Origin of the sequence: Cupriavidus sp. KK10 (assembly GCF_018223725.1) — a bacterium.
Classification (GTDB): Bacteria; Pseudomonadota; Gammaproteobacteria; order Burkholderiales; family Burkholderiaceae; genus Cupriavidus; species Cupriavidus necator.
Window position 1 is genome coordinate 4,746,512 of the sequence record NZ_CP073677.1, and the last position, 57,367, is coordinate 4,803,878.

50 protein-coding genes and 4 pseudogenes (2 of these 54 cut by a window edge) are annotated in these 57,367 nt (G+C 64.9%); 25 read left to right on the forward strand and 29 right to left on the reverse strand.

All coding sequences use genetic code 11. From position 1 onward, the window contains the following. The 5 genes from KB879_RS22110 to KB879_RS22130 all read left to right on the forward strand — a co-directional run. Window positions 1-126 carry the 3' portion of an AMP-binding protein gene (locus KB879_RS22110; protein WP_211979775.1) on the forward strand. It extends 1,599 nt beyond the left edge of the window, so only the last 126 of its 1,725 coding nucleotides appear in the window; the start codon falls outside the window, past its left edge; its stop codon occupies window positions 124-126. A gap of 70 nt (window positions 127-196) precedes the next feature. Next, a complete protein-coding gene (locus KB879_RS22115) occupies window positions 197-1,378 on the forward strand; it encodes an isovaleryl-CoA dehydrogenase (RefSeq protein WP_211979776.1) in 1,182 nt (393 codons plus the stop codon). Window positions 1,379-1,442: 64 nt separating this feature from the next. Then, window positions 1,443-3,050 (forward strand): carboxyl transferase domain-containing protein, encoded by a 1,608-nt coding sequence (locus tag KB879_RS22120; protein WP_211979777.1) that lies wholly within the window; start codon window positions 1,443-1,445, stop codon window positions 3,048-3,050. A gap of 18 nt (window positions 3,051-3,068) precedes the next feature. Further along, window positions 3,069-5,084, forward strand: coding sequence for an acetyl/propionyl/methylcrotonyl-CoA carboxylase subunit alpha (locus KB879_RS22125; RefSeq protein WP_211979778.1), 2,016 nt, complete (start codon window positions 3,069-3,071; stop codon window positions 5,082-5,084). A gap of 22 nt (window positions 5,085-5,106) precedes the next feature. Next, complete coding sequence (locus KB879_RS22130) at window positions 5,107-6,003, forward strand: hydroxymethylglutaryl-CoA lyase (RefSeq protein WP_153956055.1); 897 nt, start codon at window positions 5,107-5,109, stop codon at window positions 6,001-6,003. Window positions 6,004-6,166: 163 nt separating this feature from the next. Here the strand turns inward: KB879_RS22130 and ftrA are convergent, their stop codons facing one another. After that, window positions 6,167-7,177: a transcriptional regulator FtrA gene (gene ftrA, locus KB879_RS22135; protein WP_153956069.1), complete on the reverse strand. Its 1,011-nt coding sequence runs from the start codon at window positions 7,175-7,177 to the stop codon at window positions 6,167-6,169. 244 nt (window positions 7,178-7,421) lie between these two features. On the opposite strand from ftrA, the gene KB879_RS22140 reads away from it, so the two are divergent. The 9 genes from KB879_RS22140 (at window position 7,422) to KB879_RS22180 (ending at window position 15,300) form a co-directional block, all read left to right on the forward strand. After that, window positions 7,422-7,769, forward strand: a complete 348-nt coding sequence (locus KB879_RS22140; protein WP_211982265.1) for a DUF3088 domain-containing protein — start codon at window positions 7,422-7,424, stop codon at window positions 7,767-7,769. 195 nt (window positions 7,770-7,964) lie between these two features. Next, complete coding sequence (gene trxB / locus KB879_RS22145) at window positions 7,965-8,966, forward strand: thioredoxin-disulfide reductase (protein ID WP_211979779.1); 1,002 nt, start codon at window positions 7,965-7,967, stop codon at window positions 8,964-8,966. 130 nt (window positions 8,967-9,096) lie between these two features. Beyond that, the gene (locus KB879_RS22150; protein WP_013956919.1) at window positions 9,097-9,330 is read left to right on the forward strand and encodes a DUF6356 family protein; all 234 of its coding nucleotides are present in this window, start codon (window positions 9,097-9,099) and stop codon (window positions 9,328-9,330) included. 68 nt (window positions 9,331-9,398) lie between these two features. After that, window positions 9,399-10,625 (forward strand): pyridoxal phosphate-dependent aminotransferase, encoded by a 1,227-nt coding sequence (locus KB879_RS22155; RefSeq protein ID WP_211979780.1) that lies wholly within the window; start codon window positions 9,399-9,401, stop codon window positions 10,623-10,625. Between the two features lie 5 nt (window positions 10,626-10,630). Then, a complete protein-coding gene (gene metC / locus KB879_RS22160) occupies window positions 10,631-11,809 on the forward strand; it encodes a cystathionine beta-lyase (RefSeq protein ID WP_013956921.1) in 1,179 nt (392 codons plus the stop codon). Window positions 11,810-11,856: 47 nt separating this feature from the next. Continuing rightward, window positions 11,857-12,657, forward strand: a complete 801-nt coding sequence (locus KB879_RS22165) for a transporter substrate-binding domain-containing protein (RefSeq protein WP_013956922.1) — start codon at window positions 11,857-11,859, stop codon at window positions 12,655-12,657. An 81-nt stretch (window positions 12,658-12,738) separates the two neighbouring features. After that, window positions 12,739-13,398: an amino acid ABC transporter permease gene (locus KB879_RS22170; RefSeq protein ID WP_013956923.1), complete on the forward strand. Its 660-nt coding sequence runs from the start codon at window positions 12,739-12,741 to the stop codon at window positions 13,396-13,398. Between the two features lie 52 nt (window positions 13,399-13,450). Next, window positions 13,451-14,176 carry an amino acid ABC transporter ATP-binding protein gene (locus KB879_RS22175; RefSeq protein WP_013956924.1) on the forward strand — a complete coding sequence of 242 codons (726 nt, stop codon included), beginning with the start codon at window positions 13,451-13,453 and terminating at the stop codon, window positions 14,174-14,176. Between the two features lie 107 nt (window positions 14,177-14,283). Next, window positions 14,284-15,300: a D-cysteine desulfhydrase gene (locus KB879_RS22180; protein ID WP_153956058.1), complete on the forward strand. Its 1,017-nt coding sequence runs from the start codon at window positions 14,284-14,286 to the stop codon at window positions 15,298-15,300. A 422-nt stretch (window positions 15,301-15,722) separates the two neighbouring features. On the opposite strand, the pseudogene KB879_RS22185 reads toward KB879_RS22180, so the two are convergent. Continuing rightward, window positions 15,723-16,768, reverse strand: a pseudogene (locus tag KB879_RS22185) (YhcG family protein). A gap of 285 nt (window positions 16,769-17,053) precedes the next feature. Here KB879_RS22185 and aspA point away from each other — a divergent pair. After that, a complete protein-coding gene (gene aspA / locus KB879_RS22190; protein ID WP_013956928.1) occupies window positions 17,054-18,487 on the forward strand; it encodes an aspartate ammonia-lyase in 1,434 nt (477 codons plus the stop codon). A 197-nt stretch (window positions 18,488-18,684) separates the two neighbouring features. On the opposite strand, the gene KB879_RS22195 is transcribed toward aspA, so the two are convergent. From KB879_RS22195 to KB879_RS40445, 3 genes and pseudogenes are all read right to left on the reverse strand, one after another. After that, the gene (locus KB879_RS22195; protein WP_228772658.1) at window positions 18,685-19,050 is read right to left on the reverse strand and encodes a tripartite tricarboxylate transporter substrate binding protein; all 366 of its coding nucleotides are present in this window, start codon (window positions 19,048-19,050) and stop codon (window positions 18,685-18,687) included. Next, a complete protein-coding gene (locus tag KB879_RS40440; protein WP_371827422.1) occupies window positions 18,977-19,381 on the reverse strand; it encodes a tripartite tricarboxylate transporter substrate-binding protein in 405 nt (134 codons plus the stop codon). The genes KB879_RS22195 and KB879_RS40440 overlap by 74 nt, the downstream gene beginning before the upstream one ends. Beyond that, a pseudogene (locus KB879_RS40445) lies at window positions 19,326-19,448 on the reverse strand (tripartite tricarboxylate transporter substrate binding protein); the annotation flags it as partial. The pseudogene KB879_RS40445 and the gene KB879_RS40440, both read right to left, overlap by 56 nt. Window positions 19,449-19,712: 264 nt before the next feature. Between KB879_RS40445 and KB879_RS22210 the strand changes: the two are divergent. Together KB879_RS22210 and KB879_RS22215 are read left to right on the forward strand one after the other, a co-directional pair. Further along, window positions 19,713-20,223 (forward strand): annotated as a pseudogene (locus KB879_RS22210) (tripartite tricarboxylate transporter substrate-binding protein); the annotation flags it as partial. Window positions 20,224-20,240: 17 nt separating this feature from the next. Beyond that, window positions 20,241-21,851, forward strand: a pseudogene (locus KB879_RS22215) (rhodanese-like domain-containing protein). 183 nt (window positions 21,852-22,034) lie between these two features. On the opposite strand, the gene guaA reads toward KB879_RS22215, so the two are convergent. From guaA to guaB, 3 genes are all read right to left on the reverse strand, one after another. Then, a complete protein-coding gene (gene guaA / locus KB879_RS22220) occupies window positions 22,035-23,654 on the reverse strand; it encodes a glutamine-hydrolyzing GMP synthase (RefSeq protein WP_153956061.1) in 1,620 nt (539 codons plus the stop codon). Continuing rightward, on the reverse strand, window positions 23,629-24,252 hold the full coding sequence (locus KB879_RS22225) for a hypothetical protein (protein WP_013956936.1): 624 nt from the start codon (window positions 24,250-24,252) through the stop codon (window positions 23,629-23,631). Before KB879_RS22225 ends, guaA begins: the two co-directional genes overlap by 26 nt. A 196-nt stretch (window positions 24,253-24,448) precedes the next feature. Beyond that, window positions 24,449-25,912, reverse strand: a complete 1,464-nt coding sequence (guaB, locus tag KB879_RS22230; protein WP_013956937.1) for an IMP dehydrogenase — start codon at window positions 25,910-25,912, stop codon at window positions 24,449-24,451. A gap of 134 nt (window positions 25,913-26,046) precedes the next feature. Between guaB and KB879_RS22235 the strand changes: the two genes are divergently transcribed. Continuing rightward, complete coding sequence (locus tag KB879_RS22235) at window positions 26,047-27,006, forward strand: DMT family transporter (protein ID WP_013956938.1); 960 nt, start codon at window positions 26,047-26,049, stop codon at window positions 27,004-27,006. 203 nt (window positions 27,007-27,209) lie between these two features. After that, a complete protein-coding gene (locus KB879_RS22240; RefSeq protein WP_153956062.1) occupies window positions 27,210-27,731 on the forward strand; it encodes a DUF4124 domain-containing protein in 522 nt (173 codons plus the stop codon). A gap of 54 nt (window positions 27,732-27,785) precedes the next feature. On the opposite strand, the gene KB879_RS22245 is transcribed toward KB879_RS22240, so the two are convergent. Beyond that, window positions 27,786-28,133, reverse strand: coding sequence for an RnfH family protein (locus KB879_RS22245; protein WP_013956940.1), 348 nt, complete (start codon window positions 28,131-28,133; stop codon window positions 27,786-27,788). Further along, a complete protein-coding gene (locus KB879_RS22250; protein ID WP_153956071.1) occupies window positions 28,120-28,557 on the reverse strand; it encodes a type II toxin-antitoxin system RatA family toxin in 438 nt (145 codons plus the stop codon). The genes KB879_RS22245 and KB879_RS22250 overlap by 14 nt, the downstream gene beginning before the upstream one ends. A 177-nt stretch (window positions 28,558-28,734) precedes the next feature. Here KB879_RS22250 and smpB point away from each other — a divergent pair, with 177 nt between their 5' ends. After that, window positions 28,735-29,187, forward strand: a complete 453-nt coding sequence (gene smpB, locus KB879_RS22255; protein WP_013956942.1) for an SsrA-binding protein SmpB — start codon at window positions 28,735-28,737, stop codon at window positions 29,185-29,187. A 40-nt stretch (window positions 29,188-29,227) separates the two neighbouring features. On the opposite strand, the gene KB879_RS22260 is transcribed toward smpB, so the two are convergent. From KB879_RS22260 to ppsA, 3 genes are all read right to left on the reverse strand, one after another. Next, window positions 29,228-30,160 (reverse strand): SPFH domain-containing protein, encoded by a 933-nt coding sequence (locus tag KB879_RS22260; protein ID WP_013956943.1) that lies wholly within the window; start codon window positions 30,158-30,160, stop codon window positions 29,228-29,230. 100 nt (window positions 30,161-30,260) lie between these two features. Further along, window positions 30,261-30,683 (reverse strand): NfeD family protein, encoded by a 423-nt coding sequence (locus tag KB879_RS22265; RefSeq protein WP_013956944.1) that lies wholly within the window; start codon window positions 30,681-30,683, stop codon window positions 30,261-30,263. 152 nt (window positions 30,684-30,835) lie between these two features. Beyond that, complete coding sequence (gene ppsA, locus KB879_RS22270) at window positions 30,836-33,220, reverse strand: phosphoenolpyruvate synthase (RefSeq protein ID WP_153956063.1); 2,385 nt, start codon at window positions 33,218-33,220, stop codon at window positions 30,836-30,838. 413 nt (window positions 33,221-33,633) lie between these two features. Between ppsA and KB879_RS22275 the strand changes: the two genes are divergently transcribed. Further along, window positions 33,634-34,437 carry a pyruvate, water dikinase regulatory protein gene (locus KB879_RS22275; RefSeq protein WP_010809585.1) on the forward strand — a complete coding sequence of 268 codons (804 nt, stop codon included), beginning with the start codon at window positions 33,634-33,636 and terminating at the stop codon, window positions 34,435-34,437. Between the two features lie 51 nt (window positions 34,438-34,488). On the opposite strand, the gene KB879_RS22280 is transcribed toward KB879_RS22275, so the two are convergent. The 16 genes from KB879_RS22280 to rpsB form a co-directional block, all read right to left on the reverse strand. Beyond that, the gene (locus KB879_RS22280; RefSeq protein WP_013956946.1) at window positions 34,489-35,271 is read right to left on the reverse strand and encodes an RNA methyltransferase; all 783 of its coding nucleotides are present in this window, start codon (window positions 35,269-35,271) and stop codon (window positions 34,489-34,491) included. A 25-nt stretch (window positions 35,272-35,296) separates the two neighbouring features. Next, on the reverse strand, window positions 35,297-36,013 hold the full coding sequence (gene rnhB / locus KB879_RS22285; protein WP_013956947.1) for a ribonuclease HII: 717 nt from the start codon (window positions 36,011-36,013) through the stop codon (window positions 35,297-35,299). Then, entirely contained in the window at window positions 36,013-37,221 is a 1,209-nt protein-coding gene (lpxB, locus tag KB879_RS22290; protein ID WP_013956948.1) for a lipid-A-disaccharide synthase, read from the reverse strand. Before lpxB ends, rnhB begins: the two co-directional genes overlap by 1 nt. 12 nt (window positions 37,222-37,233) lie before the next feature. Continuing rightward, complete coding sequence (lpxA, locus tag KB879_RS22295) at window positions 37,234-38,037, reverse strand: acyl-ACP--UDP-N-acetylglucosamine O-acyltransferase (protein ID WP_013956949.1); 804 nt, start codon at window positions 38,035-38,037, stop codon at window positions 37,234-37,236. A gap of 132 nt (window positions 38,038-38,169) precedes the next feature. Next, the gene (gene fabZ, locus KB879_RS22300) at window positions 38,170-38,619 is read right to left on the reverse strand and encodes a 3-hydroxyacyl-ACP dehydratase FabZ (protein WP_211979781.1); all 450 of its coding nucleotides are present in this window, start codon (window positions 38,617-38,619) and stop codon (window positions 38,170-38,172) included. Window positions 38,620-38,630: 11 nt separating this feature from the next. Then, the gene (lpxD, locus tag KB879_RS22305; protein ID WP_153956064.1) at window positions 38,631-39,722 is read right to left on the reverse strand and encodes a UDP-3-O-(3-hydroxymyristoyl)glucosamine N-acyltransferase; all 1,092 of its coding nucleotides are present in this window, start codon (window positions 39,720-39,722) and stop codon (window positions 38,631-38,633) included. Window positions 39,723-39,775: 53 nt separating this feature from the next. Then, window positions 39,776-40,303, reverse strand: a complete 528-nt coding sequence (locus KB879_RS22310) for an OmpH family outer membrane protein (RefSeq protein WP_013956952.1) — start codon at window positions 40,301-40,303, stop codon at window positions 39,776-39,778. 23 nt (window positions 40,304-40,326) lie between these two features. After that, window positions 40,327-42,660, reverse strand: coding sequence for an outer membrane protein assembly factor BamA (gene bamA / locus KB879_RS22315; protein ID WP_013956953.1), 2,334 nt, complete (start codon window positions 42,658-42,660; stop codon window positions 40,327-40,329). A 100-nt stretch (window positions 42,661-42,760) separates the two neighbouring features. Beyond that, a complete protein-coding gene (rseP, locus tag KB879_RS22320; protein WP_211979782.1) occupies window positions 42,761-44,164 on the reverse strand; it encodes an RIP metalloprotease RseP in 1,404 nt (467 codons plus the stop codon). Window positions 44,165-44,271: 107 nt separating this feature from the next. Beyond that, entirely contained in the window at window positions 44,272-45,453 is a 1,182-nt protein-coding gene (gene ispC / locus KB879_RS22325; RefSeq protein WP_211979783.1) for a 1-deoxy-D-xylulose-5-phosphate reductoisomerase, read from the reverse strand. 11 nt (window positions 45,454-45,464) lie between these two features. Further along, complete coding sequence (locus KB879_RS22330; protein ID WP_013956956.1) at window positions 45,465-46,286, reverse strand: phosphatidate cytidylyltransferase; 822 nt, start codon at window positions 46,284-46,286, stop codon at window positions 45,465-45,467. A gap of 36 nt (window positions 46,287-46,322) precedes the next feature. Then, window positions 46,323-47,093, reverse strand: a complete 771-nt coding sequence (locus KB879_RS22335) for an isoprenyl transferase (protein ID WP_013956957.1) — start codon at window positions 47,091-47,093, stop codon at window positions 46,323-46,325. Window positions 47,094-47,137: 44 nt separating this feature from the next. Continuing rightward, window positions 47,138-47,698, reverse strand: a complete 561-nt coding sequence (frr, locus tag KB879_RS22340; RefSeq protein ID WP_013956958.1) for a ribosome recycling factor — start codon at window positions 47,696-47,698, stop codon at window positions 47,138-47,140. Window positions 47,699-47,812: 114 nt separating this feature from the next. After that, window positions 47,813-48,523, reverse strand: coding sequence for a UMP kinase (gene pyrH, locus KB879_RS22345; RefSeq protein ID WP_013956959.1), 711 nt, complete (start codon window positions 48,521-48,523; stop codon window positions 47,813-47,815). 271 nt (window positions 48,524-48,794) lie between these two features. Then, window positions 48,795-49,673: a translation elongation factor Ts gene (tsf, locus tag KB879_RS22350; protein ID WP_013956960.1), complete on the reverse strand. Its 879-nt coding sequence runs from the start codon at window positions 49,671-49,673 to the stop codon at window positions 48,795-48,797. A gap of 296 nt (window positions 49,674-49,969) precedes the next feature. Continuing rightward, on the reverse strand, window positions 49,970-50,716 hold the full coding sequence (gene rpsB / locus KB879_RS22355) for a 30S ribosomal protein S2 (RefSeq protein WP_013956961.1): 747 nt from the start codon (window positions 50,714-50,716) through the stop codon (window positions 49,970-49,972). Between the two features lie 335 nt (window positions 50,717-51,051). Here rpsB and map point away from each other — a divergent pair, with 335 nt between their 5' ends. The 4 genes from map to KB879_RS22375 all read left to right on the forward strand — a co-directional run. Further along, a complete protein-coding gene (gene map / locus KB879_RS22360; protein ID WP_013956962.1) occupies window positions 51,052-51,870 on the forward strand; it encodes a type I methionyl aminopeptidase in 819 nt (272 codons plus the stop codon). 87 nt (window positions 51,871-51,957) lie between these two features. Then, complete coding sequence (locus KB879_RS22365; protein WP_041227946.1) at window positions 51,958-54,540, forward strand: [protein-PII] uridylyltransferase; 2,583 nt, start codon at window positions 51,958-51,960, stop codon at window positions 54,538-54,540. Between the two features lie 22 nt (window positions 54,541-54,562). After that, the gene (locus KB879_RS22370) at window positions 54,563-56,437 is read left to right on the forward strand and encodes a pseudouridine synthase (RefSeq protein ID WP_153956068.1); all 1,875 of its coding nucleotides are present in this window, start codon (window positions 54,563-54,565) and stop codon (window positions 56,435-56,437) included. Window positions 56,438-56,561: 124 nt separating this feature from the next. Beyond that, window positions 56,562-57,367, forward strand: the 5' portion of a protein-coding gene (locus tag KB879_RS22375) for an IS4 family transposase (protein ID WP_211979784.1). The gene runs 511 nt beyond the window's last position; 806 of the gene's 1,317 nt are visible here — the first part of the coding sequence; it begins with the start codon at window positions 56,562-56,564; its stop codon lies off the right edge, out of view.

Here is a 57,367-nt window from a genome sequence, read left to right on the forward strand (position 1 = left end):
AAGATCCCGCGCTACATCCGCTTTGTCGACGAGATGCCCATGACCATCACCGGCAAGGTACAGAAATTCGTGATGCGCGAGCGCATGACGCAGGAACTGAAACTCAGCGAATCCAGGACGGCCTGACGCGCCGGCGCCGGTGCACGGCGCCAGCCATTCCCCCGATCCCACAGACAACACCAGAGACGACACCGCTATGAACACCCTCCCCGGCCTCAAGTTCGACCTTGGCGAAGACATCGAAATGCTGCGCGATTCCGTGCGCGACTGGGCCCAGGCCGAACTGGCCCCGCGCGCCGCCGAGATCGACCGCACCGACCAGTTCCCGATGGACGCCTGGAAGAAGATGGGCGACCTGGGCGTGCTGGGCATCACCGTGGCCGAGGAATACGGCGGCGCCAACATGGGCTACCTGGCGCACATGATCGCGATGGAAGAAATCAGCCGCGCCTCGGCGTCGGTCGGCCTGTCCTACGGCGCGCACTCCAACCTGTGCGTGAACCAGATCCACCGCAACGGCACCGCCGCGCAGAAGGCGAAGTACCTGCCCAAGCTGGTCTCGGGCGAGTGGATCGGCGCGCTGGCGATGAGCGAGCCCAATGCCGGCTCCGACGTGGTCAGCATGAAGCTGCGCGCCGAACTGAAGGGCGACCGCTACGTGCTCAACGGCACCAAGATGTGGATCACCAACGGCCCGGACTGCGACGTGCTGGTGGTCTACGCCAAGACCGAGCCCGAGCTGGGCGCGCGCGGCATGACCGCTTTTATCGTCGAGAAGGGCATGAAGGGCTTCTCGGTGGCGCAAAAGCTGGACAAGCTGGGCATGCGCGGCTCGCACACCGGCGAACTGGTGTTCCAGGACGTGGAAGTGCCGGTCGAGAACATCCTCGGCGCCGAGAACGGCGGCGCCAAGGTGCTGATGAGCGGGCTGGACTATGAGCGCGCGGTGCTGTCGGGCGGCCCGGTCGGGATCATGCAGGCGTGCATGGACGTGGTTACCCCGTATATCCACGACCGCAAGCAGTTCGGCCAGAGCATCGGCGAATTCCAGCTGATCCAGGGCAAGGTGGCCGACATGTACACCACGCTGCAGGCCGCGCGCAGCTACCTGTACACGGTCGGCAAGAACCTGGACGCGCTGGGCAGCGGCCACGTGCGCCAGGTGCGCAAGGACTGCGCCGCGGTGATCCTGTACACCGCCGAGAAGGCCACCTGGATGGCGGGTGAGACCGTGCAGATCCTGGGCGGCAACGGCTATATCAATGAATACCCGGCCGGCCGCCTGTGGCGCGACGCCAAGCTGTACGAGATCGGCGCCGGCACCTCGGAAATCCGCCGCATGCTGATCGGCCGCGAGCTGTTCGCCGAGACCATGTAAGCGCGCCTACCTTCGCCATCTGCCCACCGACAGCACCATCTCGCGGCACACCAAGTAGCACGATATGCCAATCATTGAAACCAAACTGAACGCCCGCTCCGAGTCCTTCAAGGCCAACGCCGAAGCCATGCAGGCCCTGGTAGCCGACCTGGAGGCCAAGATCGCGAAGCTCGCCGAAGGCGGCGGCAAGGACGCGCGTAACAAGCACCTGTCGCGCGGCAAGCTGCTGCCGCGCGAGCGCGTGCAGCAACTGCTGGATCCGGGCACGCCGTTCCTGGAGCTGTCGCAGCTGGCCGCATACGACATGTACGACAATGCCGCGCCGGGCGCGGGCATCATCACCGGCATCGGCCGCGTGGCCGGGCAGGAATGCGTGATCGTCTGCAATGACGCCACCGTCAAGGGCGGTACCTACTACCCGATGACGGTCAAGAAGCATGTGCGCGCGCAGGAGATCGCCGAGGAGAACAACCTGCCGTGCATCTACCTGGTGGATTCCGGCGGCGCCAACCTGCCCAACCAGGACGACGTGTTCCCCGACCGCGACCACTTCGGCCGCATCTTCTACAACCAGGCCAACCTGTCCAAGCAGGGCATCCCGCAGATCGCGGTGGTGATGGGCTCGTGCACCGCCGGCGGCGCCTACGTGCCCGCGATGAGCGACGAGTCCATCATCGTCAAGAACCAGGGCACCATCTTCCTGGGCGGCCCGCCGCTGGTGAAGGCCGCCACGGGCGAGGAAGTCAGCGCCGAAAACCTGGGCGGCGCCGACGTGCATACGCGCCTGTCGGGCGTGGCTGACTACTTTGCGCAGAACGACCATCACGCGCTGAGCCTGGCGCGCAATATCGTGCAGCACCTGAACCGCCGCAAGCCGGACCAGATCCGCCTGCACGAGCCAGTCGAGCCGCTGTATCCGGTGCAAGAGCTCTATGGCGTGATCCCGACCGATACGCGCAAGCCCTATGACGTGCGCGAGGTGATCGCGCGCCTGGTCGACGGCTCCGAGTTCGACGAGTTCAAGGCGCGCTACGGCACCACGCTGGTGTGCGGCTTCGCGCGCATCTGGGGCTACCCGGTCGGCATCATCGCCAACAACGGCATCCTGTTCTCCGAGTCCGCGCTCAAGGGCGCGCACTTCATCGAGCTGTGCTGCCAGCGCAAGATCCCGCTGGTCTTCCTGCAGAACATCACCGGCTTCATGGTCGGGCGCAAGTACGAGAACGAAGGCATTGCCCGCAACGGCGCCAAGATGGTGACCGCGGTCGCCACCGCGCAAGTGCCCAAGTTCACGGTGATCATCGGCGGCTCGTTCGGCGCCGGCAACTACGGCATGTGCGGGCGCGCCTATTCGCCGCGCTTCCTGTGGATGTGGCCGAACGCGCGCATCTCGGTGATGGGCGGCGAACAAGCCGCCAGCGTGCTAGCCACGGTGCGCCGCGACGGCATCGAGGGCAAGGGCGGCAAGTGGAGCACGGAGGAGGAAGACGCCTTCAAGCAGCCTATCCGCGACCAGTACGAACACCAGGGCCACCCCTATTACGCCAGTGCGCGGCTATGGGACGACGGCGTGATCGATCCCGCGCAGACCCGCACCGTGCTGGGCCTGGGACTGTCCGCGAGCCTGAATGCGCCGATCGAGGACATGAAGTTCGGCGTGTTCCGCATGTAATCACGACAAGGAAGACCGATGTTCAACAAGATCCTGATCGCCAACCGCGGTGAAATCGCCTGCCGCGTGGCCGCCACCTGCCGCCGACTCGGCATCCGCACCGTTGCTGTGTACTCGGACGCCGACGCCGACGCACGCCACGTCGCCTTCTGCGACGAGGCCGTGCATATCGGCGGCGCGGCCGCGCGCGACAGCTACCTGCGCGCGGACCACATCATCGAGATGGCGAAGGAGACCGGTGCCCAGGCCATCCACCCGGGCTACGGCTTCCTGTCCGAGAACGAGACCTTTGCCGAGGCCTGCGCCGCGGCGGGGCTGGTCTTCATCGGCCCGCCGGCGTCTGCCATCCACGCGATGGGCAGCAAGAGCGCGGCCAAGCAATTGATGGAGAAGGCCGCGGTGCCGTTGGTGCCCGGCTACCACGGGGAGGACCAGGGTCCGGCGCTGCTGCGCCGCGAGGCCGACCGCATCGGCTACCCGGTGCTGCTCAAGGCCAGCGCTGGCGGCGGCGGCAAGGGCATGCGCGTGGTCGAGTCGGGCGATGGCTTCGAGGCCGCGCTGGCCTCGGTCAAGCGCGAGGCCAGCGCCAGCTTTGGCGATGACAAGGTGCTGGTGGAGAAGTACCTGACGCGCCCCCGCCATATCGAGATCCAGGTGTTTGCCGATACCCACGGCAACTGCGTCTACCTGTTCGAGCGCGACTGCTCGGTGCAGCGCCGCCACCAGAAGGTGCTGGAAGAAGCCCCCGCGCCGGGCATGACCGAGGAGCGCCGCCGTGCCATGGGCGAAGCGGCGGTGGCCGCGGCCAAGGCGGTCGGCTATGTCGGCGCCGGCACGGTCGAGTTCATCGCCAACCAGGACGGCTCGTTCTACTTCATGGAGATGAACACGCGCCTGCAGGTGGAGCACCCCGTCACCGAAATGATCACCGGGCAGGACCTGGTCGAATGGCAGCTGCGCGTCGCCGCCGGCGAGCCGCTGCCGTTGACGCAGGAGCAGCTGCGCATCGACGGCCATGCGCTGGAAGCACGCATCTACGCCGAGAACCCCGACAAACAGTTCCTGCCGTCCACCGGCACGCTGCGCTACCTGCGCACGCCGCCGGCGGTGCAGTTCATGCGCGGTGGTGATGTGCATGGCCCGGCCGGCATCCGAATCGACGCCGGCGTGCGCGAAGGCGACACCATCAGCCCGTTCTACGACCCGATGATCGCCAAGCTGATCGTCTGGGGCAAGGACCGCGACGAGGCGCTGGCGCGCATGCGCCAGGCGCTGGCGTCGTATCACGTGGTGGGGCTGTCGACCAACGTGGCCTTCCTGCAGCGGCTGGTGTCGTCGCAGGCGTTCCGCACCGCCGATCTCGATACCGGGCTGATCGAGCGCAACGAAGCCACGCTGTTCCCGCCTGCCGCCCCGGTCGGCCTGGAAGTCATTGCGCTGGCGGTGGCCGCGCTGCTCGACCGCGAGACGCGCGAGCGCCGCATCGACGCCGCCGACCAGCATTCGCCGTGGACCCATGGCGGCGCGTGGCGGCTGAACGGCGGCGTGTCGCGCACGCTGCGCTTCGGCTATGGCGAGCAGGTGCTGGAGGTGACGCTGAACACCGATGCACGCGGCAGCACGCTGATCTACGCAAACCAGGTTGTGTCCTTCGCCTGCAACTGCCAGGGAGATGAGATCCGCGTCGACCTCGGTACGCGCCACGCGCACGGCCAAGTGCATGCCGACGGCGAGGTGTTTCATGCCTTCCATGCCGGTCGTCACGTAAGCCTGACCTGGCTCGACCCCCTGGCGCACGCTGGCGAGGCTGAAAGCGAAGACGGCAAGCTGACCGCGCCGATGCCCGGCAAGGTCATTGCCGTGATGGTCGAGGCGGGCAGCATCGTGACGCGCGGGGCCCCGCTGCTGGTGATGGAGGCAATGAAGATGGAGCACACCATCAGCGCGCCGGCTGATGGTGTGGTCAGTGAAGTGCTCTATGGGGTTGGCGAGCAAGTGGCTGAAGGGTCGCAGCTCCTCGCGTTTGAAGCCTGATATCGTGGGGAGATTTCCGGCAATGCAACCAGACAAAGTCAAGATCGTGGAAGTCGGTCCACGCGATGGCCTGCAGAACGAGAAGGCGTTAGTGCCGACCGAGATCAAGGTCGCATTGATCGACCAGCTGACCGACGCAGGCTTCACCAATATCGAGGCAGCATCATTTGTGTCGCCGAAGTGGGTGCCCCAGATGGCCGACGGCGCGGAAGTGATGGCGCGTATCAGACGGCGCCCTGGCACGCTTTACTCCGCACTCACCCCCAACATCAAGGGCCTGGACGCGGCACTGGCTGCCGGCGCCGATGAGGTCGTCATCTTCGGCGCTGCCAGTGAAGCGTTCTCGCAGAAGAACATCAATTGCTCGATCGCCGAGTCGATGGCCCGCTTTGAGCCTGTCGCGGCTGCAGCGAAGGAGAGAGGTATACGCCTGCGTGCCAGCGTGTCTTGCTCGCTGGGCTGTCCCTATCAACGGGACGTGCCGGTCGGAGCGGTTGTTGATCTGGTGCGGCGCATGCGCGAGCTGGGCTGCGACGAGATCGATATTGCCGATACGATCGGCGTGGGTACACCTGACAAGGTTCAGGAAGTCATGCGAGCGGCTTCGACGGAGTTTCCATTAGAGCGGCTGTCGGGACACTTCCACGACACCTATGGCCACGCCCTCTCCAATGTCCGGGCCAGCCTTGAGGTGGGCATTCGCATCTTCCATTCGTCCGTGGCCGGGCTTGGCGGTTGCCCTTATGCCAAGGGCGCCACCGGAAATGTCGCTACCGAAGCGCTTCTCCGGATGATGCAGAACCTGGGCGTCGAAACCGGGATCGATGCCGGCAAGGTAGCGCAGATCGGGGAGTTCATTTCCAGGGCCGTCGGCAACCGTGGCGCAAGAAGCACGCTGTCAGCGAACCAGGCGAGCTAGTACTCGTTTCAGGCAACAAATACGTGGGTTCGGGCAAGCGAGGCCGCACCCATGTCGTCAGCCGCACGTCACACCAGCTATTCTATCGTGGCCGATAGTCCCCGAAGGACCCGATTTCACTCCCACTCCATCATCAACAGGTCGTCCGAAGCCGCGTGGGTAATCAGTGTGCCTCGGATGCGCTGAACCGTCGCCTGTAGTAACCCGGGCTGGTTCCAAGCCGAGTCCGGAAATGATTGCGCAATGTGGCTGCAGCACCAAAGCCGACTTGCACCGCGATTTCATCCACGGACAAATCGGTCTCTTCAAGCAACGTCCTGGCCCGGCCCAGGCGCTCGGTAAGCAGCCATTCCCCTGGCGGCATCCCCATCGTACTGACAAAGTGCCGCTGAAAGGTTCGGGCACTCATCGCCGTTTGCCTTGCCATTCTGACAATCGACCAGCCCTCGTCCAATGTGGCGCGCACCGCGTCCACCAAGGGTGCCAGCGAAGAGCCGCTACGCTTTGAGACCGGCTCGTCGATATATTGGGCCTGCCCGCCTTCGCGGTGGGGTGGCATGACCAGTCGGCGCGCGACCTGATTGGCTGCGCGCGGGCCAAGGTCCCGGCGAATCAGGTGGAGGCACAAGTCGATTCCCGCCGCACTGCCGGCAGACGTGAGGACATCGCCGGCATCGACGTAGAGCACGTCCGCTTCCACGTGGACGTCCGGATATCGCGCCGCGAGTGCTGCGGCATGGCGCCAGTGCGTAGTCGCACGCTTTCCGTCGAGCAGCCCCGCTGCCGCCAGGACAAAGGCGCCCGTGCAGATTGACATGACGCGCGCCCCGCGTTTGTTCGCCTTCCTCAACGCGCGGCAAAGTTCCGGCGGGACGTCCGCTTCGATACCGCGCCACCCCGGAATGATGATGGTCTTCGCTTTGGCCAGGAGTTCGAGGCCACCGTCAGCGTGTACCTGGATGCCACCCGAGCCGCGCAACCTCCCCGATTCGGCGGAACAGGTCGTGAAGCGGTACCAGCTGTCGCCCATTTCAGGTCTTGGCAGACCGAACACTTCAACGGCGCAGCCATACTCAAAGAGGCTCAGGCCGTCATACACGACGACGGCAACCAGTCCTGCATTGACAGACGACTGTGATTTGGTCTTTGGCACGATATGGACGGAAATGGGCATTGATGCCACCAGCGATTGATTTTGCCCCATCTGCTCTGCGTCTAGCAAGACCCTCCCCCATGTCTGTTGCGTGTGCTGCGATCCTGCTCGCCGCCACTCGCATCAAGTTGGCACGATCCTTACGCAAATTGTCGTTCGTGCCACTGGTGGGGTCTATTTGCACTGCTTATCCTGTGGTCGGTGGTTCGCGATACGGCAAGCGACGCGCGTCCGCCAGCAATTTCAACCCGCAGAGAGAGTGAAAGTGAAAGACAAACTATTCATGCTTCGCCCCGGCTTTTTTTCAGGCTCGGAAGGTCCGTTCTATTGTGGAGATTCCGTTGCCGTTGAAGGCCTGCTCGGCTTCTTCCCGCAGTTGCGCAATGAAGTGGATGTCGAATACATCGATGCGCCCCGCCCTCGCATGGCAATTGTCGAACTGATCGGCGAGGCGAACCAGTCCGCCCCCGTCCTGGTGCTCGGCGACGGGCGCGCGCCGGTCGATGACGGTGTGGAGATTCACGTGAGCGGCCAGACGCGTTTTATCGATTCGCCCGACCATATCCGTCGATACCTGTCGTCGCAGTACGGTGTGGCGCATCCCGCCTCCTGACCACAGGCCAACCCGGCTCATGCGTGAAGAGGCCTTCCATGCAGCCCCGCGCGCCGATCGCAACCATTGCGATTGGCGGCATCGCCTGCCGCAACTTTGGCGGTGCCCATGCGTGGCGGGCCTCGACTTCGAACCTGCTCAGTAATCGCTTCCGGCAATCGCCTGAAGTCTCTTGAATAAGCTATGGATTCTCCAATGTCTTCGCCCAAGCACGCCAAGGTCCTGATTCTCGGTTCCGGCCCTGCCGGCTATACCGCCGCCGTCTATGCAGCGCGCGCCAACTTGTCGCCGGTGCTCGTCACGGGCCTGGCGCAAGGCGGCCAGTTGATGACCACGACCGATGTCGAAAACTGGCCGGCGGATGCAACGGGGGTGCAGGGCCCAGAGCTGATGCAGCGCTTTCTCGACCACGCGGAGCGCTTCAACACCGAGATCCTGTTCGACCACATCCACACGGCAAAGCTCGACGGGAAGCCGATTCGCCTGATCGGAGAATCCGGCGAGTACACCTGCGACGCGCTGATCATCGCGACAGGCGCGTCCGCACAGTATCTCGGTCTGCCGTCCGAGGAATCCTTCATGGGCCGCGGCGTGTCCGCTTGCGCGACCTGCGACGGCTTCTTCTACCAGCAGCAGCATGTAGCCGTGGTTGGCGGCGGCAATACGGCGGTCGAGGAAGCGCTGTATCTGGCTGGCATCGCGAAAAAGGTCACGGTGATCCACCGCCGCGACAAGTTCCGCGCCGAGCCGATCCTGGTCGACCGTCTGCTCGAGAAGGCGAAGCAAGGTGTTGTCGAGATCAAATGGAACCACGTGCTCGACGAAGTGAATGGCGACGAGGCCGGCGTGACCGGCCTGCGCATCAGGCATGCGCAAACCGGCGAGACCACCGAACTCGCACTGCAAGGCGTTTTCATCGCCATCGGCCACAAGCCGAACACCGATCTCTTCAGAGGCCAGCTCGAGATGACGAATGGCTACATCGTCACCAACGGCGGCCTCTCGGGCAACGCCACGGGTACGAGTGTGCCGGGCGTGTTCGCGGCAGGCGACGTGCAGGACCACATCTATCGGCAGGCGATCACCAGCGCCGGCACGGGCTGCATGGCCGCGCTCGATGCGCAGCGATACCTGGAAAGTACGCCGGAGCCTGAATTTCTACATTGCACTATCCCAGTAGAAAATTTTTCTAATTAGAAGCGAGATGGTGGGTACCTTTGGAAGCCTTTTGCAGAGATCGAACACTATGATTTCTCTCACAAACAGCGCGAAGCCGGCTTTCCAATCCAGGATCGGACGATGCGCAATACCGGATTACGCCCCCACCATGAGAACAATATTCCGGCTCTTCCAAGAGCACCCGGCATCGGTTGGCGAGAGCTATCTGCAGCATATGTCGTCGTCGTTTTCATTTGGCGCGTCGATGCTGTTCGCATCGATGGCGGCGCTCGTGCACGGCATGCTGCCTTTTCTCTTCGTCGCCACAGGCAGCAACACGATCTCTCGGCTGCATGAGCGCATGGTCACCCATCGCAACCGCGTGGCGTCGCGTCACCGATAAACAAGCCCCCCTTCGACAACAACATGACAAGCTCACTAGCGTCTTCCCTGCTACGCCAGGTCCCCTATATGGGCGTGATTCACGTCGTTCACGAAGCCGTCAAGCTCGGCTTCCGCAACGGTCATCCCGACTGGTGCAACCTCGGCCAGGGGCAGCCTGAAATCGGGCCCATGGCAGGCGCGCCGGAACGGCTGGCCTCACTGCAGTTCGACGTGGCCGATTGCGCCTACGGGCCGGTCGGCGGCATCGATGCGCTGCGTCAGGCGGTCGCGGACGATTACAACCGTCGCTATCGTCGCGGCAAGGCATCGCAGTACACGAAGGACAATGTCGCGATTGCGTCCGGCGGGCGGCTTGCGCTGTCGCGCCTGCTCGCCACCCTGGGCGAAATTCGTCTGGGCCACGTCGTGCCCGACTACACCGCCTACGAAGATCTGATCGCTTACCACCGCCATCGCTTCACGCCGGTCACGCTGCCCGTGGGGCCCGAAGACGGCTTTGCCATCCCGGCGCAGGCGCTCGAGGAACTGATCGCAAGGGAAGAGCTGGACGCGCTGCTGTGGAGCAATCCCAACAACCCCACCGGGGCCGTGGTACGTGGTGAAGCACTGGCACAGTATGTGGCGGCGGCGCGCAACACGGGCTGCTGGATGCTGCTCGACGAGTTCTATTCTCACTTCGTGTTCGAAGATGGCCATGCCCCCGCTGACAAGCCGGTATCTGCCGCCGAGTTCGTCGAGGACGTGGAAACGGACCCGGTCGTCATCGTCGACGGCTTGACGAAGAATCATCGTTACCCCGGACTGCGCGTCGGCTGGGTGGTGGGGCCGACCGAGGTGATCGACATGATCAGCCGTGCCGCAAGCGCCATCGACGGCGGCCCGCCGACGATCGTGCAACGGCTTGCCGTGCAAGCGCTGCAACACGACCGCGCGGATCAGGAAACGTCCGCATTGCGGAAGATGTTCGCCAGGAAGCGCCGCATCATGCTGGACGCGCTGACCAACATGGGTGTCGAGATCCCATGCCCTGGCAACGGCACGTTCTATCTCTGGGGCCGCGTACATCGGCTGCCCGCGCCGCTGAACACCGCGGACACCTTCTTTACGGAGGGTCTCAAGCGCAAGGTCATGACCGTGCCCGGCAGGTTCTTCGACGTCAATCCGGGCAACCGGCGCGCGACCGAGTACATCGACGCAAGCTGGGTGCGCTTCTCGTTCGGCCCGCCCGAGCCCAATCTCCGCATGGGACTGGAGCGACTGGGTGACATGGTCAACAGCGCCATGCGAGGGTAATCCGGATGTCCCCCGATACCTACCTCTCGCACGGCGTGATCGATCCGGACGATTTCGGCGGCGTCGTCAATCCGCCGGTTTTCCATGCGTCGACCGTGACGTTTCGCAATCTCGACGACATGGAAGCGCGCGGGCGTGCCATGTCGGGCGCCGACACGGATGTCATGTGGTACGGCCGCAAAGGCACGCCGACCACTTTCGCCTTGCAGAACGCCCTGGCGCGGCTCGAAGGCGGGCACCGTTCGCTGTTGGTGTCGTCCGGCCTGGCGGCGTGTACGAGCGCCATCATGGCATTCGTCAAAGCCGGCGATCACATCCTGGTGAGCGACAGCGTCTATGGTCCGACGCGCCACTACGTCGAAACGGTACTGGCCCGCTGCAACGTGTCAGCGACGTTCTACGACCCCACGCTTGGGTCCGACATCGCGGCCTTGTTCCGTCCGACCACGACGCTCGTGTTCGCAGAGTCACCGGGTTCGCAGACGTTCGAAATGCAGGACATTCCTGCCATTGCGAAGGTCGCACACCGGCATGGCGCGGTCGTCGTCATCGACAACACGTGGGCCACGCCCTTGTTCTTCAAGCCATTTGAACACGGCGTGGACGTCTCCGTGCATGCGGGGACGAAATACATCGTTGGGCATTCGGACGCCTTGATGGGTGTGATCACGACCAACCGTGAGTCATGGAGCACCGTGCGCGACTATGTCTTCGCCACTGGCCAGCACGCGGGCCCGGACGACGTCTATCTCGCGCAGCGGGGCTTGCGCACGATGGCCGTGCGCCTTGAGCGGCATCAGCGTAGCGGACTGGCAATTGCCGATTGGCTCGCGGGCCGCCCGGAGGTGGCCCAGGTGTTGCACCCCGGGCTCACTGGTGCGCCGGGCCACGCCCTTTGGCGTCGGGATTTCACGGGGGCTTCAGGATTGTTCAGCGTCGTACTCAAGCCCGGATATGGGCGTGAGGCGTTCCGTGCCTTCATCGACGACCTGAAGCTGTTCCGCCTGGGCTTTTCCTGGGGCGGATTCGAGAGTCTGGTGATGCCCTTCGATCCCAGGGAGGAGCGCCCCGCAGCCGCCTGGCCGTATGCCGGCCAGGCATTTCGATTGCACGTGGGCCTTGAGGCCAAGGAGGATCTGATCGCCGATCTGGAAGCCGCGTTCCGCAGACTTGCCGTGCAGTAGCGTTGCCCTTCAAAAAAAAATACCTATTCCTACATTGGAGACAAGACATGAAATCCCTGAAGTTGCTGTTGCAAAGCGCGTGCATCGCGACCCTCCTGAATCTCACGGCGCCCGCCGTGCACGCTGAAGATCTGCTGGATTCGGTCAAAGTCAGCGGTGTCCTGAAAGTCGGCATGGAGGGCACTTACCCACCCTTTGGCTATCGCAATGGCGACGGTCAGCTCGACGGCTTTGACGTGGCCGTAGCCAAAGCCGTGGCCGACAAGATGGGGCTCAAGGTCCAGTTCGTCACCACCGAGTGGAGTGGCATCATTGCCGGCCTGCAAGCCGGCAAGTTCGACGTCATCGTCAACCAGGTGGGCATCACGCCGGCGCGCCGCCAGGCTCTGGATTTTACCCAGCCATACGTCTATTCCGCGGTCCAGGTACTTCAGCGCAACAATGACAAGCGCGAGTTCAATTCGCTTGAGGAGCTGAAGGGAAAATCCGTCGGCGTCACGCTGGGCAGCAACTATGCCGAACTGGCGAAATCCGTGCCGGGTATCCTGGTGCAGACCTATCCGGGTACGTCGGAAAACCTGCGTGACCTGGCTGCCGGGCGCATCGATGCCGCCCTCAATGACCGCCTGATGCTGCCATACCTGATCAAGAACTCCAAGATGCCGCTACGCACGGGCGCGCTGCTTGCAGGCACGAAGCTTGAGATGGGCATCCCGTTCCGCAAGGGCAATCCCAAGTTTGCCAAGGCCATTGACGACGCACTGAACGCGTTGCAGCAGGAGGGCACGTTGCGCAAGCTGTCCATCCAGTGGTTGGGTACCGACGCCAGCAGACCCGTCGCCCAGTAATCGCTGCCACGCCGGCCGGCTCCTGCCATCGCTGCAGGCATCGGCCTGGCCGGCCACGCGGCCACTTCTACGGATCGAATCATGGAATCTCTTGATCTAGTTATTCATGCATCGCCGGTACTCCTGCACGGAGCGGTGATCACCGTGAAATTTGCCCTGGCGTCGATGGTGTTCGGCCTGCTGGTCGGGATCGTGGTCGCCATCATGGGTATCAGCACAAGTCCGATCCTCGGCGGCATTGCCCGCACCTATGTCAGTGTCATGCGCGGCACGCCGCTGCTGGTGCAGATGTTCGTCGTCTACTATGGCCTGCCAGACCTCGGCATTTCCCTGGACCCCACCAGCGCCGGCATTCTTACCCTCACGGCCAATGCCGGCGCGTACCTGTCGGAAAGCATGCGCGGCGCGATTCTCGGTATCGGCAGAGGGCAATGGAGCGCCGCGCATAGCCTCGGGCTGAGCCATCTGCAGACGCTGCGTTACATCGTCTGCCCGCAGGCCTTGCGGCTCGCCGTGCCAAGCCTCGGCAACACGCTCATCAGCCTGATCAAGGATACGTCGCTGGTGTCAGTCATCACCGTGACCGAGTTGCTCAGGTCGTCCCAGGAAATCATCGCATCAACGTTCCAGCCGCTTCCCTTGTATCTGTCGGTAGCAGCGATCTACTGGCTGTTCAGCACCGGATTGTCATGGGCACAGCGTCGCCTCGAGGCGCGTCTGACACTGCCTGTGACGCGTTGATCCAACGGGTCGGAAACCCGAAGAAAGCAATCTGCAAGTAGGAGACAAAACGATGATCGCGCTCGAAGGCGTATCGAAGTGGTACGGTCAGTTCAAGGTGCTTGATGCGTGCAGCACCCAGGTAGAAAAAGGCGAGGTCGTGGTCATCTGCGGCCCTTCCGGATCAGGAAAATCCACGCTGATCAAAACCGTCAACGGCCTCGAGCCGTTTCAGCAGGGCCGGATCAGTGTGGACGGGGTGATGGTCGGCGATCCGAAGATCAAGCTCGCCCAGTTGCGTGCGCGGGTTGGCATGGTGTTTCAGCATTTCGAGCTGTTCCCGCATCTGTCCATTCTCGACAACCTGTCTCTGGCCCAGGTCAAAGTGTTGAAACGCCGCAATGAGGAAGCACAGGAGAACGGCATGCGCCTGCTCGAGCGCGTCGGCCTGAAAGCGCATGCGCGGAAATACCCCGGGCAGCTTTCGGGCGGGCAGCAACAGCGCGTTGCCATTGCACGCGCGCTGTCGATGGATCCGATCGCCATGCTGTTCGACGAACCGACATCGGCGCTCGATCCCGAAATGATCAATGAGGTGCTGGACGTCATGGTCGAACTGGCGCGCGAGGGCATGACGATGATCTGCGTCACCCATGAAATGGGGTTCGCGAAGAAGGTCGCCAGCCGCGTAATTTTCATGGATGGCGGCGCCATCGTCGAGGATGCCGGCAAGGACGCCTTCTTCGGCGACCCGAAATCGGCCCGCGCTAAGGAATTCCTCGCAAAGATCCTGCATTGACTCACACCCGCTTGCATGAAGGCGGGGGCGGTCGGGGGCGATCAAGGTCCCCGCTGACAACGACCGCCGCCGCCCCGTCCTGGTCCACCTCCCCCAAAGTTGAAATCATGAAGATCTCGGATCGCCTTGCCGCTTTCTCCCGCCTCGATCTGGTCGGCGCGGCCACGCCCCTGCAAAAGCTTGACCGCCTGTCCGGGATGGTCGGGCGCGATATCTACGTCAAGCGGGATGACACCACACCACTTGCGTTTGGCGGAAACAAACTGCGCAAGCTTGAGTTCCTGGCGGCTGACGCCTTGCGCCAGGGCGCCGATACGCTGGTAACGGCCGGAGCCATACAGTCGAATCATGTCCGGCAGACGGCCGCGCTGGCGGCCCGTCTTGGGCTACGCTGCAGCGCGTTGCTGGAAAACCCGACCGGCACGGCAGACGGCGACTACCTGCACAGCGGCAACCGCCTGCTGCTCGATTTGTTCGACGCACAGGCCGAGCCGGTTACCAGTCTCGACAACGCCGACGCACAGTTGCAGGCCCTTGCGGAACGGCTGCGTGGCGAGGGGCACAAGCCGTATGTCATCCCGATCGGCGGGTCCAATCCGCTGGGGGCATTGGGGTATGTACGTGCCGGGCTGGAGCTGGCGCAGCAAGCCGAGGCGATGGGTCTTGCGTTCTCGGCGGTCGTGCTGGCGTCCGGCAGTGCCGGAACCCATGGCGGGCTTGCGTTGGCGCTCGCACACGCGATGCCGGATACACCGGTCGTCGGTGTTACCGTGTCGCGCAGCGTCGCCGCGCAAGTTCCGAAGGTGGCTGGGCTGATTGAAGGGACTGCCGCACTGCTCGATGTCGAGGTGCCGGCAGGGCTGAAGGTCGAGCTGTGGGACGAGTACTTCGCACCTCGCTATGGTGAGCCCAACCAGGCGGGGCTGGAGGCCATCCGCATCCTGGCAGGTACCGAAGGTGTGTTGCTCGATCCCGTCTATACGGGGAAGGCGATGGCTGGCTTGCTCGATGGCGTCGCGCGCGGGCGTTTTGCTTCGGCTGGCCCGGTGTTGTTCCTGCATACCGGTGGTGCGCCGGCGTTGTTTGCGTATCGCAATGCAATCAACACAGGCCCGAGGGACTGAAGCGGGGACGGAGGGGGAGTCGACACCACCGCCCAGCCCCGCCGCGGCAACGCGAAGCGCGGAGCCAAGAGACAAGGCGCCTCGAGGGCGCCCTATATGCTTGATGAAAAGCGAACTACAACGTCACTCCCACTCCATCATCAATAGGCCCCTTAAACCCGCGTAGGTAAAGGGATTGGCTGTGATCAACTTGGGGCCTTACCGTCGCTTTTACCGTCAAGCGCACAGAGCATTTGCTGGCACGGGAGATGGAACGATTTGCGGGGCGACGACTCTGGCGACACCATTGTCAATCAGCTCAAACGATACAGGAAGTCCAGCGCCCTGTCCGCGCTCCGCCGACCAATAGGTTCACTCACGCTGGTCTTACCAGCGTCTCGATTGCGGTGACCGTTTTCCCCAACCGCAAGGCTGGGCCGTTCTCATACTGAGTCGCCCTCCTCCAGCCGAACGTCCAGCCCTAGTTCTTGCGTCAGCGTTTCGACGCTCGGCAGGCTCTCTTGAAGTTCAATGGGGAGTTCCGCAACGAACTGGTACTGGGCTACGCCTATCGGATTCCCCATGCCGCGCAGCGCGTACTCGACCACCAGCCGGTTATGCTCCTGGCACAACAGCAGCCCGATGGTGGGATGGTCGGCCTCGGTTTTCATCAGGGCATCAACCGCCGACAGGTAGAAACTGATCTGACCTGCATACTCGGGCTTAAAGGCACCTGTCTTCAGTTCAATGACGATATAGCAGCGGAGCTTGAGGTGATAGAACAGCAAATCAAGGTAGAAGTCATCGCCACCCACTTCGAGGTGAACCTGTCGGCCGACATAGGCGAAGCCGGCCCCGAGCTCGAGTAGGAAACGAGTTATGTGTTCCACCGGCGCTGCCTCCAAGTCCCGCTCCGTCGCGTCGGCACGCAAGCTCAAAAAATCGAAGACGTAAGGATCCTTGAGTGTGGCCCGCGCCAAATCAGACTGCGGCGAAGGCAGTTGGGCGGCAAAGTTGTTTGGCGCCTGCGCCGCCCGGTCGATCAGGCGGGTGTCAATCTGCGCCAGTAGTACCGCGCGGGACCAGCCGTGCGCGAGTGCCTGCCGCGCGTACCACTGCCGCTGCTCCTCCGATTTGAGCTTTTGCAGCAGCACCTGGTTGTGCCCCCAAGGCAATTGTCCAACAAGCTGTTGGACAATTGCTGCATCCGGCCACGCCTCGGCGAAGGCGCGCATTGCCATCAGGTTGGAGCGCGACAGTCCGCTCATTTGGGGAAATGCTTGCCGCAAATCCTGCGCCAAACGCTCTATACTTTGGCACCCCAGCCCTGTCTCGCCTGCCGCTCAAGAATTTCCTTGCCAATATCCCAGTACAGCGCGACCAAGGCTTGGTTGACCGCCACCGCCGCGCGTTGCTGGGCGCGCCCGATGCGAGATTTTAGCGAAGTGAGCCAATCGGCGTAGTCGGGAGGCAGCGGTAACGAAGCCATGGCAGCAGAGGCGGAGAAGACGCAATGGGGGCAGTATAGAGCACCCGTTCAGGGCCGCTACGAAATCATCACGAAGAATACGCCGCTTACGAAACTTGCTATCAGATTGCCCTGGCAGCTTCGCAGGCTACCGGCAGAATCGAACCCCGGTCATGCCATTTCTGCATAATCATGCACTGCGCCGCGACACCCCATGAAATCTTGGCATCGAACGTGTTGCAGGTGCGGCCGATTCCCTAGACTCCGGCAGCAGTGCTAAAACCAACTTACGCGAGGAGCGTAACCATGACTGCCGGACTCTTCAGAACCGAACATGACCTCCTGGGTGACCGTGAAGTCCCTGTCCAGGCCTACTACGGCGTACATACGTTGCGCGCCGTCGAGAATTTCCCTATCACAGGCACCCCGATCTCCATCTACCCAGAGCTGATCAAGGCGCTGGCTGCGATCAAGCAGGCCGCGGCGCAGGCCAACCATGAGCTGGGCCTGCTCGACAAGGCGCGCTGCGACGCGATCGTCGGCGCCTGCCAGGAGTTGATTGCCGGGAAGCTGCACGACCAGTTTGTCGTCGATGTCATTCAGGGCGGCGCCGGCACCTCGACCAACATGAACGCCAATGAGGTGATCGCCAACCGCGCGCTCGAACTGCTCGGCCATCAGAAGGGCGAGTACCAGCACCTGCACCCGAACGAGCACGTCAACATCGGCCAGAGCACCAACGATGTCTACCCGAGCGCGCTGAAGGTCGCTACGTGGTTCGGTATCGCCGGTCTTGTCGACGCCATGGCGGTGCTGCGACGGGCCTTCGAGGCGAAGGCCGACGAGTTCGCTCACATCATCAAGATGGGCCGCACTCAGCTGCAGGATGCCGTGCCGATGACGCTCGGCCAGGAATTCAGCACCTACGCCGTGATGCTCGGAGAAGACGAGGCGCGCCTGCGCGAAGCCGCGATGCTGATCTGCGAGATCAACCTTGGGGCCACCGCAATCGGCACCGGCATCACCGCGCATCCGTCGTATGCGCCCGTGGTGCTGCGGCGCCTGCGCGAGATCACAGGCATTCCGCTGGAAACCGCACCCAATCTGATCGAGGCCACGCAGGACTGCGGCTCGTTCGTGCAGCTCTCCGGTGTGTTGAAGCGCGTTGCCGTGAAGCTATCGAAGACATGTAACGATTTGCGGCTGCTATCCAGCGGCCCGCGCGCTGGCCTGGGGGAGATCAACCTGCCGCCGATGCAGGCCGGCTCCAGCATCATGCCCGGCAAGGTTAATCCGGTGATCCCCGAAGTCGTGAATCAGATCGCCTTCGAAGTCATCGGCAATGACGTCACCGTCAGCTTTGCGGCCGAGGCCGGCCAGCTCCAGCTCAATGCGTTCGAGCCGATCATCGCGCACAGCCTGTTCAAGAGCGTCAGCCATCTGCGCAACGGCTGCCTGACGCTCGCCGAGCGCTGCGTCAAAGGCATCACCGCGAATGCCGACCGGCTGCGCGCCACTGTCGAGAACTCGATCGGCATCGTGACGGCGCTCAACCCCTACATCGGCTATGCCAACGCAACCGCCGTTGCGCAGGAAGCGCACGCAACAGGCGGCAGCGTCTATGAAATCGTCTTGCGTAAGGGCCTGCTGTCGAAAGAGGAACTTGACCGCATCCTGCGCCCCGAGACGCTGACCCAGCCGGTGCCGCTGGACTTGCATGGGAAGTCGTTTGTCCGATGACATGAAGCCACGCAGGAGCGGCACCGGATCGGCTGGAACAGTAAGCCGTAGGGCGCGCGAGCATGCCAAGCCATGGCCTTTGCACACGGATATCGCCCGCACGTATGGCTCAGCGCAGCATACGCGGCTGCTATGCGGCGGGGCGCTAGCCGGCGGCATAGCATCGCGTATGCCAGATGGCGTTCAGCGCACACCCGCTACTCCTCAATCCGTATCCTTGCCGCCTTGACAGCCGCGCCCCATCGTTGATCCTCAGCCTGGACAAATTCACCGAACTTCTTGGGGTTAATCGTGATTGGCGTATAAGCCATGTCGGCGAGGCGCGCACGGAACTCTGGCTGGGACGTGGCGCGAGTCACCTGCGCCTGGATGACATCAACAACCACTTGCGGCGTATTTGGCGGAGCGAGCACGCCAAACCAGGTGTCAGCGTCGATTGCATAGCCACTTTCGGTGAGCGTAGGAACCTCCTTGATTGACGGGAAGCGCTCAGGAGATCCCAGTGCATAGAGCCACAGTTTGGCCTTGTTGGCGACCACCAAAGGTGTGGGAATGAATGCCACCCATGACAGCCGTCATGACGGGTGCCGCGCCGCCGAACGGCACTTCGAGCATTTTGTTGATGTGCGCCTTGGTCTTGAGCAATTCCATGCCCATTTGCGCCATGCTCCCCGGTCCCCAATGACCACAGGAAAGTGAGCTGGTTTTTGCCTTCGCGACGATGTCCTGGACAGTCCTGGTCTCGGCATCCGGACGACTCCCCAGAACGAAGCCCATCTTGGCTACGGGAGCAACGGGGCCGGAAGCCATTGGGCTGAAACTGGACGACCTTCTTGTGAATATACGGTGCGACTGAAATAGAGTCGGCGGCCGCAAACAGCAACGTGTATCCATCCGGCGGCGATGCATGAGTGACATTGGCACCAATCACGCCGTTGGGACCCCGCCGGTTCTCCACCACGATGGGTTGATACCAATGCGTGCCACGACAAGGCGGGCGAGTACATCCGTTCCCCCGCCTGGCGCATACTGCACGACCAGCCGAATCGGTTTAGTGGGCGTCCGCCCCGGTTGAGCGTTTGCCGGATTGGCCGCCCACATTGCGGCAAACAGCATTGCAGCGGCGCCCACAAGGCGAACGCCTCCCTTGGCGCTTCCAACAGCGCCGCACTGATACTGATATGACTTCCGTTGTCAATCGGATTGGTTCGGTTTCTGGTCAGTGCTCGGGCTGCCCGGCAATGGCGGCATCGCCCACATCGCGCATGAAATGCTGTCGCGCCAGCTTGGCTTAAAGGTCAACTACATCCCGTATGCCGGCGGTGCGCCGGCTACCGTGGACCTGCTCGGCGGCCATATCGACGCCACGCTGATCACGCTGGCAGCGGTGACCGACTATGTACGCGCCGGCAAGCTTATCCGCGCTCGCGGTCACGACACCTTATCGCTCCAAAGCACTGCCGCAGGTTCCCAAGCTTGCCGAAGCCGGCGCCACGGGCTTTGCCGTGGAGAGTTGGCAAGGACTGCTCGCGCATGCGGCAACTCCGGCTGCTGTGGTCGAGCGCATCAGCCGCGATGTCGCGGCGGTGCTGCACGCACCCGCCACCCGCGGCCAGTTGGAAGACGCTGGCTATGTCGTAGTCGCCTCGTCGGCGCAGGAGCTGGATGCAACGCTGGCGCGCGACCTGCCCCGTTACGCCTCGGTGATCGCCGCATCGGGCATCGCGCTGCGCTGATAACCGCTGGAACCCAAATGACTGACATGACCCATGCCATCGACGCCGCCACGCTGCGCGGCTGGCTCAACGACGGGCAGCCGCTAGCCCTGTTCGACGTTCGCGAGCACGGCCAGTACGGCGAAGGCCATCCGTTCTTCGCCGTGCCCCTGCCCTACAGCCGCCTTGAGCTTGAAGTCGGCCAGCTGGCACCGCGCCGTGCGGAACGCATCGTGCTGTTCGACGATGGCGACGTGGAAAATCCCGTGGCGTCGCACGCAGCGCGGCGCCTCGTACCTGAACGTGACAGTGCTCGACGGCGGCGCACCCGCCTGGGCTGCCGCCGGCTATACCTTGTTCAAGGGAGTCAACGTACCCTCCAAGACGTTTGGCGAGCTGGTCGAGCACATCCAGCACACGCCCCGCCTGAGCGCCGACGACCTTGTAGCGCGCCGTGCCGCCGGAGAGAGCTTCGTGCTGGTGGATGGCCGCTCCGAGGAAGAACACCGCAAGATGACCGTCCCGGGCGCGCTGAGCTGCCCCAACGGCGACCTTGCGCTGCGGCTGCCCGCGCTGCTGCCCAATCCGAACACGCCCGTGGTGGTGCATTGCGCCGGGCGCACGCGCAGCATCATCGGCGCCCAGACGCTGCTGAACCTGGGCCTGCCCAATCCAGTACTGGCGCTGGAGAACGGCACGCAGGGCTGGTATCTGGCAGGCCATGCGCTGGAGCATGGCAGCGACCGCTTCACTGTCGCCGTGCCTTCGGCGCCGGTGCTCGCCGCGGCGCGCGAGCGCTCCGTCAGGCTGCTGCAGAGCGCTTTGGCCTGCCCTCGCTGTCGACCGCGCAGGCACAGCAATGGCTGCATGATGCGCACCGCACCACCTACCTCTTCGATATCCGTTCCGCCGACGAATTTGCCCGGCGTACGATCGATGGCGCGGTGCATGCGCCCGGCGGACAGCTGGTGCAGGCAACGGATCGCTATATCGGGGTGCGCGGCAGCCGCGTCATTGTGTTCGACGACGACGGCGTGCGCGCGCCGGTGGTTGCCAGCTGGTTGCACCAGCTTGGCTATGAGACCGCCGTGCTTGCCGATGGCGTGGAGGCCTCGCTGCAGGTTCGCGCGCGACCAAAGGTGGAGGTCACTACCGCCCTGCCCGTGCTCAACGCCGACCTGCTGCAAGCGCTGCACATCGCAGCCCAGTGCCTAGCTATCATCGACCTGCGCGAGAGCTCGGCATCTGAGCGCGGTCATGCATCTGGCGCGGTCTGGTCGATCCGGCCGCGGCTGCTGCAACAACTGCGGGCGCTTGGCGTAGCGCATGCCGATCCTGTGGTTCTGATCGCCAGCGAGCCAGACATGGCAATACTTGCGGGCGGGGATCTGCTTGAGGCGGGCTATCGGCACGTGTACCACACCGACAATGGCTATGCCACCTGGCAATCAGCCGGGCTGCCGCAAGCGGCTGCGCTCGAGCCGCTGCCAGCCAAAGCGCGCATCGATTACCTGTTCTTCGTGCACGACCGCCACGAGGGCAACCGGGACGCAGCCCGCGCCTACCTGGCGTGGGAAACCGGGCTGATCGCGCAGTGCGCGCCGGATGAGCTGGGTGTGTTCCGCATTGCCGCGTCTGGGCGCGACTAGCCCCAACCTGCCGGTCGAGCCGGCGTTCGGGATAGCAGGTCTGTGGAGGGGCTGGCCGGACGCCTACTCTTTCCACGAGACCTACATATTCCCGCGAACACGCATGAAACCTGGCTTCCGAGATTGATCGCTACTGTCACGGCCGGTATTGCCGTAGCAGCAAGATGACGAAATCCCTGCCCCTCACTCCCACTCAATCGTCGCCGGCGGTTTCCCCGACACGTCATACACAACCCGGTTCAGGCCACGTACTTCGTTAATGATCCGGTTCGAGCAACGGCCCAGCAGCGCATACGGCAGATGTGCCCAGTGCGCGGTCATGAAGTCGGTGGTCTGCACCGCGCGCAGCGCGACGACGTAGTCGTAGGTGCGGCCGTCGCCCATCACGCCCACGGACTTGACCGGCAGGAACACGGCGAAGGCCTGGCTAGTCAGGTCGTACCAGCTCTTGCCGACCTGGTCCGGCTCGCACAGACCCGCGGCGGCGTCCTGTTCGGTGGCGATGGTCTTGCGCAATTCTTCGATGAAGATGGCATCGGCGCGGCGCAGCAGGTCGGCGTAGTCGCGCTTGACCTCGCCCAGGATGCGCACGCCCAGGCCCGGGCCCGGAAACGGGTGGCGGTAGACCATTTCCGGCGGCAGGCCCAGAGCCACGCCCAGCTCGCGCACTTCGTCCTTGAACAGGTCGCGCAGCGGCTCCAGCAGCTTCAGGCCCAGCGTCTCCGGCAGGCCGCCGACGTTGTGGTGGCTCTTGATGGTGGTGGCCTTCTTGGTCTTGGTGCCGCCCGACTCCACCACGTCCGGATAGATCGTGCCCTGCGCCAGCCACTTGGCGTTGGTCAGCTTCTTGGCCTCGGCCTGGAACACTTCAACGAACTCGCGGCCAATGATCTTGCGCTTCTGCTCGGGATCGGTCACGCCGGCCAGGTGGCCGAGGAACTGATCGGAAGCATCGATATGCACGACCTTGGCGTGCAGGCGGCCGGCGAACATGTCCATCACCATCTTGCCTTCGTCCAGGCGCAGCAGGCCGTGGTCGACGAACACGCAGGTGAGCTGATCGCCGATGGCGCGGTGGATCAGCGCCGCGGCCACCGACGAGTCGACGCCGCCGGACAGGCCCAGGATGACTTCTTCATCGCCGACCTGCTCGCGGATCTTGGCGACGGCTTCCGCGATATGGTCGTGCATGACCCAGTCAGGCTTGCAGCCAGCGATGCCGAGCACGAAGCGCTCCAGCATCTGACGGCCCTTGGCGGTATGCGTGACCTCGGGGTGGAACTGCACCGCGTAGTAGCCGCGCGCCTCGTCGGCCATGCCGGCGATCGGGCAACTGGGGGTGGAGGCCATCAGCTTGAAGCCCGGCGGCAGGCCGGCAACCTTGTCGCCGTGGCTCATCCAGACCTTGAGCATGCCATGGCCTTCCGGCGTGCGGAAATCCTCGATGTCCTTGAGCAGGTTGGTGTGGCCATGGGCGCGCACCTCGGCGTAGCCGAATTCGCGGTGATCGCTCCACTCGACCTTGCCGCCCAGCTGCACGGCCATAGTCTGCATGCCGTAGCAGATGCCCAGCACCGGCACGCCCAGGTCCCACACGGCCTGCGGCGCGCGCAGCTGGTGGTCTTCATAGGTACTGGCGTGGCTGCCCGACAGGATGATGGCCTTGGGGGCGAACTCGCGGACGAAGTCGTCGGAGACGTCGTTCGGGTGGATCTCGCAATAGACGTGCGCCTCGCGGACGCGGCGGGCGATCAGCTGCGTGACCTGCGAGCCGAAATCAAGAATGAGGATTTTGTCGTGCATGATGGGCCGATGGCGTGTCTTCCGGGATGGGCTCGGCCACGACTTCCGTGCCGGGGCCATAGCCCGGCGGCGGCGTGATGACCGGCTCGCGCCGGAATTCTGGGGTATTCGTTGGGCGCGCCGCGGGGGCGACGCCGGGTTCCTTGCGGACTTCCTTCTTGTTTTCCTGTTCCTGCAGTGCGCGCTCGGCCTTCAGCTGCCTTTCGCGGTTGCGCACGCGCCTGGAAGCGGGAATCTGCACCAGCGCGAAAAACGCCAGCACCACTGCCATCACCGGCAGCCAGATCTTGCCCGCGCCGACCAGCGGCAGTTCCATGAACACCATCCAGGCAATGATCAGCACTGCGCTGGCCAGGTTCACATAGCCGGCCGTGCGCGCCACTGGCACTGTCAGCTGGCCGTTGAATGTTGCCTGCCACAGCAGCACGGCCAGGCCGACCAGTGCCACGCCCAGCAGCTGCCCGAACAGGGCGGGTTGCGGCTGCGGCAACTGCAGCGCCGCATACAGCGTGGTGAACGGGGACATCAACAGCAGGATGCCCAGCATCAAATCCACCAGGGCATCAAAAAACAGCACGGCTCGCAGCAATACCTTCATTGGCGCTCCTCGTCATGGGCCTGGCCGATGGTGCGGCCGGCTGGTGTGGCCCACCTTCAGGCAACACCGGCGTGGCGAGCGGCCGGGCCGGATGGCATTCCGGTCAGGCGAAGGCGCCGCCCGCGGCAATGCGCCCTCGCCCCGACGATCTTGCGGCCGCGCACCGCCGCGAGGCGACGGGCGCAGCCGCTGCGCGTCAGTCGATATGGTAGTTCGGCGCTTCCTTGGTGATCTGCACGTCGTGCACGTGCGATTCACGCATGCCGGCTGCCGTGATCTGGACGAACTGGGCGCTCTCGTGCCAGTCGGCAATCGACTTGCCGCCGCAATAGCCCATCGAGGCACGCACGCCGCCGGTCAGCTGGTGGATGATCGCCATCACCGAGCCCTTATAAGGCACGCGGCCCTCAATGCCTTCGGGGACCAGCTTGTCGACGTTGGCGGTGTTGTCTTCCTGGAAGTAGCGGTCTGCCGCGCCATCCTTCATCGCACCCACCGAACCCATGCCGCGGTAGCTCTTGAACGAACGGCCCTGGAACAGGAACGTTTCGCCCGGTGCTTCCTCGGTACCCGAGAACATGCCGCCCATCATCACGGTGTGGGCGCCGGCCGCCAGGGCCTTGGCCACATCGCCGGAGTAGCGCACGCCGCCGTCAGCGATCAGCGGCACGCCGGTGCCCTTGAGGGCTTCGGCCACGTTGGAAACCGCCGTGATCTGGGGCACGCCCACGCCGGCAACGATACGCGTGGTGCAGATCGAACCCGGGCCGATGCCGACCTTGACGCCGTCGGCGCCATGCTCGACCAGCGCACGCGCGGCATCGCCGGTGGCGATATTGCCGCCAACCACCTGCACCTGCGGGAAGTTCTGCTTGACCCAGCGGACGCGGTCCAGCACGCCCTGGCTATGACCGTGCGCCGTATCCACCACAATCACGTCGACGCCGGCCTTGACCAGCAGTTCGACGCGCTCGTCGTTGTCCGGGCCCACGCCGACCGCGGCGCCTACGCGCAGCTGGCCGTGGTCGTCCTTGCTGGCCAGCGGATTGTCCACGGCCTTCTGGATGTCCTTCACCGTGATCAGGCCGCGCAGCTCGAAGGCCTGGTTAACCACCAGCACGCGCTCAAGGCGGTGGCGGTTCATCAGGCGCTTGGCTTCTTCCAGCGTCGCGCCTTCGGCCACGGTCACCAGCTTTTCGCGGGGCGTCATCTTGGCGCGCACCGGGGCGTCGAGCTCTTCCTCGAAGCGCAGGTCGCGGTTGGTGATGATGCCGACCACGGCCTTGCCTTCCAGCACCGGGAAGCCGGAAATGCCATGTTGCTGCGACAGCGCGATCACATCGCGGACCTTCATGTCCGGCGAAATGGTGATCGGATCACGCAGCACGCCCGACTCATAGCGCTTGACGCGCGCAACTTCGCGGGCCTGGTCGGCGGGCTTCAGGTTCTTGTGGACGATGCCGATACCGCCGGCCTGCGCCATGGAAATCGCCAGGCGGGCTTCCGTCACTGTGTCCATCGCCGCGGATACCAGCGGGATGTTCAGTTCAATGGAGCGGGTCAGGCTGGTGCGGAGGGAGACATCCCGGGGAAGGACGGCCGAATAGGCCGGTACGAGCAGCACGTCATCGAATGTGAGTGCTTTCTGGACAAGACGCATAGCAAATCCTCTAGGCGCAAAACCGAATTATACAGGAATGCGCGCTTTGCTGATGCACTGCAACGGGCTTTCCTGCGGGCTTTCCTGCAAGCGGTCTGCTATGCTCGTCGGTTTTTACTCGGGCGAACCGAAGCATGGGAATCGGCGTATTGTGCGGGCTGCTGGCAGGCGCCTTCTGGGGCATGGTCTTTATCGCCCCCAAGCTGCTGCCCGTGTTCTCGCCGTGGGAGCTGGCCATCGGCCGCTACCTGGCCTATGGGCTGGTCGCCTTCGTGGCCGCGCTGCCGCTGATGAAGCGCATCGCGCGCAAGCTGACCCGGGCGGACTGCGTGGCGCTGCTGCGCCAGGCCTTCACCGGCAACCTGCTCTACTACGTGCTGCTGGCCTTCGGCGTGCAGCTCGCCGGGGTGGGCCCCACCTCCCTGATCATCGGCATCCTGCCGATCTCGGTCACCATCATGGGCCGGCGCGACCACGGCGCCGTGCCACTGTCGCGGCTGATGTGGCCGCTGCTGGTGGTGGTGGCCGGCATCGCATGCATCAACATTGACCTGTTCGGCGGCGGCCAGAGCGCCCACGCGGCGGCGGCCGGTGCGGCAGTCCGGCCGGTCTGGCAGAAACTGGCCGGCGTGTGCTGCGCAGCCGGCGCGCTGGTCTGCTGGACGCTCTACGCGGTCGATAACGCACGCTACCTGCAGCGCAACCCGCAATACAGCGGTAATGAATGGTCGGCGCTGTACGGGTTGTCGACCGGCGCGGTGTCGGCGGTGCTCGCCGTGATCGGCTGGCTGCTGGCGGGCGACACGCTGACCGCGGGCGACAGCGGCCGTGACTGGCAGTGGTTCTGGATGGTCAATGCCGCGGTGGCGTTGGGCGCGTCGCTGATCGGCAACAACCTGTGGAATATTGCCAGCCGGCGCCTGCCGCTGACGCTGTCGGGCCAGATGATCGTGTTCGAGACGCTGTTCGCGCTGGCCTACGGCTTTGTCTTCGATCACCGCTGGCCGCGGCCGCTGGAAATCGCCGCCATTGTGCTGCTGATGGTCGGCGTGGCCTGGTCGGTGCGCTTGCACGCCACCGACAAGTCTGCGTAGACTAGCGAACGATGGCGCGGGGATCACACACGCCACGAACAACAGCTTCACCAGGGTCAAACCGGCGCTACGCACCTGATACCAGGCGGGCGCCAAGCCATCGCCGCGGCTGTCCTGCCGCGACATCGCCATGCGCGCAGCCGGCGGCCCAGCACGATTCCAGCCGCACCAGTTACTTCCGAGTCACTTTAAGACGCCTCGCCATGAAACGATCGTCCGCGCTGTGCCTGCTTGCCGCCGCCACTCTCGCCGTTCCCGTCCAGGCCCTTGCCTACTGGCAATGGCGCGACGCCAACGGCCGCATGGTCTACAGCGACGTGCCGCCGTCGGCGGCGGCAGCCAAGGTGCTGCGTGCGCCGGGCCGCTTTGCCGGCGAGTTCCAGCCGGTGGAGGCCGCCAATGCCACGGCGCCCGCCCCTGCTGCCCCCGCTCCGGCCAAAGCCGCGGCCAAGCCCGCCGCGGCCCCGGCGCCGACGCCCGAAGAAGCCTTCCAGAAGCGCCGCGAGGCCAGCCTGAAAGCCGCCACCGAAGAGGCCCGCAGGGAAAGCGAGGCGGCTGAGCGCGAGGCCCGCTGCGCCCAGCTGCGCAGCTACGCCAACGGCCTGCAGCAAGGCATGCGCGCCGCGGTGGCGGGTCCGGACGGCTCGCTGCAGCACCTGAACAGCGACCAGCGCCAGGCCGAAATGCTCAAGACCAACGCCAGCCTCGAAAAGAACTGCAGCTGAAGTCAAAGAAAAACGGGGCGCATCGGCCCCGTTTGCATGCGTGGCAGGCTCGGCTCAACCGCTGCCGCGCAACCACTTCTGGCCTTCGCGCGTGCCGCCCGCGCGCTGCTTCTGCACCCGCTTGCGGCGTGCCTGCTTGGGATCGGCGGTCAAGGGCCGGTAAACCTCCACGCGGTCGCCTTCGCGCACCACCGTCTCCGGCGTCTTGAGCTTGCCGAAGATGCCCACCCGCATGGTCGACGGGTCCACCTCCGGACAGGCCTGCTGCAGCCCGGAGCCGACGATCGCCGCGGCAATCGTGGTGCCGGCCGGCACGTCGATCTCCTTCAGGAAGACGGTATCGGGCCGCGCATAGCAGACCGCGATATGCACCGTCCCCGCGCCAGCGTCAGTTGGCGACATATACCACCTCGGCCCGCTTGACGAAGGCGTCGACAAAGGTATTGGCAATCATGCTGAAGACCGGGCCGATGATTTTTTCCAGCAGCAGGCTGGAAAACTCATAGTGCAGGTGGAATTCGATCTTGCAGGCGTCTTCGCGCAGTGGCGTAAAGCGCCACGCGCCGTTGAAGGTCTTGAACGGCCCGTCGGCAAAGGTCATGTCGATGCGGGTGGGGCGTTCCTGCGTATTGCGGGTGTGGAAGAACTGCTGGATCCCTTTGAAGTGGATATGGATCTTGGCGTCGAGCATGGCATCGGTCTGCTCGAACACCTCCACGCCACCGCACCATGGAAGGAACTTGGGATAGTCCTCCACGCGCGTGACCAGGTCGTACATCTGCGCGGCGGAGTAGCCGAGCAGCACGGATTTATGGACGTCTGCCATGTAGTGGGCAATCTGGCCTCCGGCCATGCCGTGCGCAACGCGCGGCAGCATGAGCCGGTACCGGGGTTGGTTTGCTAAAATGCCAATTTTAGCCGACGCTGGCGCATGGCGGCACCTCGCCATGCGGCACTGCAGCGATCCGACCGGATTCCACTCATTGTTCCCCCACCCGCACGCATGACCATCGCAGACAACAAAAAGGCCTTTTTCGACTACTTCATCGAAGAGCGATATGAGGCCGGGATCGTGCTGGAAGGCTGGGAAGTCAAGGCGATCCGCGCCAACCGCGTGCAGATCAAGGAAGGCTACGTGGTGGTGCGCGACGCCGAGATGTTCCTGATCGGCGCCCATATCAGCCCGCTGCAAAGCGCCTCCACCCACGTCAATCCCGACCCGGTGCGCACCCGCAAGCTGCTGCTCAAGGCCGACGAGATCAAGAAGCTGATCGGCAAGGTCGAGCAGCGCGGCTACACGCTGGTCCCGCTGAACCTGCACTACACGCGCGGCCGCGTCAAATGCGAGATCGGCCTGGCCAAGGGCAAGAAGCAGTTCGACAAGCGCGAGACCGAAAAGCAGCGCGACTGGCAGCGCGAGAAGGCCCGCATCATGAAGGGCGACGCCAAGGACTAAGCCCCGGCGCCGCGCTGCCGCGGCGTGTCCGTCAGTCCCTTCAGGCAGCCTTCTGCTGCCCCTTCACGATCTGCAGGGCGGACGCGATCATGCTGCTCATCTCGCCCAGATTGCCTGGCACGATCAGCGTATTGCCCTGCTTGGCCAGGTTGCCGAACGCAGCCACGTATTCCTCGGCCACCTTCAGGTTGACCGCATCCATGCCACCTTCGGTGCGGATTGCATTGCCGATCTTCTGGATCGCCTGCGCATTGGCCTCGGCCACCGCCAGGATCGCGCTCGCCTCGCCCTGCGCCCTGTTGATGGCGGCCTGCCGCTCGCCCTCTGACTTCTGGATCGCCGCCTCGCGCGCGCCCGTGGCCAGGTTGATCTGCTCCTGGCGCTTGCCTTCCGACGCGGCGATCAGCGCGCGCTTTTCGCGCTCGGCGGTGATCTGCGCCTGCATCGCGTGCAGGATCTCCTTGGGCGGGGTCAGGTCCTTGATCTCGTAGCGCAGCACCTTGACGCCCCAGTTGGCGGCAGCCTCATCCAGCGCGTTGACCACGCTGTGGTTGATGAACTCGCGCTCCTCGAAGGTCTTGTCGAGCTCCAGCTTGCCGATCACCGAGCGCAGCGTGGTCTGCGACAGCTGCGTGATCGCGACCACGAAATTGCTCGATCCATACGATGCCTTCATCGGGTCCGTGACCTGGAAGTACAGCACGCCATCGACCTGCAGCTGCGTGTTGTCCCTGGTGATGCAGACCTGGCTGGGCACGTCCAGCGGGATTTCCTTGAGCACGTGCTTGTACGCGACGCGGTCGACGAACGGCACCACGATCGACAACCCCGGCGTCAGCGTCGCATGGTAGCGGCCGAGGCGCTCGAGCACCCAGGCATGCTGCTGCGGCACGATCTTGATGCCCTTGGCAATCAGCACGATGACGGCAATGAGGATGATCAGCGGCAACAAACCAAGCTGAAATGCGAGCATGTAACGACCCTCCAGACAGAAGACAGCAGTACGGAGCCGCCAGGCGGCGGCAGGCGGATCGCGGCGCAGCAATTGCCGCGCCGCGCAATAAGACAGGGTTTCAGCGGGGAGACACGACCAGGGTGCTGCCGCGCACCGCGACGATGCGGTAGCGGCCTGGCGCGGCGGCACAATCGGGCGCCAGCTCCACGGTCCAGTCAGCGCCGCGGTACGGCACGCGGGCGCGCCCGTTGGCGTCCCAGCCGGGCACGTCGAGCTCCTCGCCGATATCGAGATTGACGTTGGGATCGGCAGCGGCGTTGCCGCGCCGCAGCTTGCCAAAGCGGGTACGGCGCAGCCCGGCGATCAGCACCGCCGCGACCAGCGCGGCCACCAGCGTCTGCGCGGCCGGCGACAACCCCAGCAGGGCTCCCACGCCGCCGGCAGCCAGCCCCACCGCCACCATCAGCAGGTAAAAGGTGCCGGTGTTCAGCTCGATGATCACCAGCGCGACCGCTGCCACGAACCAGATGTAGTACGCCATCCAAGCCCCCGTTCGTCCAGAGAGATCCCGAAAAGTAAAAACCCCGCAGCGCCTTTCAGCGTCTGCGGGGCAGTAGCAACACCTGACGCAGGGCCGGTGCCTGCCGGCTGCCAGAAGGCGCCGGCAATATGGTTATTGTGACGTCAAATGCTTCAGGAAGCCAGCTTCTGCCAGGTCTCGACCACCGAGTCCGGATTCAGCGAGATCGACTTGATGCCTTCCTTGGCCAGCCACTCGGCAAAGTCCGGATGGTCCGAAGGACCCTGGCCGCAGATGCCGACATACTTGTTCAGGCGGATGCACGCCTCGATGGCGCGCGACAGCATGAACCGCACTGCCGGATCGCGTTCGTCGAAGTCCTTGGCCAGCAGTTCCATGCCCGAATCGCGGTCCAGGCCCAGCGTCAGCTGCGTCAGGTCGTTCGAACCGATCGAGAAGCCGTCGAAGTACTGAAGGAACTCTTCGGCCAGGATCGCGTTGGACGGCACTTCACACATCATGATGATGCGCAGGCCGTTCTCGCCGCGCTTCAGGCCGTGCTTGGCCAGCAGCTCGATGACCTTGGCAGCCTGGCCCAGCGTACGCACGAACGGCACCATGATCTCGACGTTGGTCAGGCCCATTTCGTCGCGCACGCGCTTCATGGCCTTGCATTCCATCTCGAACGCTTCGGCGAAGTCGTCGGCGATGTAGCGCGAGGCGCCGCGGAAGCCCAGCATCGGGTTTTCTTCGTCCGGCTCATAGCGCGAACCGCCGATCAGCTTCTTGTACTCGTTGGACTTGAAGTCCGACAGGCGCACGATCACGGGCTTCGGGTAGAAGGCCGCGCCGATGGTGGCGATGCCCTCGGCCAGCTTGTCGACGTAGAACGCGCGCGGGCTGGCATGGCCGCGGGCCACGCTTTCCACGGCCTTCTTCAGGTCGGCATCGACTTGCGGGTAGTCAAGGATGGCCTTCGGGTGGACACCGATGTTGTTGTTGATGATGAATTCCAGGCGGGCCAGGCCGACGCCGCAGTTCGGGATCTGCGCGAAGTCGAACGCCAGCTGCGGGTTGCCCACGTTCATCATCAGCTTGACATCGATTTCCGGCATGTCGCCACGCTGGACTTCGGTCACTTCGGTTTCCAGCAGGCCGTCGTAGATGCGGCCTTCGTCGCCTTCGGCGCACGACACCGTCACCAGCGTGCCGTCCTTCAGCACGTCGGTGGCGTCGCCGCAGCCGACCACGGCCGGCACGCCCAGTTCACGCGCGATGATGGCCGCGTGGCAGGTACGGCCGCCACGGTTGGTGACGATGGCCGAGGCACGCTTCATCACCGGCTCCCAGTTCGGGTCGGTCATGTCGGCCACCAGCACGTCGCCGGGCTGCACGCGCTCCATCTCGGACGGGTCGTTGATCACGCGCACCGGGCCGGTGCCGATCTTCTGGCCGATGGCGCGGCCGCTGGTCAGCACCGGCGCGGTGCCCTTGAGCTTGAAGCGCAGCTCGGCCTTGCCGGCGGACTGGCTCTTCACCGTTTCCGGGCGCGCCTGCAGGATGTAGATCTTGCCGTCCTTGCCGTCCTTGCCCCACTCGATGTCCATCGGACGGCCATAGTGCTTCTCGATGATCATCGCGTACCTGGCCAGCTCGGTCACGTCGTCGTCGGTGATCGAGTAGCGGTTGCGCAGTTCGGTGGGCACGTCGACGGTCTTGACGCGGCCGGCTTCGCCCGGCTTGGTGAATTCCATCTTGATCAGCTTGGAGCCGATCGAGCGGCGGATGATCGGGTACTTGCCGGCCTGCAGCGTCGGCTTGAAGACGTAGAACTCGTCCGGGTTGACCGCGCCCTGCACCACGGTTTCGCCCAGGCCGTAGCTGGAGGTGATGAAGACCACGTCGGGGAAGCCGGATTCGGTGTCGATGGTGAACATCACGCCCGAAGAAGCCAGGTCCGAACGCACCATGCGCTGGATGCCGGCCGACAGCGCCACCACATCATGGGCAAAGCCCTTGTGCACGCGGTAGGAAATGGCACGGTCGTTGTACAGCGAGGCGAACACGTGCTTGATCTTGTCGAGCACGTCGTCGATGCCGCTGACGTTCAGGTAGGACTCTTGCTGGCCGGCGAACGAGGCGTCGGGCAGGTCTTCGGCGGTGGCCGACGAACGCACGGCGAACGAGGCCTCGGCGCCTTCGCGCTCGGCCACGCGGGCGTAGGATTCACGGATTTCCTGCTCCAGGCGCGGCTGGAACGGCGCGGAGGCGACCCACTCGCGGATCTCGGCACCGGCCTCGGCCAGAGCCTTGACGTCGTCGACGTTCAGAGTCTTCAGGCGCTGGGAAATGCGCTCGGTCAGGTTGTTGTGGGCAAGGAAGTCGCGGAAGGCGAGCGCGGTGGTGGCAAAGCCGCCGGGAACCCGGACGCCGGCTTCCGCCAGCTGGGAGATCATCTCGCCCAGCGACGAATTCTTGCCGCCGACGATTTCCACGTCAGCCATGCGCAACTGCTCGAACGGCAGCACATAGGCGCCGTTATCTGCCTGGTTAGTCATGAGAGCCTCAAAACAAAGTAGAAAACTTGTTGCGCATGGCCGGTATGTTGTTGATGTTCTGTTCCCGGACCAATGATCGCTTGGCTAAGCAACCCCGAACTGGCGCTGCGGACCTGGCGCTACGGCTCTCATCGCGTAGCGCACATTGTCGACAATTCCGAGGCTGTTTGTTGCACGCGCGTGCACCCCGCAGAATTGCTTAGCGAAAAGATCGCCGCTATTCTACCGTGCTGCGCCGCACTTTTCTGCGGAAGATTGAATCTATTTATTAACGCGCCATCCCCATGTGCGCCATCCCCATGTCCCTGCCAGAAGCGCCCGGAACGGCGACACCCGGGTCCCAGCCTGGAACGCAGCCTGAATCCCCCTCCGCTCACGCACCCCAGGCCAGCGAACGCCCTGCGGTCCGCACCGTGTTCATCGTCTCGGATGGCACCGGCATCACGGCGGAGACGTTCAGTCACTCGATCCTGGCCCAGTTCGAGATGCGCTTCCGCAAGGTGCGCATGCCCTTCGTCGATACCCCCGAAAAGGCACATATCGCCGTCGGCAAGATCAATGAGGCATTCCACAACGAAGGCGTGCCGCCCATTGTCTTCACCACGCTGGTCAACCAGGAAGCGAATAAGGCACTGCGCCGCGCCAAGGCGATGATCCTGGACATGTTCCAGACTTTTATTGAGCCGCTTGAGAAGGAACTGGGCCTGAAGTCCACCCATGCCATCGGCCGCTTCCACCAGAATGCGGACACCGAGGCCTACAAGAACCGGATCGAGGCGATCAACTTCTCGCTGGCGCATGATGACGGCCAGTCACACAAGAACCTGGAAGAAGCCGATGTGATCCTGGTGGGCGTGTCGCGCAGCGGCAAGACCCCGACCAGCCTCTACCTGGCCATGCAATACGGGCTGAAGGCAGCCAATTACCCGCTGATTCCCGACGATTTCGAGCGCGGCCGGCTGCCGTCGGCGTTGTACGCGTTCAAGCCGAAGATCTTCGGCTTGTCGATCGATCCGCAGCGCCTGACCGAGATCCGCAACGAGCGCCGCCCCGGCAGCAAGTATGCAGCGCTGGAAAACTGCCGCTATGAGGTCAACGAGGCCGAGGCGATGATGCGGCGCGAAGGCATCAAATGGCTCTCTTCCACGCACAAATCGATTGAAGAGATCGCGACCACGATCCTGCAGGAGATCAAGGTCGATCGCGACAACTACTAAAGCAAAAAGCGGCCGTTCAGGCCGCTTTCTCCTTGCGCTGCCGGCGCAGCCTCAGGCGGCACGCCGCTGGCGCACTGCCTCGAACAGGCAGATCGCGGTCGCCGCCGCCACATTCAGCGATTCCAGCCCGCCCGGTTGCGGGATCCCCACCTTGCGCGTGACGTGTGCCATCCAGCCGTCGCTGACCCCTGCCCCCTCATTGCCGACCACCCAGGCCACCGGCCCGCGCAGATCGGTGTCGAATACCGCGGCATCGGCATGCGACGAAGTCGCCAGCAGCGGCACCGCAAGGCGTGGCGCCAGCGACTCAAGCGTGCAGTGCTCGACGATATTCAGGTGAAAGTTGGCACCCATGCCGGCACGCAGCGTCTTGACCGACCAGGCAAAGGCACAGCCGGTGGCAAGGAAGGCATGCTGGATGCCGGCGGCAGCGGCGCTGCGCAGGATCGACCCGACATTGCCGGCATCCTGCACCCCGTCCAGGATGATGCAGTCTTGTTCGATGCGCGCCGGCAGGTGGCCGACCGGCGTCTCGATCACCAGCATCAGGTCGATGCCATTGACCACGCCGCTGATCTGCGTGAACAGTGCATCGGCCAGCACAACCACGCGCTCGGCCTCGATCAGCGCCAGCACTGGCGCCACCTCGGCGTGGTCATAGTGGCGCTCTGACACCAAGCAGGTGACGGGCTGGCCGCGTGCGGCGACGTAGGCTTGCGCCAGGTGCACGCCGTCGAGCAGCGACTGCCCGGCCTTGCGGCGCTGGTGCGTGGAAGTGGCCAGGGCCTTCAAATGCTTGAACAGCGCGTTGTCGCGCGAGGTGACGTGCTTCACGATGCGGGGATGAGGTAGGTGCGCTTCACTGCACGACCGTGACCGAAACCGAGGCGGTGACCTCAGTCACTTCGGCCACTGCGGTCATGCCGGTGAACATGGGCCGCTGTTCCAGCGCCTCGCGCACGGGCGCAAACGAACGGCGGTGGTGCGGCGTGGCGCCGAACTCAGCCAGCGCGGCCAGGTGCTGCGGCGTGCCATAGCCGACGTGCGAATCGAAGCCGTATTGCGGATAGCGCTCGTGCAGCAACATCAGTTCGCGGTCGCGCGCCACCTTGGCCAGGATCGACGCGGCCGAGATCGCCCTGACCAGCGCATCGCCCTTGACGATGGCTTCCACCGGGAACGGCACCCGCGGGCAGCGGTTGCCGTCGACCTGGACCAGGTCCGGCACGATGCCGCTGGCGGCCAGTCCCTGCACGGCGCGCTGCATTGCCAGCATGCTGGCGTGCAGGATGTTGAGTGTGTCGATCTCCTCGACCGTGGCGAAGGCGATATGCCAGCCGAGCGCGCGTTCGCAGATCTTGTCGTAGAGTTGTTCGCGCTTGGCGGCGGTCAGGATCTTGGAGTCAGCCAGGCCGCGGATCGGACGCTTCGGATCCAGCACCACGGCGGCGGCATAGACCGGCCCGGCCAGCGGTCCCCTGCCCGCTTCATCGACGCCGCACAGGCGCTGCACGGCGGCAGCGGCCGGGGCAAGATCCAGCCCCATCTGCGGCGATTCAGCATCGCGGCGCGCCATCAGACGGTCCCCCGGCTGTGCATCAGGTCCACCACCACATCGGCGGCCAGTTGCGCGGTATTGCACTTGAGCGTCTCGTGCATGCGGGTGAAATGCTCGTAGAGGAAGGCGGTGTTGCCCTCGTCGTTGAGCTGCAGCAGCGTTTCGCGGGCCAGCGCCTCGGGCGTGGCATCGTCCTGCAGCAGTTCCGGCACGACGAAGCGCCCTGAAAGGATATTAGGCAATCCCACGTACGGCAGGTAACCCTGCCGCTTCATGATCTGCGCGGTCAGCCAGGGCACCTTGTACGAGATCACCATGGGCTTCTTGTACAGCGCCGCTTCCAGCGTGGCGGTGCCGCTGGCCAGCAGCACCACGTCGGCAGCTTCCATCGCCTGGTGCGACTTGCCGTCGACGATGGTCAGGCGCAGTTCGGGATACTGCGCGTGCAGCGCTTCGATAATGGCGCGCAGCGGCGCGCTCGCCGCCGGCAGCACGAACGCCAGGTTCGGGTCCATGCGCTGCATTTGCGCCATCGCCGCAAAGAAGGTGGCGCCAAGGTTGCGCACCTCGGACTGGCGGCTGCCCGGCAGCACCGCCACCACCCGGTGCCCGGCGGGCAGGCCGAGCTCGGCGCGCGCCCCGGCGACGTCAGGCACCATCGGGATCACATCGGCCAGCGGATGGCCCACGTAGGTGGCGGGAATGCCGGCCTTGGCGTAGATCTCGGGCTCGAACGGGAACAGGCACAGGATGTGGTCCACCGCGCGCGCGATGGTGCGGATGCGCCCGCCGCGCCAGGCCCAGATCGACGGGCTGACAAAATGCACCACAGGGATGCCGGCACGGCGCAGCGGCACTTCCAGGCCGAAATTGAAGTCCGGGGCGTCAACCCCGATAAAGCACTGCGGCGGATTGGCCAGCAGCCAGTCGCGCACCGCGCGCCGCGTGGCCAGGATCTCGCGCAGCGAGCCCAGGACCTCGACATAGCCGTTGACCGACAATGTTTCCATCGGCCAGCGCGAGGTGAAGCCCTGCGCCATCATGCGCTTGCCGCCGATGCCGGCGTACTCGACCGTATCGCCCAGGCGGGACTGCAGCCCGCCCATCATCAACGATGCCAGCAGGTCGCCTGAGGCCTCGCCGGCCACCATGGCGATGGTGCCGCGCTGGTCCGCGGCGCTACCGTTGCCCGTGGGCAAGCCACCCCGAATTGCGGCGTCGACCATTGCGGTCCGGCCTCAGCGTACGATGCCGCGCTGGGTGGCGGCAAGGAAGTCGACAAACGCCTGCAGCGGCGCCGCAGTGCCTGCATCAGCCTGGCCCAGCAAGGCCACGATCTCGTTGCGCGCCTCGTCGAAGCTGAGGTCGGACTTGTAAAGCAGCTTGTAGGCCTGGCGCAGCGCGGCGATCTGGCCGGCGTCGAAGCCGCGGCGGCGCAGCCCCTCGACGTTGACACCGTGCGGCGTGGCCTTGTTGCCGCTCTTGTCACTGGCGGCGATCACGAACGGCGGCACGTCCTGCACCAGTGCCGAGGCGCCACCCAGCATCGCATGGGCGCCGATGCGCACGTACTGGTGTACGCCGCTCATGCCGCCCAGGATCGCCCAGTCGCCCACTTCAACGTGGCCGGCAATCTGCGCGTTGCTGGAAAACACCGTGTGGTTGCCGACCGTGCAGTCATGCGCGATATGCACGTAGGCCATGATCCAGTTGTCGTTGCCGAGACTGGTCAAGCCGCGGTCCTGCACCGTGCCGGTGTGGATCGTGGTGAATTCGCGGATGGTGTTGCGGTCGCCGATCTCGAGCCGGGTCGGCTCGTTGCGGTACTTCATGTCCTGCGGCACGCCGCCGACCGATGCGTAAGGGCCGATCGTGTTGCCCTCGCCGATCGTGGTGTAACCCTCGACCGTCGTATGCGAGCCGATCCGGGTGCCGCTGCCGATCCGCACATTGGCGCCAACGATGGAGAACGGGCCGACGGTCACGTCGGATGCCAGCTCTGCCTTCGGGTCAACCAGTGCGGTGGGATGGATTTGCGTCATACGTCTGTCCTCTGGTGTGTCTGGTGAAGGATGGGCCCATGCACGGGGCAAAGGTTCCCGTCCGGGCCGCTCGCACCCGTCAATCGGGGCGCGGCGGACGGCCTGCGGCGGTGCCGCGGGCCGTGCTCGGCCTCACTCGGCCTGCTTCACGGTGCACATCAGCTCGGCCTCGCAGGCCACCTTGTCGTCCACCGTGGCGAACGCCTTGAACTTCCAGATGCCGCGGATATAGCGTTCGACTGTCACGTTCATGTGCAACTGGTCGCCCGGGTACACCACCTGCTTGAAGCGGGCCCCGTCGATGCCGACAAAGTAGTACAGCGCGTCTTCCTTGCGCTCCATGTCGGCGCCGAAGGTCAGCAGGCCGGCCGACTGCGCCAGCGCTTCCAGGATCATCACGCCAGGCATCACCGGATGGCCCGGGAAATGGCCCTGGAAGAACGGCTCGTTCATGGTGACGTTCTTCAGCGTCTTGATGCGCTTCTGCGGATCGAACTCCAGCACGCGGTCGACCAGCAGCATCGGATATCGATGCGGCAGCAGCTTGAGGATCTTGCGAATGTCGATGTCGACTGCGGTCATGATGATTTCTCTTAGTCTTGTGAGGGTTGGGACCCGGCGGCCTGGCCGCGCAGGCGGCGTTCCAGCGCCACCACCCGTTCGCGCAGCCTGGTCAGGCCGCGCACGATGGCTGCATTGCGTTCCCACTCGCCGTGCGGCAGGAACGGGAAGACGCTGGTGAAATGCCCCCCGGGCTTGGTAATGGATTTGGTGATCGAGGTGCCGCCCGACACCGTGGTGCGGTCGGCAATATTCAGGTGGCCGGAAAAATTGGCGGCCCCGCCGATCACGCAGAAGCGCCCGATGCGCGTGCTGCCCGATACCGCGGCGCAGCCTGCGATCACCGTATGGGCCCCGACACGCACGTTATGCGCGATCTGGACCTGGTTGTCGATCTTGCAGCCGTCCTCGATCACGGTGTCGGCCATGGCGCCGCGGTCGATTGCCGTATTGGCGCCGACCTCCACGTCATTGCCCAGCACCGCGCGTCCCGTTTGCGGGATCTTTACGTATTCCACGCCGGTTGCGCTGATGTCCGGCGCGAAGCCAAAGCCGTCCGCGCCGATCACCACGCCGCTGTGCAGGATTGCGCGGGCGCCGACCACGCAATGGTGGTAGACCGAAACATTGGCATAGAGCAGCGAATCGTCGCCGATCTCTACCTGCGCGCCGACATAGCCGTTGGCCAGGATGCGCACCCGCTCGCCCAGGCGCGCGCCGCGCTCGATGACCACGTTGGGGCCGATGTAGCACGAAGCCGGCACCACCGCGTCGGGCGCCACGGTCGCGCGCGGATCGATGCCGGTGCGGGTATCGGTGTTGGCGGCGCGGTCGAAACGCTGCGCCACGCGGGCAAAGCATACGTAGGGATTGCGCGCCACCAGCCAGTTGCGGCCGTCCGCCCTGCCCTCGGCGCGAACGCGCTCGAGGTCGGCTGCCGAGACAATCACGGCGCCGGCCTGCGAATCCAGCGCCTGCTGCAGGTAGAGCGGATTGGACAGGAACGAGAGCTCGCCCGGTCCGGCCTGGTCCAGGGGAGCCAGGCCGACGATCGCCAGGTCGGGGTCACCCACAACCTGCGCGCCGTTCTCGGTGGCGAGCTGACCCAGTGTGGGTGTCTGCATGGCGGTACTTCCTAAAAAAACGAAAGACGAAAGAACGTGAGAACCGGTGCGCCTTAGCGGGCGCCGGCGTTCAGCGCCTTCATCACGTCGTCGGTGATGTCGATGCGCGGGTTCACGTACACCGCTTCCTGCACGATCAGGTCGTACTTGCGCTGCTCGGCCAGCTGGCGGATCACGCGGTTGGCGCGCTCCAGCACCTGTGCCAGTTCTTCATTGCGGCGCTGGTTCAGGTCCTCGCGGAACTCGCGCTGCTTGCGCTGGAACTCGCGGTCCATGTCAGCCACTTCGCGCTGGCGGCGCTGGCGGTCGGAGTCGGCCAGCACGGCCGTGTCCTTGTCGAGCTTGTCGGCCATGCCCTTGATCTTCTGGGCCATGTCCTGCAGCTCGCGGTCGCGCTTGGAGAATTCCTGCTCCAGCTTGACCTGCGCAGCCTTGGCCGGCTGGGAGTCGCGCAGGATGCGTTCGGAGTTCACGGCGGCAATGCGCGCCTCCTGGGCCGAGGCCGGCACCGCGGCGCAGATGGCAGCCGTGGCGAGCGCGGCGGCGCCCAGGGATTTGACCAGTTTGGATGTTGTAATCATTTGAAACAGATCCTTTATCAGAATCAGAATGCCGTGCCGATCTGGAACTGGAAGCGCTGGACCTTGTCATTGGTGTCGCGCTTGAGCGGGAAGCCCATGCTGATCTTCAGCGGGCCAATCGGCGACAACCACGACATGCCAAAGCCGGTCGAGTACTTCAGCTCGCTGAAGCTCAGCGGCTGGCCTTCCTGGTAGACATTACCGAAGTCAAAGAACGTGAACAGGCGCAGCGTGCGGTCCACGCCCGAGCCCGGCAGTGGGAAGATGAACTCGACGTTGCCGATCATCTTCGAGGCACCGCCCACCGGGTTGCCGTTCTGGTCCTTCGGGCCCAGCGTGCTGGTCTGGTAGCCGCGCACCGAGCCGATACCACCAGCGTAGAAGTACTTGAACACCGGGAAAGGGGTGTTGCCATAGCCGTGGCCATAAGCGACTTCGCCGTTCAGTGCCAGCGTGAAGGACTTCGAGATCGGATAGAAGTACTGCTGCTGCACGCTGGCGCGGTAGTACTGCGTATCGCCGCCCGGCAGGCCGACTTCCAGGTTGGCCTGGGTGTACGGGCCCTTGGTTGGCACCAGCGCGCTGTCGCGGCGGTCACGTGCCCAGCCGATGGTGAACGGGAAGTTGTTGATGCCGTCGCCGCTCTGCTTGCCGATCTTGTTCAGCCAGTCGGTGTACTGGGTCGGCGTGTTGACCGACGTATACACCTGGGTCCGTTCGTAGCCGATGCCGAAGAACACCGTATCGACTTCCGAGAACGGCACGCCGAACTTGAAGCCGCCGCCAGCGGACACGATCTTGTAGTCCTGGTCACCGGTGTAGTACAGCGGGCGCGAAGTACGGTAGTAGATGTCGGTCGAGCGGCTGATGCCGTCCACCGTGAAATACGGGTCGTACTGCGTCAGCGCGATGGTCCGGAACGACTTGGCGGTGTTCACGTCCAGGCCCAGGCTGGTGCCGGAGCCGAACACGTTGTCCTGGCGCAGGCCGGCCTGCAGCACCAGCTTGTCGGTGGACGAGAAGCCCACGCCCAGGCTGATCTGGCCGGTCGGCTTTTCAGTCACGTTGACGTTCACATCGACCTGGTCGGGCGCGCCCGGCACGTCTTCGGTGGTGATGTTGGTGTCGGTAAAGTAGCCGGTACGGTTGATACGGGCTTGCGACTGCGTGAGCTTCTCGCTGTCGAACCACGAGCTTTCCATCTGGCGCATCTCGCGGCGCACCACTTCGTCGCGGGTCTTGCTGTTGCCCACCACGTTGACGCGGCGCACGTAGACGCGGCGGCCCGGGTCGACCATCAGGGTCAGCGCGACTTCACGCTTTTCCTTGTCGATCTGCGGCTGCGGGTTGATGGTGGTGAACGCGTAGCCGTACGTGCCCAGCAGGTCGGTGATGGCCTTGGTGCTCTGCGTCAGCTTCTCGGACGAGAAAATATCGCCCTTCTTCAGCTGCAGCAGTTTTTCCATTTCCTCCTGCTTGCCGAGCAGCTCGCCCGCCAGGCGCACGTCGGACACCTTGTACTGGTCGCCTTCCTTGATGTTCAGCGTCAGGAAGATGTCCTTCTTGTCCGGCGTGATCGACACCTGGGTCGATTCGATCGCGAACTCCAGGTAGCCGCGGTTCAGGTAGAACGAGCGCAGCGCTTCCAGGTCGGCGGTCAGCTTCTGCTTGGAATACAGGTCGTTCTTGGTGTACCAGGACAGCCAGTTCGGCGTGGACAGCTGCATCTCGTCGCGCAGCGCGCCTTCCTTGAAAGCCTTGTTGCCGACGATATTGATCTGGCGGATCTTGGCGACCGGGCCCTCTTCGACGTTGAACACGACCGAGACGCGGTTGCGGTCCACCGGCGTGATCGTGGTCTGCACGTCGGCCGCATAGTAGCCGCGCGCGACGTACTGGCGCTTGAGCTCCTGCTCGGCCTTGTCGATCAGTGCCTTGTCGTAGTAACGGGCTTCGGCTACGCCAACGGCACGCAGCGAACGGCGCATCGTGTCCTTGTCGAATTCCTTGATGCCGACGAATTCGAGCTGCGAGATCGCCGGCCGCTCTTCGACCTGGACCACCAGCACGCCTTCCTCGGCGCGGATCTGCACGTCCTTGAAGAAGCCGGTATTGTAGAGGGCACGGATGGCGTCGGCGCCCTTGTCGTCGGTGAAGGTTTCACCGACGCGCACCGGCAGGTAGCCGAAAACGGTACCCGGCTCGACGCGTTGCAGGCCCTCAACGCGGATGTCCTTGACGACGAACGGATCGGCAGCCCAGCCCGCCGGGCTCCAGGCTGCAATAACGGCACTCGCCAGCAAGCCCAGCGAAATGCGCTTATGTCTGATCAATGTTGATCCCCTCTTTGATTCCATCCAGGATTGCGCTCCGATGCCTTATTGGACTGCGCCTGGCAAATGGCGTCCCTGGCGACGGTGCCCGACGACACCACCGCCCCCTTGCCGACACACGTTTCTAGCCGTTCGCCAGAAACATTCGGCTGACGTCATTGAACAAAGCGAGCGAAGTCAGGAGCAAGATGCAGGCGATGCCAACCTTCTGCAGCATTGCCTGCCAGTGGTCTGGGACGGGCCGGCCAGTCAAAAATTCCACGCAATAATACAGCAAATGCCCCCCATCCAGAACCGGAATGGGTAACAAATTGAGTACTCCAAGGCTTACGCTGACCAATGCCAGGAAGCTGACAAAGGCCTGCAGGCCAAGGTTTGCGGCACGCCCCGCGTAGTCCGCCACGGTCAGCGGACCGCTCAGGTTCTGCAGCGAAGCCTGCCCCACTAGCATCTTGCCCAGCAGCTTGAGCGAGAGCGCGCTGGTGTCCCAGACCTGGCCGGCCGCGCGCGCCAGTGCCTGGTCCGGCCGGTAGCGCACGGTTTCCATCTGCACGGCCTGGCTGAGCGCCGCGCCGAGCTTGCCCGCCGGCGCCGGGGTGGCGCCGCTCGCGTCCTTGGCGCCATCACGCGCCACGGCGGTGTCGAGCGTCACCGGCACGTCCAGGCGCTTGCCGTCGCGCTCGATGCCCAGTGTCACGGTCTGGCCGGGCTGGCTGCGCACCGCCTTGATCAGCGCGCTGGCCTGCGTGAGCGGGCTGCCCTGCCAGGCAACGATGCGGTCGCCCTGTTTCAGTCCGGCGCGCTCGGCGGCCGAGTCCGGCAGCACCTCGGTAATCGTCACCGGCCCGCCTTTCAGGTTCAGGCCTAGCGTGGCCAGCGGATCCTGTTCGGGATTGCCGCCGGTATTGGGCAGGCGCGGCAGCGTGACGTCGCGCTCTGTCCCGTCGGCGCCCCGTACGCGCAGCACGGCGCGCGTATCGCCAAAGCCCTCGGCGAATACGGCCATGCGCAGGTCATTCCAGGAGCGCACCGCTTCGGTATGGCCATTGGCGGTCAGCGACAGCACCCGGTCGCCTTCGCGCATGCCGGCCTGCGCCGCCATGGTGCCGGCCGCGGGCGCGGCCACCACCGGCACGGGTTCGCGCATGCCGCCGGCAAAGAGCGCAAAATACAGCACGATTGCCAGCGCAAAATTGGCCAGCGGGCCGGCCGCCACGATCACGAAGCGCTTGCCGACCGGCTGGCGGTTGAAAGCCCGCGGCAGGTCGGCCGGGTCGATCGGCGTATCGCGCTCGGGGTCGACCTCGCGCTCGTCCAGCATCTTGACGTAGCCGCCCAGCGGGATCGCCGCCACCGTCCATTCAGTCCGGTCGCGGCTCTTCGAAATCCAGCGCACCAAGGGCCGCCCGAAGCCGATCGAGAAACGCAGCACCTTCACGCCGCAGGCGCGCGCGGCGAGGTAGTGCCCCATTTCGTGCACATAGATGAGCACGCACAAGGCAACGATGAAAGCGAGTACGGTTTGCATGGAGTCGGGACGTCGGTAACGATGGCTGGACGGGCGCGCCGGCCCCCGGGGGACCCGGGGCCGCCGCAGCCGCTATTGTCGCAGATGCGGCAAGCCGCCCCGCCGCATCAGCGGTTCGCAGCCAGGGCGGCCACGCCGGCGCGTGCCGCCTCGCGCGCCAGCGCGTCGGCTGACAGCACCGCTTCGAGCGTATCGGCAGGCCCTTGAGGTGCCGCCTCCAGCACCTGCCGGACGATGCCGGCAATGTCCGTGAAGCGCACTTTGCCGCCCAGGAATGCCTCGACCGCCACCTCGTTGGCCGCATTGAGTGCCGCTGGCGCCACCCCGCCAGCGCGCAGTGCATCGAAAGCCAGGCCCAGGCACGGGAAGCGCACCAGGTCCGGCTTCTCGAAGTGCAAGCCTCCGGCCACCGTCAGGTCGAGCGGCGTCACGCCCGCGTCGATCCGTTCCGGATATGCCAGGCCATAGGCGATCGGCGTGCGCATGTCCGGGTTGCCCAGCTGCGCCAGCACCGAGCCATCGGTGTAGGCCACCATCGAATGCACGATGCTCTGCGGATGGATCAGTACCTCGATGCGCTCGGCGGGGGCACCGAACAGCCAGTGCGCCTCGATGACCTCGAGGCCCTTGTTCATCATGGTGGCGGAGTCGACCGAGATCTTGCGGCCCATGACCCAGTTGGGATGGGCGCAGGCCTGGTCGGGGGAAATATCGTGCAGCGTGGCCGGGTCGCGCGTGCGGAACGGCCCGCCCGACGCGGTCAGCAGCACCTTGGCGACGCCCCGGCCGTAGCGCGGATCGTCGGCCGGCAGGCACTGGAAGATGGCGTTGTGCTCGCTGTCGATCGGCAGCAGCGTGGCGCCGTGCTCGCGCACCGCATCCATGAAGATGCGGCCCGACATCACCAGCGCTTCCTTGTTGGCCAGCAGCACGCGCTTGCCGGCACGTGCTGCCGCCAGCGTCGGGCGCAGGCCGGCGGCGCCGACGATGGCGGCCATCACCGCATCGGTCTGCGCATCGGCGGCCACGGATTCCAGCGCGGCTTCGCCGTGGCTGACCTCGGTCTTCACGCCGGCCTCGCGCAGCAGCGTTTCCAGTTCGCGCGCTGCCTCTGCGGTCCCCACCACGGCGCGGGCCGGGCGGAATTCAATGCACTGCTCAGCCAGCTTGCGCACCTGCCGGTGGGCGGTCAGCGCATGCACCGCATAGCGGTCGGCATGGCGCCTGATGACGTCGAGCGTGCTTTCGCCAATGGAGCCGGTGGCGCCCAGGATGGTAATGCGATGCATAGCAGACGGCTTCAGAGAAAAATCAGCATCAGGGCCGCCAGCGGGAACACTGGCAGCAAGGCGTCGATCCGGTCCAGCACGCCACCATGGCCGGGCAGCAGCCGGCTGCTGTCCTTCTTGCCAACCTGGCGCTTGAGCAGCGATTCGAACAGATCGCCGACCACGCTCGCCGCGACCAGCAGCGTGGTCAGCACCGCCACATAGGCCAGGCCGCCACGATCTCCCATCGCGGAGAACCACGTCGGTGCAAAGGCATGGGTGGCGGCGAGCGCCAGGCCGATCACCAGCGCCAGCAGCCAGCCGCCGATGGCGCCCTCCCAGGACTTGCCCGGGCTGATGCCAGGCGCCAGCTTGCGCCGGCCGATGGCCTTGCCGGTGAAATACGCGCCGATATCGGCCGCCCACACCAGCACGGCCGCGGTCAGCAGCACGCCGATGCCGGCGCCGCGCAGGATCATGGTGGCATGGGCGAACGCGGGCAGCATCACCAGCCCCAGCACCGCGCCCAGGGCGGTAAACGACGGCGTCGCGGTGCGCACGCCGCGCGCCAGCAGCACCACCGCGACGCCCCAGCAGACCACCGCGGCTTCAAGCAGCCAGGTGATGGCGTGGCGCAGCGGCAGGTCATGCCAGGCAATGGCCGCGATCAGGCACGCCAGCGCATAGACATAGGGCCACGGCCCGCGCAGCCCGATCAGGCGGCCGAATTCCCAGCCGGCCAGCAGCACGATCACGGCCACCAGCCCGGCCAGTGCCGCGGGCGGCGCCAGGAACAGGATTGGCAGGATCAGCAGCAACAGGCACAGGGCGGTGATGACGCGGGTGAGGAGCATGCGCTGCAGTCCCGTGAGAGGTTGGAGTTGCCAGGGTCAGGCGGTACCCGATAGTCCCGGGGCGACCAGCTGTGCGCTGGTGCGGCCGAAACGGCGTTCGCGCTGGCGGTACGAGGCGAAGGCCTTGTCCAGTTCCGCGGCGTCGAAATCCGGCCAGAAAACGTCGGTGAAATACAGCTCGGAATACGCCAACTGCCACAGCAGGAAATTGCTGATGCGCTGTTCGCCGCCGGTGCGGATGAAGAGATCCGGCTCCGGCGCATAGGCCATCGCCAGGTGCGGCGCCAGCACCGATTCGTCGATCGAGGCCGGGTCGAGCATGGGCGAGCGCGCCAGCATCTTGCGCATGGCCTGCAGCAGGTCCCAGCGGCCGCCGTAGTTGGCAGCGATGGTCACGGTCAGGCCGGTGTTGCCGGCCGTGCGCGCCTCGGCATCGCGGATCATCTGCTGGATGCGGGGGCTGAAGCGGTCCAGGTCGCCCACCACCCGCAACCGGATGTTGTTGGCGTGCATCTTCACCACTTCGCGCCGCAGGGCCATCATGAACAGCCGCATCAGGAACGAGACCTCATCCGCCGGGCGCCGCCAGTTCTCAGAACTGAAGGCGAACAGCGTCAGGAACTGCACGCCGCGGGCGGCGCTGGCTTCCACCACCGCACGCACCGCGTCCAGCCCCCGGGTATGCCCGGCAACGCGTGGCAGGTGCCGCTGGGTCGCCCAGCGGCCGTTGCCGTCCATGATGATGGCAACGTGGCGGGGGACGTAGGAGGTATCGGGTACGTCGAGCGTTGAACTGATGTGCTGCATGATGGCAGACGGTCGTTGACTGCCCCGGCCATGCCGGGACGGGGTCAGACCGTCATGATCTCCTTCTCTTTCTCGGCGACCATCTTGTCGATCTCGGCCACGTACTTGTCGGTCAGCTTCTGCACTTCGTCCTGGCCGCGGCGCTCGTCGTCCTCGGAAATGGTCTTGTCCTTGACCAGCTTCTTGAACTGCTCGTTGGCATCGCGGCGCAGGTTGCGCACGGCAATCTTGGCGCCCTCGGCCTCGCTCTTGACGACCTTGGTCAGCTCCTTGCGGCGCTCTTCGGTCAGTGCGGGCATCGGCACGCGGATCACTTCACCCATGGTGGCCGGGTTCAGGCCCAGGTCGCAGTCGCGGATGGCCTTCTCGACCGCGCCCACCATCTTCTTTTCCCAGGGCTGCACCGTGATGGTACGCGCATCGGCCAGGCCGATTGCCGCGACCTGGCTGATGGGAACCATCGAGCCGTAGTAGTCCACCTGAACATGGTCGAGCAGGCCGGTGTGGGCACGGCCGGTGCGGATCTTCGCCAGATCGGCCTTGAAGGCTTCGATCGACTTCTGCATTTTTTGCTCGACGCTCTTCTTTGTGTCGGCGACGCTCATTTTTACCTCCGGAAATCAGCCAACCATGATCCCCCTGGCGGGGATCGAAAATGAATCATTCTACTCTTTGCCCGGCCGGATACCAGCGTTGCAGCGCGGCATCCGGCGCCGGACTCACACGTGCACCAGGGTACCCTCGTCCTCGCCCAGGATCACCCGCTTGAGCGCGCCCGGCTTGACGATCGAGAACACCTTGATCGGCAGCTTCTGGTCACGGCACAGCGCAAAGGCGGTGGCGTCCATCACCTGCAGGTTGCGGGAGATGGCCTCGTCGAAGGTGATGGTGGTGTAGCGCGTGGCGCTGGGGTCCTTCTTCGGGTCGGCGGTGTACACGCCGTCCACCTTGGTGGCCTTGAGCACGATCTCCGCCCCGATCTCGGAGCCGCGCAGCGCGGCGGCGGTGTCGGTGGTGAAGAACGGGTTGCCGGTGCCGGCGGCGAAGATCACCACCTTGCCCTCTTCCAGCTGGCGGATCGCGCGCGGGCGGATATAGGGCTCGACCACCTGGTCCATGCGCAGCGCGGACTGCACGCGGCCTTCGATATTGGCGTGGCGCATCGCGTCCTGCAGCGCCAGTGCGTTCATCATGGTGGCCAGCATGCCCATGTAGTCCGCGGTGGCGCGGTCCATGCCGGCGGCGCCGCCGGCGACGCCGCGGAAGATGTTGCCGCCGCCGATGACCACCGCGACCTGCACGCCGAGCTTCACGATCTCGGCAATGTCGTTCACCATCGCCTCGATGGTGGAGCGGTTGATGCCGAAGGCATCTTCGCCCATCAGGGCTTCACCGGACAGTTTCAGAAGGACGCGCTTGTAGGCTGGCATGTTCACCCTCGGACAGGAGCAAATCGCTCGGTTGAGACGATCTTGAGACGTATGTTTTGGCGCCGGCGGCACGGATCCTCGTGCCGCCGGCGGAAGAAAGCCGGTTTTCGGGGTGCCCCGGACTGCCGGACCACCACGGAAACTGGCTGCTGCGGTGCAACGCGGCATGCGCAGCGTCGCACTACTTATGCAGAGGGGCACCTTACGGCGCCCCTGCGGCATTATAGGCGCCCGGACCAGCCCGAACGGGCAGTCCGCGGCGCCCCGGACATCAGCCCTTCTGGGCAGCGGCCACCTGGGCGGCCACTTCAGCGGCGAAGTCGTCCTGCTTCTTCTCGATGCCTTCGCCCACCACGAACAGGGTGAAACCCTTCACGGTCGTGTTGGCGGCCTTCAGCATCTGCTCAACCGTCTGCTTGTCGTTCTTCACGAACGGCTGGTTGAACAGCGAGACTTCCTTCAGGTACTTCTGCACCGAACCCTCGACCATCTTGGCGACGATTTCGGCCGGCTTGCCCGACTCGGCAGCCTTCTGCTCGGCAATGCTGCGCTCCTTGGCGATCAGCTCGGCAGGGACCTGCTCGGCCGACAGCGACACCGGCTTCATCGCGGCCACGTGCATGGCCACGTCCTTGGCGGCGGCTTCGTCGCCATCGAACTCGACCATCACGCCGATGCGGGTGCCGTGCAGGTACGACACCAGCTTGCCGCCGTTGGCGTAGCGGGCAAAGCGGCGGATCGTCAGGTTCTCGCCGATCTTGCCGATCAGGGCGGTGCGGGTGGCTTCAACGCTCACGCCGTCGATTTCCAGCGCCGACAGGGCGGCCACGTCGGCCGGGTTCTGCTTGGCGATCAGTTCGGCAACCTTGGCCGAGAAAGCCAGGAAGTCGTCATTCTTGGAGACGAAATCGGTCTCGCAGTTCAGTTCGACCAGCACGCCGGTGGTGCCGTCGATGAACGATGCGACCACGCCTTCAGCGGTCACGCGCGACGCGGCCTTGCTGGCCTTGTTGCCCAGCTTGACGCGCAGCAGCTCTTCGGCCTTGTCCAGGTCGCCGTCGGCCTCGGTCAGGGCCTTCTTGCATTCCATCATCGGCGCGTCGGTCTTCGCGCGCAGTTCTGCAACCATGCTTGCGGTAATTGCCGCCATTTGTCACTCCTTGAATGGTTCACGCCGGCTGCCGGCAGTCGCCTGCGGCACCCGGTCGGTGGGTCTACAGCACACCCGCGGCAGATACTGCCTGCGGCGGGTGACAACAATTCAAATTCAAAAAAAGGGGGCGCCAGATGTGCCCCCTTTTTATTGCCCTTCTTGCCCGGCTGCCGGCGTACCCCGGCTTTCGCCTTGCGCGCAGCCCGTGGTGACGGGCGGCAAGCGTTGCTTGTCTGTCGTGCGGTGACGATGCGCGCTAGCGGGTTCCTTTCCGGCAATCAGGCGGCGGGCAATCAGCCTTCCTGCACTTCGACGAATTCGTCGTCGCCGCCGCGAGCGGCTTCAACCACTTCCTGCACAGCGTTGGCACGGCCTTCCAGGATCGCGTCGGCCACGCCGCGCACGTACAGGGCCACGGCCTTGCTCGAGTCGTCGTTACCCGGGATCACGTAGTCGATGCCTTCCGGCGAGTGGTTGGTATCAACCACGCCGATCACCGGCACGCCCAGCTTGTTGGCCTCGGTCACGGCAATCTTGTGGTAGCCGACGTCCACCACGAAGATCGCGTCTGGCACGCCGCCCATGTCCTTGATGCCGCCGATCGACTTTTCCAGCTTCAGCATCTCGCGCTCGAACATCAGCGCTTCCTTCTTGCTCATGGTGTCCAGCGCGCCGGCTTCCTTGGCGGCTTCCATGTCCTTCAGGCGCTTGATCGAGATCTTGACCGTCTTGAAGTTGGTCAGCATGCCGCCGAGCCAGCGGGCGTCGACATAGGGCATGCCGGCACGGCCAGCTTCTTCAGCCAGGATTTCGCGCGACTGGCGCTTGGTACCCACGAAAAGGATGGTGCCGCGATTGGCTGCCAGCTGACGCACGTACTTCATTGCGTCCTGGAACATCGGCAACGTCTTTTCGAGGTTGATGATGTGGATCTTGTTGCGATGGCCGAAGATGAAGGGGGCCATCTTCGGGTTCCAGAAGCGGGTCTGGTGGCCGAAGTGGCAACCGGCTTCCAGCATTTCGCGCATGGTAACGGACATGTAAATCTCCAAAGGGTTAGGTCTGAAGCCCGCCCCGACATTCCTGAAAAGGAACACCCCGGATAGGCGGGCCAGCGATTTCAAACAGCAACAGGAATATCCTGCAAAATTCCGGCCTGGCGCACGCAATGCTGCGCCGCAACCAAGTCAGCCTGCTATTGTAGCAACAAAAGTGCGGCCCGCTCAAGCCGCCCGGTGCCCTGGCGCCCAACGGACTCAGCCCGCGACGGCCGCGCTCAGGCTGCGATCTGGCCCCGATGGTGCGATAATCCTACATTGACCTTTCGATTTCGGCGCGGCCAGTGGCCTCGCCATCACTTTTTTGGCGACGCAGCATGAGCATTCACCTGAACACCGCCGAAGACATCGCCCAGATGCGCGTGGCTTGCCGCCTTGGGTCCGAGGTCCTCGACTACATCACGCCCTTCGTCCAGCCAGGTATCACCACCGGCGAAATCGACCGCCTGTGCCACGCCTACATGCGTGAAGTGCAGGGCACCGTGTCGGCGTGCCTGAACTATGCTCCCCCCGGCTATCCGCCCTTCCCCGGCGCGATCTGCACCTCGGTCAACGACGTGATCTGCCATGGCATTCCGGGCGATCGCGTGCTCAAGAACGGTGACGCGATCAACCTGGACATCACGGTCATCACCAAGGAAGGCTACTACGGCGACAACAGCCGCATGTTCATCGTCGGCGAGGGCTCGATCCTGGCCAAGCGCCTGTCGCAGGTGACCTATGAATGCATGTGGAAGGGTATCGCGCAGGTTCGCCACGGCGCCCGCTTGGGCGACATCGGCCACGCCATCCAGGTACACGCCGAAGCCGCCGGCTACAGCGTGGTGCGCGAGTACTGCGGCCACGGCATCGGCAAGAACTTCCACGAAGACCCGCAGATCCTGCACTACGGCCGCCCGGGCACCGGCGCCGAGATCAAGGCCGGCATGATCTTTACCATTGAGCCGATGATCAACGCCGGCAAGCGCGATATCCGCACCATGCCCGACCAGTGGACGGTCAAGACCCGCGACCGCAGCCTGTCGGCGCAGTGGGAGCACACCGTGCTGGTCACGGAAACCGGCTACGAGGTCCTTACGGTATCGGCCGGGAGCCCGGCACCGCCGGCCTTTATCACCGATTCCGTCGCGGCCTGAGGCCGCACCGAAGCCAGGGGCGCCTGACCGGGCGCCTTTCTTTTTCCAGCCGTGCCCACCTACCCGCTCCCCGAGCCCGCCATCTCCATGGACACCACGCCGGAACTGCTGCTTGCCGCGCGCGTGCGCGACAAGCTCAAAGCCGACAAGCAGGCGCTGTTTGCCGACTTCAACCTCAGCGCCAACGTCGGCACGCTGATCACGCGGCTGCGCCGCGCTGTCGACGCCGCGCTGGTGGAAGCCTGGCGCGGCCTGGAGATGCCCGCGGGCGCAGCGCTGGTGGCGGTGGGCGGCTACGGCCGCGGCGAGCTGCTGCCCTACTCCGACGTCGACGTGCTGCTGTTGCTGCCCGCCGAGCCCGACCAGGACACCACCGGGCGCCTGGAGCGTTTTATCGGCCTGTGCTGGGACCTTGGGCTGGAGATCGGCTCTTCGGTGCGCACCGTGGACGATTGCATCCGCGAGTCGCGGCAGGACGTCACCATCCAGACCTCGCTGCTGGAGGCGCGGCTGCTGACCGGCAGCCGCAAGCTGTTCGAGTCGATGCGCACGCGCTACCTCTCCGACCTGGACGCGGCAGCGTTCTTCCAGGCCAAGCTGCTGGAAATGCGCCAGCGCCACGCCAAATACCAGGACACGCCCTACGCGCTCGAGCCCAACTGCAAGGAAAGCCCGGGCGGCCTGCGCGACCTGCAGGTGATCCTGTGGATGACCAAGGCGGCGGGCCTGGGCGACAGCTGGAAAGAACTGTTCGAGCGCGGCCTGCTGACGCAGCGCGAAGCGCAGGAGCTGGCGCGCAACGAGCGCCTGCTCAAGACCATCCGCGCGCGCCTGCACCTGGTGGCTGGCCGGCGCCAGGACGTGCTGGTATTCGACCTGCAGACCGCGCTGGCGGAGTCCTTCGGCTATCGCCAGACCACCAACAAGCGCGCCAGCGAACAGCTGATGCGCCGCTACTACTGGGCGGCCAAGGCGGTCACGCAGCTCAACAGCGTGCTGCTGCTGAACATCGAGGCGATGCTGTTCCCGAGCGAGTCTCAGGTGACGCGCGTGCTCAACGAACGGTTTGTCGAGCGCCAGGGCATGCTGGAGATCACCAGCGACGACGTCTATGAACGCGACCCGCACGCGATCCTGGAAACTTTCCTGCTGTACCAGCGCACGCCCGGCGTGAAGGGCCTGTCGCCGCGCACGCTGCGCGGGCTGTACAACGCGCGCACCGTGATGAACGCGGGCTGGCGCAACGATCCGGAAAACCGCCGCCTGTTCCTGGCCATCATGCAGGAGCCGCAGGGCATCACCCACGCGCTGCGCCTGATGAACCAGACCAGCGTACTGGGCCGCTACCTGATCAACTTCCGCCGCATCGTCGGCCAGATGCAGCACGACCTGTTCCACGTCTATACCGTGGACCAGCACATCCTGATGGTGGTGCGCAACATGCGCCGCTTCGCCATTGTCGAGCACACCCACGAGTTTCCGTTCTGCAGCCAGCTGATGGCCAGCTTCGACAAGCCGTGGGTGCTGTGCGTGGCAGCGCTGTTCCACGACATCGCCAAGGGCCGCGGCGGCGACCACTCAAAGCTTGGCACCGTGGATGCGCGCCGCTTCTGCAAGCAGCACGGCATTGCGCGCGAAGACGCCGACCTGATCTGCTGGCTGGTCGAGCACCACCTGACCATGAGCCACGTGGCGCAGAAGCAGGACCTGACCGATCCCGACGTGATCCACGCCTTTGCCCGCGTGGTCGGCAGCGAACGCTACCTGACCGCGCTCTACCTGCTGACCGTGGCCGACATCCGCGGCACCAGCCCCAAGGTATGGAACGCGTGGAAGGGCAAGCTGCTGGAAGACCTGTACCACATCACGCTGCGCGTGCTGGGCGGCGCGCGCGTGGATTCGCATTCACTGTGGTCGCAGCGCAAGGAGGACACTATCTCCGAACTGCGCCTGAAGGCCTTCGACCCGGCGCTGGGCAAGTCCCTGTGGGCGCAGCTCGACGTGGCCTTCTTCCTGCGCCACGATTCGCACGATATCGCCTGGCTCACGCGCCACCTGTACAACAAGGTGGACAGCCCCACGCCGGTGGTCAAGGCACGCGTCTCCCCCGCCGGCGAAGGCCTGCAGGTGGCGGTCTACGTCAAGGACCAGCCCGACCTGTTCGCGCGCATCTGCGGCTACTTCGAGCGCAAGGCGTTCTCGATCCAGGACGCCAAGATCCACACCACGCGCCACGGCTACGCGCTGGACACGTTCCAGGTCACCGACCCCGGCATGGCCGGCGACGGCGGCAACTACCGCGACATCATCGCGCTGGTCGAGCACGAACTGTGCGAGCGGCTGCGCCTGCAAGGCGCACTGCCCGAACCCACGCAGGGGCGGCTGTCGCGCCAGTCGCGCAGCTTCCCGATCAAGCCGCGCGTGGACCTGCGCCCGGACGAGCGCGGCCAGTATTACTTGCTGTCGCTGTCCGCCAACGACCGCACCGGCCTGCTGTACGCCATCGCCCGCGTACTGGCACGGCATCGCGTATCCGTCCACACGGCACGCATCAACACCCTGGGCGAACGCGTCGAAGACGTGTTCCTGGTCGACGGCAGCCGCCTGGCTGCCGACAACCGATTGCAGATTCAGCTTGAACAGGACTTGCTCGCCGCCCTCGCCATCTGAGGCGGGCGGGCAGCATCAACATATGACCGACAGCAATTCGCCGAAGCGCAAGACGCTAGGTATCAAGGCCGCCAGCGACACCGGCACGGCCGCGCGCAAGACCGGCACCCGCCCCGTGCGGGTGTCCGACCTGAACCGCAAGCGCGTGCAAGCCGTCTCCGAAGGCATCAAGCGCGCCCAGGAGCGCGCCGGCGGCAAGACCGGCGGCCGTCCGGCCCAGGGCGAACCGCAGGCCGGCGCAGCCCAGCCGCGCAAACCCCGCGCGCCGCGTCCCGCTGACGGCGAACGCCAGGCACGCCCGCGCCGCCCGGAAGGTGGCGAGGCGCGTCCGCGCCGCTTCGGCGATGACGAAAGCCGCCCTCGCCGTTATGGCGACGACCGGGGTGAGGCACGTCCGCGCCGTTTCGAAGGCAGCGAAGCGCGCCCGCCGCGGCGCTTCGGCGACGACGACAACCGCCCGCGCCGCACGGGCGATGATCGGGGTGAGGCACGTCCACGCCGCTTCGAAGGCGGCGAAGCGCGCCCGCCGCGCCGCTTTGGCGACGACGACAACCGCCCGCGCCGCACGGGCGACGATCGCGGCGAGGCACGTCCGCGCCGTTTCGAAGGCGGCGAAGCGCGCCCGCCGCGCCGTTTTGGCGACGACGACAACCGCCCGCGCCGCACTGGCGACGATCGCGGCGAGGCACGACCGCGCCGTTTCGTAGGCGGCGAAGCGCGCCCGCCGCGCCGTTTCGAGGGCGGTGATTCGCGTCCGCCGCGCCGTGCTGGCGAGGACAACAACCGTCCCCGCCGTTTCGAAGGCGCCGAATCGCATCCGCGCCGCGTTGGCGATGACGAGAGCCGCCCTCGCCGCTTCGAAGGCACCGATTCGCGCCCGCGCCGTTATGGCGATGACGAGAACCGTCCCCGCCGCTTCGAAGGCACCGACTCGCGCCCGCGCCGTTATGGCGATGACGACCAGCGCCCGCGCCCCGCGCCGTCGGGCGAGCGCCGCCGTGAAGGCACCGCGCCGGCACGCCGCTTCAGCGACGCCGCCGACCGCATCCGCACCGCCGGCCCGGCACGCCAGCAGGCACCGGCCGCGCGCCAGGAAAAGCCCGCCCGCGCCGAGTCCAGCCACGACGACGGCCTGGTGCGCCTGTCCAAGCGCATGTCCGAACTGGGCCTGTGCTCGCGCCGCGAAGCCGACGAATGGATCCCGCACGGCTGGGTGCTGGTAGACGGCAAGCCCGTGACCGAACTGGGCAGCCGCATCCGCCCCGACGCCGAGATCGAGATCATGCAGGAAGCGCGCTCCGAACAAGGCGAGCGCGTCACGGTGCTGCTGAACAAGCCGGTGGGCTACGTCTCCGGCCAGGCCGAAGACGGCTACGAGCCGGCCGCGGTGCTGTTCACCCCCGAGAACCAGTGGGAAGGCGACCCCACGCGCAAGCGCTTCGCCCCGTGGCAACGCAAGAGCCTGGCCCCGGCGGGCCGCCTCGATATCGACTCAACCGGTCTGCTGGTGCTGACGCAGGACGGCCGCGTCGCGCGCGCGCTGATCGGCGAGGATTCGACCGTCGAGAAGGAATACCTGGTGCGTGTGGTGTGGCACTCGCCGCAGGGCGTGGTCGAGCGCAATATCAGCGCGGAATTCCCGGCCGATGATCTCGAGCTGCTGCGCCACGGGCTGTCGCTGGATGGCGTGCCGCTCAAGCCAGCCAAGGTGAGCTGGCAGAACGAGGAGCAGCTGCGCTTCGTGCTGCGCGAAGGCCGCAAGCGCCAGATCCGTCGGATGTGCGAGCAGGTTGGGCTGCAAGTGGTGGGCCTCAAGCGCGTGCGCATGGGACGCGTGGTGCTGGGGGATCTGCCGCCGGGTAAATGGCGGTTCCTGGGGCAGTTTGAGAAGTTCTGATTCCAGAATTTGCCGACCCAAAAAAACCGGTCCCCAAGGACTAATGCCGTTCAGTTAAGTCTGAACGGCATTTTTCTTTGCAGGGGTTGTAAACAAGGTGTCGAGCTGTTAACTTGCCGTTCCGATGCTATCGGAACAAGTCCACACCGCCCTTGAGCTTAGTGAGCCGGCCAGTTTTGCCCGGCTCAGCGAGCATCTGCCGATGGCATGGATCGAGCAGGCGCTGGCCGCCACGGGAACAGCGTCCGTTCGCCGGCGCCGACTGCCAGCAGAGCAGGTGGTCTGGCTGGTCATCGCGCTGGCGCTCTATCGGCACCAATCGATTCCCGATGTGCTGGAGACGCTGGACCTGGCACTGCCCAACGATGCCAGCGCCTGTGTCAGCAAGAGCGACATCGCCCAAGCCCGCGAGCGGCTTGGAGACAAGCCTTTGTTGTGGCTGTTCGAGCAGACCGCACGGGCGTGGGTGGCTCAGGATGCTGCGCACTACAAATGGAAGGGCTTGGCGCTTTACGCCATGGATGGCACCACCTTCCGCACTGCCGATAGCCCTGAGAATCGCCTGTACTTTGGCGCCCAGAGCTATGCCAGTGGCAAGGTCGCCAGCTATCCACAAGTCCGCGGTGTCTCGCTCACGTCTGTTCCTACCCATCTTGTTGCTGATATCGCCTTTGGCCGTTACGGCTGCAATGAGATGCTCTATGCCAAGCCGCTTATTGAGCGGATCCCGGATGATTCGCTGACGATCTTTGATAAAGGCTTTCTGGCCGCAGAGATCCTGTGGGGATTGCGCATGGGCGGCAGCGAGCGCCACTTCCTGATCCCAGCGAAAAAGAATCTGCAGTGGGTGCTGCTCTCAGGCAGTGCGGATGATGGCATCGTTCAGATGAAGGTCTCCCCTCAGGCTCGCCGCAAGAATCCAGCCTTGCC

Bases quoted from the DNA above. Each gene is read 5' to 3' on its own strand.
- KB879_RS22115 (WP_211979776.1), top strand. From the start codon at position 197: ATGAACACCCTCCCCGGCCTCAAGTTCGACCTTGGCGAAGACATCGAA.
- KB879_RS22120 (WP_211979777.1), top strand. From the start codon at position 1,443: ATGCCAATCATTGAAACCAAACTGAACGCCCGCTCCGAGTCCTTCAAG.
- KB879_RS22125 (WP_211979778.1), top strand. From the start codon at position 3,069: ATGTTCAACAAGATCCTGATCGCCAACCGCGGTGAAATCGCCTGCCGC.
- KB879_RS22130 (WP_153956055.1), top strand. From the start codon at position 5,107: ATGCAACCAGACAAAGTCAAGATCGTGGAAGTCGGTCCACGCGATGGC.
- ftrA (WP_153956069.1), bottom strand. From the start codon at position 7,177: ATGCCCATTTCCGTCCATATCGTGCCAAAGACCAAATCACAGTCGTCT.
- trxB (WP_211979779.1), top strand. From the start codon at position 7,965: ATGTCTTCGCCCAAGCACGCCAAGGTCCTGATTCTCGGTTCCGGCCCT.
- KB879_RS22150 (WP_013956919.1), top strand. From the start codon at position 9,097: ATGAGAACAATATTCCGGCTCTTCCAAGAGCACCCGGCATCGGTTGGC.
- KB879_RS22155 (WP_211979780.1), top strand. From the start codon at position 9,399: ATGGGCGTGATTCACGTCGTTCACGAAGCCGTCAAGCTCGGCTTCCGC.
- metC (WP_013956921.1), top strand. From the start codon at position 10,631: ATGTCCCCCGATACCTACCTCTCGCACGGCGTGATCGATCCGGACGAT.
- KB879_RS22165 (WP_013956922.1), top strand. From the start codon at position 11,857: ATGAAATCCCTGAAGTTGCTGTTGCAAAGCGCGTGCATCGCGACCCTC.
- KB879_RS22170 (WP_013956923.1), top strand. From the start codon at position 12,739: ATGGAATCTCTTGATCTAGTTATTCATGCATCGCCGGTACTCCTGCAC.
- KB879_RS22175 (WP_013956924.1), top strand. From the start codon at position 13,451: ATGATCGCGCTCGAAGGCGTATCGAAGTGGTACGGTCAGTTCAAGGTG.
- KB879_RS22180 (WP_153956058.1), top strand. From the start codon at position 14,284: ATGAAGATCTCGGATCGCCTTGCCGCTTTCTCCCGCCTCGATCTGGTC.
- aspA (WP_013956928.1), top strand. From the start codon at position 17,054: ATGACTGCCGGACTCTTCAGAACCGAACATGACCTCCTGGGTGACCGT.
- KB879_RS40440 (WP_371827422.1), bottom strand. From the start codon at position 19,381: ATGGATACACGTTGCTGTTTGCGGCCGCCGACTCTATTTCAGTCGCAC.
- guaA (WP_153956061.1), bottom strand. From the start codon at position 23,654: ATGCACGACAAAATCCTCATTCTTGATTTCGGCTCGCAGGTCACGCAG.
- KB879_RS22225 (WP_013956936.1), bottom strand. From the start codon at position 24,252: ATGAAGGTATTGCTGCGAGCCGTGCTGTTTTTTGATGCCCTGGTGGAT.
- guaB (WP_013956937.1), bottom strand. From the start codon at position 25,912: ATGCGTCTTGTCCAGAAAGCACTCACATTCGATGACGTGCTGCTCGTA.
- KB879_RS22235 (WP_013956938.1), top strand. From the start codon at position 26,047: ATGGGAATCGGCGTATTGTGCGGGCTGCTGGCAGGCGCCTTCTGGGGC.
- KB879_RS22240 (WP_153956062.1), top strand. From the start codon at position 27,210: ATGAAACGATCGTCCGCGCTGTGCCTGCTTGCCGCCGCCACTCTCGCC.
- KB879_RS22245 (WP_013956940.1), bottom strand. From the start codon at position 28,133: ATGTCGCCAACTGACGCTGGCGCGGGGACGGTGCATATCGCGGTCTGC.
- KB879_RS22250 (WP_153956071.1), bottom strand. From the start codon at position 28,557: ATGGCAGACGTCCATAAATCCGTGCTGCTCGGCTACTCCGCCGCGCAG.
- smpB (WP_013956942.1), top strand. From the start codon at position 28,735: ATGACCATCGCAGACAACAAAAAGGCCTTTTTCGACTACTTCATCGAA.
- KB879_RS22260 (WP_013956943.1), bottom strand. From the start codon at position 30,160: ATGCTCGCATTTCAGCTTGGTTTGTTGCCGCTGATCATCCTCATTGCC.
- KB879_RS22265 (WP_013956944.1), bottom strand. From the start codon at position 30,683: ATGGCGTACTACATCTGGTTCGTGGCAGCGGTCGCGCTGGTGATCATC.
- ppsA (WP_153956063.1), bottom strand. From the start codon at position 33,220: ATGACTAACCAGGCAGATAACGGCGCCTATGTGCTGCCGTTCGAGCAG.
- rnhB (WP_013956947.1), bottom strand. From the start codon at position 36,013: ATGGCGCGCCGCGATGCTGAATCGCCGCAGATGGGGCTGGATCTTGCC.
- lpxB (WP_013956948.1), bottom strand. From the start codon at position 37,221: ATGGTCGACGCCGCAATTCGGGGTGGCTTGCCCACGGGCAACGGTAGC.
- lpxA (WP_013956949.1), bottom strand. From the start codon at position 38,037: ATGACGCAAATCCATCCCACCGCACTGGTTGACCCGAAGGCAGAGCTG.
- fabZ (WP_211979781.1), bottom strand. From the start codon at position 38,619: ATGACCGCAGTCGACATCGACATTCGCAAGATCCTCAAGCTGCTGCCG.
- lpxD (WP_153956064.1), bottom strand. From the start codon at position 39,722: ATGCAGACACCCACACTGGGTCAGCTCGCCACCGAGAACGGCGCGCAG.
- KB879_RS22310 (WP_013956952.1), bottom strand. From the start codon at position 40,303: ATGATTACAACATCCAAACTGGTCAAATCCCTGGGCGCCGCCGCGCTC.
- bamA (WP_013956953.1), bottom strand. From the start codon at position 42,660: ATGGAATCAAAGAGGGGATCAACATTGATCAGACATAAGCGCATTTCG.
- rseP (WP_211979782.1), bottom strand. From the start codon at position 44,164: ATGCAAACCGTACTCGCTTTCATCGTTGCCTTGTGCGTGCTCATCTAT.
- ispC (WP_211979783.1), bottom strand. From the start codon at position 45,453: ATGCATCGCATTACCATCCTGGGCGCCACCGGCTCCATTGGCGAAAGC.
- KB879_RS22330 (WP_013956956.1), bottom strand. From the start codon at position 46,286: ATGCTCCTCACCCGCGTCATCACCGCCCTGTGCCTGTTGCTGCTGATC.
- KB879_RS22335 (WP_013956957.1), bottom strand. From the start codon at position 47,093: ATGCAGCACATCAGTTCAACGCTCGACGTACCCGATACCTCCTACGTC.
- frr (WP_013956958.1), bottom strand. From the start codon at position 47,698: ATGAGCGTCGCCGACACAAAGAAGAGCGTCGAGCAAAAAATGCAGAAG.
- pyrH (WP_013956959.1), bottom strand. From the start codon at position 48,523: ATGCCAGCCTACAAGCGCGTCCTTCTGAAACTGTCCGGTGAAGCCCTG.
- tsf (WP_013956960.1), bottom strand. From the start codon at position 49,673: ATGGCGGCAATTACCGCAAGCATGGTTGCAGAACTGCGCGCGAAGACC.
- rpsB (WP_013956961.1), bottom strand. From the start codon at position 50,716: ATGTCCGTTACCATGCGCGAAATGCTGGAAGCCGGTTGCCACTTCGGC.
- map (WP_013956962.1), top strand. From the start codon at position 51,052: ATGAGCATTCACCTGAACACCGCCGAAGACATCGCCCAGATGCGCGTG.
- KB879_RS22365 (WP_041227946.1), top strand. From the start codon at position 51,958: ATGGACACCACGCCGGAACTGCTGCTTGCCGCGCGCGTGCGCGACAAG.
- KB879_RS22370 (WP_153956068.1), top strand. From the start codon at position 54,563: ATGACCGACAGCAATTCGCCGAAGCGCAAGACGCTAGGTATCAAGGCC.